The sequence below is a fragment of the Glutamicibacter sp. V16R2B1 genome, assembly GCF_005774635.1.
GTDB classification, from domain to species: domain Bacteria; phylum Actinomycetota; class Actinomycetes; order Actinomycetales; family Micrococcaceae; genus Glutamicibacter; species Glutamicibacter creatinolyticus.
In genome coordinates this window covers 397442-452353 of sequence record NZ_VATX01000015.1, presented here as the reverse complement: position 1 = coordinate 452353, position 54912 = coordinate 397442, and the positions used below count along the sequence as shown (strand labels likewise).

At 65.6% G+C, this 54912-nt stretch carries 61 protein-coding genes and 1 riboswitch (2 of these 62 only partly in view); of the genes, 29 read left to right on the top strand and 32 right to left on the bottom strand.

Annotation, left to right across the window (positions count from 1 at the left end; translation table 11 throughout):
- The 5 genes from FDN03_RS12250 to FDN03_RS12230 all read left to right on the top strand — a co-directional run.
- Positions 1–318, top strand: the 3' portion of a protein-coding gene (locus FDN03_RS12250) for a TetR/AcrR family transcriptional regulator (RefSeq protein ID WP_138177438.1). It extends 306 nt beyond the left edge of the window; only the last 318 of its 624 coding nucleotides appear in the window; its start codon lies off the left edge, out of view; it ends in the stop codon at positions 316–318.
- 86 nt (positions 319–404) lie between these two features.
- Entirely contained in the window at positions 405–626 is a 222-nt protein-coding gene (locus tag FDN03_RS12245) for a DUF3107 domain-containing protein (RefSeq protein WP_138177436.1), read from the top strand.
- A 120-nt stretch (positions 627–746) separates the two neighbouring features.
- The gene (locus tag FDN03_RS12240; RefSeq protein WP_171021234.1) at positions 747–2210 is read left to right on the top strand and encodes an RNB domain-containing ribonuclease; all 1464 of its coding nucleotides are present in this window, start codon (positions 747–749) and stop codon (positions 2208–2210) included.
- Positions 2211–2475: 265 nt separating this feature from the next.
- Entirely contained in the window at positions 2476–4038 is a 1563-nt protein-coding gene (locus tag FDN03_RS12235) for a DEAD/DEAH box helicase (protein ID WP_249354534.1), read from the top strand.
- Positions 4039–4089: 51 nt separating this feature from the next.
- A complete protein-coding gene (locus FDN03_RS12230) occupies positions 4090–5004 on the top strand; it encodes a site-specific DNA-methyltransferase (protein WP_249354532.1) in 915 nt (304 codons plus the stop codon).
- Here FDN03_RS12230 and FDN03_RS12225 read toward each other — a convergent pair.
- Positions 4959–5804: a PHP domain-containing protein gene (locus FDN03_RS12225; protein ID WP_138177430.1), complete on the bottom strand. Its 846-nt coding sequence runs from the start codon at positions 5802–5804 to the stop codon at positions 4959–4961. The two genes, FDN03_RS12230 and FDN03_RS12225, sit on opposite strands and share 46 nt — an antisense overlap.
- 65 nt (positions 5805–5869) lie before the next feature.
- Here FDN03_RS12225 and FDN03_RS12220 point away from each other — a divergent pair, with 65 nt between their 5' ends.
- Entirely contained in the window at positions 5870–7417 is a 1548-nt protein-coding gene (locus tag FDN03_RS12220; protein WP_138177428.1) for an aminopeptidase P family protein, read from the top strand.
- A gap of 131 nt (positions 7418–7548) precedes the next feature.
- Here the strand turns inward: FDN03_RS12220 and FDN03_RS12215 are convergent, their stop codons facing one another.
- Positions 7549–8481 carry a general stress protein gene (locus FDN03_RS12215; protein WP_212743904.1) on the bottom strand — a complete coding sequence of 311 codons (933 nt, stop codon included), beginning with the start codon at positions 8479–8481 and terminating at the stop codon, positions 7549–7551.
- A 134-nt stretch (positions 8482–8615) separates the two neighbouring features.
- Here FDN03_RS12215 and FDN03_RS12210 point away from each other — a divergent pair, with 134 nt between their 5' ends.
- From FDN03_RS12210 to FDN03_RS12195, 4 genes are all read left to right on the top strand, one after another.
- Positions 8616–9866 carry a CBS domain-containing protein gene (locus tag FDN03_RS12210; RefSeq protein ID WP_138177426.1) on the top strand — a complete coding sequence of 417 codons (1251 nt, stop codon included), beginning with the start codon at positions 8616–8618 and terminating at the stop codon, positions 9864–9866.
- A 105-nt stretch (positions 9867–9971) separates the two neighbouring features.
- Complete coding sequence (locus FDN03_RS12205; protein ID WP_138177424.1) at positions 9972–10580, top strand: DUF1003 domain-containing protein; 609 nt, start codon at positions 9972–9974, stop codon at positions 10578–10580.
- Positions 10577–11680, top strand: a complete 1104-nt coding sequence (locus tag FDN03_RS12200; protein ID WP_138177422.1) for an Mrp/NBP35 family ATP-binding protein — start codon at positions 10577–10579, stop codon at positions 11678–11680. The genes FDN03_RS12205 and FDN03_RS12200 overlap by 4 nt, the downstream gene beginning before the upstream one ends.
- A gap of 153 nt (positions 11681–11833) precedes the next feature.
- The gene (locus FDN03_RS12195) at positions 11834–13207 is read left to right on the top strand and encodes an 8-oxoguanine deaminase (RefSeq protein WP_138177420.1); all 1374 of its coding nucleotides are present in this window, start codon (positions 11834–11836) and stop codon (positions 13205–13207) included.
- A gap of 131 nt (positions 13208–13338) precedes the next feature.
- On the opposite strand, the gene FDN03_RS12190 is transcribed toward FDN03_RS12195, so the two are convergent.
- Complete coding sequence (locus FDN03_RS12190; RefSeq protein ID WP_138177418.1) at positions 13339–13722, bottom strand: sec-independent translocase; 384 nt, start codon at positions 13720–13722, stop codon at positions 13339–13341.
- A gap of 74 nt (positions 13723–13796) precedes the next feature.
- Complete coding sequence (gene sigE, locus FDN03_RS12185) at positions 13797–14408, bottom strand: RNA polymerase sigma factor SigE (RefSeq protein ID WP_281283949.1); 612 nt, start codon at positions 14406–14408, stop codon at positions 13797–13799.
- Between the two features lie 209 nt (positions 14409–14617).
- On the opposite strand from sigE, the gene FDN03_RS12180 reads away from it, so the two are divergent.
- The gene (locus tag FDN03_RS12180; RefSeq protein WP_138177416.1) at positions 14618–15262 is read left to right on the top strand and encodes a class I SAM-dependent methyltransferase; all 645 of its coding nucleotides are present in this window, start codon (positions 14618–14620) and stop codon (positions 15260–15262) included.
- Between the two features lie 102 nt (positions 15263–15364).
- Here FDN03_RS12180 and FDN03_RS12175 read toward each other — a convergent pair whose 3' ends face one another.
- The 3 genes from FDN03_RS12175 to FDN03_RS12165 all read right to left on the bottom strand — a co-directional run bounded on the left by FDN03_RS12175 (position 15365) and on the right by FDN03_RS12165 (position 16706).
- Entirely contained in the window at positions 15365–15532 is a 168-nt protein-coding gene (locus tag FDN03_RS12175; RefSeq protein WP_138177414.1) for a DUF3117 domain-containing protein, read from the bottom strand.
- 131 nt (positions 15533–15663) lie between these two features.
- Positions 15664–16011, bottom strand: coding sequence for a DivIVA domain-containing protein (locus FDN03_RS12170; protein ID WP_138177412.1), 348 nt, complete (start codon positions 16009–16011; stop codon positions 15664–15666).
- Entirely contained in the window at positions 16011–16706 is a 696-nt protein-coding gene (locus FDN03_RS12165; RefSeq protein WP_249354555.1) for a TIGR00730 family Rossman fold protein, read from the bottom strand. The genes FDN03_RS12170 and FDN03_RS12165 overlap by 1 nt, the downstream gene beginning before the upstream one ends.
- Before the next feature lie 492 nt (positions 16707–17198).
- Between FDN03_RS12165 and FDN03_RS12160 the strand changes: the two genes are divergently transcribed.
- The 4 genes from FDN03_RS12160 to FDN03_RS12145 all read left to right on the top strand — a co-directional run bounded on the left by FDN03_RS12160 (position 17199) and on the right by FDN03_RS12145 (position 20481).
- Positions 17199–17930 (top strand): amino acid ABC transporter ATP-binding protein, encoded by a 732-nt coding sequence (locus FDN03_RS12160; RefSeq protein ID WP_171021244.1) that lies wholly within the window; start codon positions 17199–17201, stop codon positions 17928–17930.
- Positions 17931–17963: 33 nt separating this feature from the next.
- A complete protein-coding gene (locus FDN03_RS12155) occupies positions 17964–18809 on the top strand; it encodes a glutamate ABC transporter substrate-binding protein (protein WP_054821281.1) in 846 nt (281 codons plus the stop codon).
- A 98-nt stretch (positions 18810–18907) separates the two neighbouring features.
- Complete coding sequence (locus FDN03_RS12150) at positions 18908–19588, top strand: amino acid ABC transporter permease (RefSeq protein WP_054821280.1); 681 nt, start codon at positions 18908–18910, stop codon at positions 19586–19588.
- Positions 19585–20481: an amino acid ABC transporter permease gene (locus FDN03_RS12145; RefSeq protein WP_138177409.1), complete on the top strand. Its 897-nt coding sequence runs from the start codon at positions 19585–19587 to the stop codon at positions 20479–20481. Before FDN03_RS12150 ends, FDN03_RS12145 begins: the two co-directional genes overlap by 4 nt.
- 135 nt (positions 20482–20616) lie before the next feature.
- On the opposite strand, the gene dapE is transcribed toward FDN03_RS12145, so the two are convergent.
- A complete protein-coding gene (gene dapE, locus FDN03_RS12140) occupies positions 20617–21693 on the bottom strand; it encodes a succinyl-diaminopimelate desuccinylase (protein ID WP_138177407.1) in 1077 nt (358 codons plus the stop codon).
- Positions 21694–21784: 91 nt separating this feature from the next.
- Between dapE and dapD the strand changes: the two genes are divergently transcribed.
- Positions 21785–22738, top strand: a complete 954-nt coding sequence (gene dapD, locus FDN03_RS12135; RefSeq protein WP_138177405.1) for a 2,3,4,5-tetrahydropyridine-2,6-dicarboxylate N-succinyltransferase — start codon at positions 21785–21787, stop codon at positions 22736–22738.
- Between the two features lie 129 nt (positions 22739–22867).
- Here dapD and FDN03_RS12130 read toward each other — a convergent pair whose 3' ends face one another.
- From FDN03_RS12130 to fdxA, 5 genes are all read right to left on the bottom strand, one after another.
- Positions 22868–23137 (bottom strand): hypothetical protein, encoded by a 270-nt coding sequence (locus FDN03_RS12130; protein ID WP_138177403.1) that lies wholly within the window; start codon positions 23135–23137, stop codon positions 22868–22870.
- Between the two features lie 211 nt (positions 23138–23348).
- Entirely contained in the window at positions 23349–23954 is a 606-nt protein-coding gene (locus FDN03_RS12125) for a hypothetical protein (protein WP_138177401.1), read from the bottom strand.
- Positions 23955–24096: 142 nt separating this feature from the next.
- Positions 24097–25377, bottom strand: a complete 1281-nt coding sequence (locus tag FDN03_RS12120; RefSeq protein WP_138177399.1) for a citrate synthase — start codon at positions 25375–25377, stop codon at positions 24097–24099.
- 97 nt (positions 25378–25474) lie between these two features.
- Positions 25475–26590, bottom strand: coding sequence for a succinyldiaminopimelate transaminase (gene dapC, locus FDN03_RS12115; RefSeq protein WP_138177397.1), 1116 nt, complete (start codon positions 26588–26590; stop codon positions 25475–25477).
- Positions 26591–26603: 13 nt separating this feature from the next.
- A complete protein-coding gene (fdxA, locus tag FDN03_RS12110) occupies positions 26604–26927 on the bottom strand; it encodes a ferredoxin (protein ID WP_054821193.1) in 324 nt (107 codons plus the stop codon).
- A 332-nt stretch (positions 26928–27259) separates the two neighbouring features.
- On the opposite strand from fdxA, the gene FDN03_RS16960 reads away from it, so the two are divergent.
- On the top strand, positions 27260–27394 hold the full coding sequence (locus tag FDN03_RS16960; RefSeq protein ID WP_283205488.1) for a hypothetical protein: 135 nt from the start codon (positions 27260–27262) through the stop codon (positions 27392–27394).
- A gap of 90 nt (positions 27395–27484) precedes the next feature.
- Positions 27485–27979 (top strand): helix-turn-helix domain-containing protein, encoded by a 495-nt coding sequence (locus FDN03_RS12100; protein WP_054821192.1) that lies wholly within the window; start codon positions 27485–27487, stop codon positions 27977–27979.
- 105 nt (positions 27980–28084) lie between these two features.
- On the opposite strand, the gene FDN03_RS12095 is transcribed toward FDN03_RS12100, so the two are convergent.
- From FDN03_RS12095 to FDN03_RS12085, 3 genes are all read right to left on the bottom strand, one after another.
- On the bottom strand, positions 28085–28465 hold the full coding sequence (locus FDN03_RS12095) for a hypothetical protein (protein WP_138177393.1): 381 nt from the start codon (positions 28463–28465) through the stop codon (positions 28085–28087).
- Between the two features lie 49 nt (positions 28466–28514).
- Positions 28515–30422 carry a translational GTPase TypA gene (gene typA / locus FDN03_RS12090; protein ID WP_138177391.1) on the bottom strand — a complete coding sequence of 636 codons (1908 nt, stop codon included), beginning with the start codon at positions 30420–30422 and terminating at the stop codon, positions 28515–28517.
- A 145-nt stretch (positions 30423–30567) separates the two neighbouring features.
- Positions 30568–31101 (bottom strand): GNAT family N-acetyltransferase, encoded by a 534-nt coding sequence (locus FDN03_RS12085; protein ID WP_138177389.1) that lies wholly within the window; start codon positions 31099–31101, stop codon positions 30568–30570.
- A 108-nt stretch (positions 31102–31209) separates the two neighbouring features.
- On the opposite strand from FDN03_RS12085, the gene FDN03_RS12080 reads away from it, so the two are divergent.
- Positions 31210–31485, top strand: coding sequence for a hypothetical protein (locus tag FDN03_RS12080; protein WP_138177387.1), 276 nt, complete (start codon positions 31210–31212; stop codon positions 31483–31485).
- Positions 31486–31608: 123 nt separating this feature from the next.
- Here FDN03_RS12080 and FDN03_RS12075 read toward each other — a convergent pair whose 3' ends face one another.
- From FDN03_RS12075 to thiO, 4 genes are all read right to left on the bottom strand, one after another.
- Positions 31609–32757, bottom strand: a complete 1149-nt coding sequence (locus FDN03_RS12075) for a ThiF family adenylyltransferase (protein ID WP_138177385.1) — start codon at positions 32755–32757, stop codon at positions 31609–31611.
- Positions 32754–33572: a thiazole synthase gene (locus tag FDN03_RS12070; protein ID WP_138177383.1), complete on the bottom strand. Its 819-nt coding sequence runs from the start codon at positions 33570–33572 to the stop codon at positions 32754–32756. The genes FDN03_RS12075 and FDN03_RS12070 overlap by 4 nt, the downstream gene beginning before the upstream one ends.
- Positions 33573–33577: 5 nt before the next feature.
- Positions 33578–33832, bottom strand: a complete 255-nt coding sequence (gene thiS, locus FDN03_RS12065; RefSeq protein ID WP_138177381.1) for a sulfur carrier protein ThiS — start codon at positions 33830–33832, stop codon at positions 33578–33580.
- A gap of 143 nt (positions 33833–33975) precedes the next feature.
- Positions 33976–35088 (bottom strand): glycine oxidase ThiO, encoded by a 1113-nt coding sequence (gene thiO / locus FDN03_RS12060; RefSeq protein WP_138177379.1) that lies wholly within the window; start codon positions 35086–35088, stop codon positions 33976–33978.
- A riboswitch (TPP riboswitch) is annotated at positions 35085–35197 on the bottom strand. It overlaps the preceding gene by 4 nt.
- Positions 35198–35294: 97 nt before the next feature.
- Between thiO and FDN03_RS12055 the strand changes: the two genes are divergently transcribed.
- The gene (locus FDN03_RS12055) at positions 35295–36305 is read left to right on the top strand and encodes a GNAT family N-acetyltransferase (protein ID WP_138177377.1); all 1011 of its coding nucleotides are present in this window, start codon (positions 35295–35297) and stop codon (positions 36303–36305) included.
- 95 nt (positions 36306–36400) lie between these two features.
- On the opposite strand, the gene FDN03_RS12050 is transcribed toward FDN03_RS12055, so the two are convergent.
- The 10 genes from FDN03_RS12050 to FDN03_RS12005 form a co-directional block, all read right to left on the bottom strand.
- Positions 36401–36835 (bottom strand): OsmC family protein, encoded by a 435-nt coding sequence (locus tag FDN03_RS12050; protein ID WP_138177375.1) that lies wholly within the window; start codon positions 36833–36835, stop codon positions 36401–36403.
- Positions 36832–37299, bottom strand: a complete 468-nt coding sequence (locus FDN03_RS12045; protein ID WP_138177373.1) for a GNAT family N-acetyltransferase — start codon at positions 37297–37299, stop codon at positions 36832–36834. The genes FDN03_RS12050 and FDN03_RS12045 overlap by 4 nt, the downstream gene beginning before the upstream one ends.
- Positions 37296–38126, bottom strand: coding sequence for an alpha/beta hydrolase (locus tag FDN03_RS12040; protein ID WP_138177371.1), 831 nt, complete (start codon positions 38124–38126; stop codon positions 37296–37298). Before FDN03_RS12040 ends, FDN03_RS12045 begins: the two co-directional genes overlap by 4 nt.
- The gene (locus FDN03_RS12035; RefSeq protein ID WP_138177369.1) at positions 38116–39351 is read right to left on the bottom strand and encodes a lysoplasmalogenase family protein; all 1236 of its coding nucleotides are present in this window, start codon (positions 39349–39351) and stop codon (positions 38116–38118) included. The genes FDN03_RS12040 and FDN03_RS12035 overlap by 11 nt, the downstream gene beginning before the upstream one ends.
- Positions 39352–39405: 54 nt before the next feature.
- The gene (locus tag FDN03_RS12030) at positions 39406–40140 is read right to left on the bottom strand and encodes a VOC family protein (protein WP_138177367.1); all 735 of its coding nucleotides are present in this window, start codon (positions 40138–40140) and stop codon (positions 39406–39408) included.
- Between the two features lie 183 nt (positions 40141–40323).
- A complete protein-coding gene (locus FDN03_RS12025; protein ID WP_138177365.1) occupies positions 40324–41532 on the bottom strand; it encodes a DUF3137 domain-containing protein in 1209 nt (402 codons plus the stop codon).
- Positions 41529–42170 (bottom strand): LemA family protein, encoded by a 642-nt coding sequence (locus FDN03_RS12020; RefSeq protein ID WP_138177363.1) that lies wholly within the window; start codon positions 42168–42170, stop codon positions 41529–41531. Before FDN03_RS12020 ends, FDN03_RS12025 begins: the two co-directional genes overlap by 4 nt.
- A gap of 505 nt (positions 42171–42675) precedes the next feature.
- Positions 42676–43443, bottom strand: coding sequence for an isocitrate lyase/phosphoenolpyruvate mutase family protein (locus FDN03_RS12015; RefSeq protein WP_138177361.1), 768 nt, complete (start codon positions 43441–43443; stop codon positions 42676–42678).
- A gap of 30 nt (positions 43444–43473) precedes the next feature.
- A complete protein-coding gene (locus FDN03_RS12010) occupies positions 43474–43692 on the bottom strand; it encodes a hypothetical protein (protein WP_138177359.1) in 219 nt (72 codons plus the stop codon).
- 96 nt (positions 43693–43788) lie between these two features.
- Positions 43789–44352 carry a type 1 glutamine amidotransferase domain-containing protein gene (locus FDN03_RS12005; protein WP_249354530.1) on the bottom strand — a complete coding sequence of 188 codons (564 nt, stop codon included), beginning with the start codon at positions 44350–44352 and terminating at the stop codon, positions 43789–43791.
- Positions 44353–44704: 352 nt separating this feature from the next.
- Here FDN03_RS12005 and FDN03_RS12000 point away from each other — a divergent pair, with 352 nt between their 5' ends.
- Positions 44705–45535: an alpha/beta hydrolase gene (locus FDN03_RS12000; protein WP_138177357.1), complete on the top strand. Its 831-nt coding sequence runs from the start codon at positions 44705–44707 to the stop codon at positions 45533–45535.
- Between the two features lie 66 nt (positions 45536–45601).
- Positions 45602–46303, top strand: coding sequence for a mismatch-specific DNA-glycosylase (locus FDN03_RS11995; protein ID WP_054820697.1), 702 nt, complete (start codon positions 45602–45604; stop codon positions 46301–46303).
- Between the two features lie 28 nt (positions 46304–46331).
- On the opposite strand, the gene FDN03_RS11990 is transcribed toward FDN03_RS11995, so the two are convergent.
- On the bottom strand, positions 46332–46682 hold the full coding sequence (locus FDN03_RS11990; RefSeq protein ID WP_138177355.1) for a metalloregulator ArsR/SmtB family transcription factor: 351 nt from the start codon (positions 46680–46682) through the stop codon (positions 46332–46334).
- Between the two features lie 101 nt (positions 46683–46783).
- Between FDN03_RS11990 and arsB the strand changes: the two genes are divergently transcribed.
- The 7 genes from arsB to FDN03_RS11955 all read left to right on the top strand — a co-directional run bounded on the left by arsB (position 46784) and on the right by FDN03_RS11955 (position 54373).
- Positions 46784–47869 (top strand): ACR3 family arsenite efflux transporter, encoded by a 1086-nt coding sequence (gene arsB, locus FDN03_RS11985; protein WP_138177353.1) that lies wholly within the window; start codon positions 46784–46786, stop codon positions 47867–47869.
- A gap of 3 nt (positions 47870–47872) precedes the next feature.
- Positions 47873–48280, top strand: coding sequence for an arsenate reductase ArsC (locus FDN03_RS11980; protein ID WP_138177351.1), 408 nt, complete (start codon positions 47873–47875; stop codon positions 48278–48280).
- 12 nt (positions 48281–48292) lie between these two features.
- The gene (locus FDN03_RS11975) at positions 48293–49651 is read left to right on the top strand and encodes an FAD-dependent oxidoreductase (protein WP_138177349.1); all 1359 of its coding nucleotides are present in this window, start codon (positions 48293–48295) and stop codon (positions 49649–49651) included.
- Positions 49652–50118: 467 nt separating this feature from the next.
- Positions 50119–50631, top strand: coding sequence for a 2Fe-2S iron-sulfur cluster-binding protein (locus FDN03_RS11970; RefSeq protein WP_138177347.1), 513 nt, complete (start codon positions 50119–50121; stop codon positions 50629–50631).
- On the top strand, positions 50628–51638 hold the full coding sequence (locus FDN03_RS11965) for a xanthine dehydrogenase family protein subunit M (protein WP_138177345.1): 1011 nt from the start codon (positions 50628–50630) through the stop codon (positions 51636–51638). Before FDN03_RS11970 ends, FDN03_RS11965 begins: the two co-directional genes overlap by 4 nt.
- Complete coding sequence (locus tag FDN03_RS11960; protein ID WP_138177343.1) at positions 51631–53703, top strand: xanthine dehydrogenase family protein molybdopterin-binding subunit; 2073 nt, start codon at positions 51631–51633, stop codon at positions 53701–53703. The genes FDN03_RS11965 and FDN03_RS11960 overlap by 8 nt, the downstream gene beginning before the upstream one ends.
- On the top strand, positions 53684–54373 hold the full coding sequence (locus FDN03_RS11955) for a nucleotidyltransferase family protein (protein WP_138177611.1): 690 nt from the start codon (positions 53684–53686) through the stop codon (positions 54371–54373). Before FDN03_RS11960 ends, FDN03_RS11955 begins: the two co-directional genes overlap by 20 nt.
- Here FDN03_RS11955 and FDN03_RS11950 read toward each other — a convergent pair.
- Positions 54347–54912, bottom strand: partial view of an XdhC/CoxI family protein gene (locus FDN03_RS11950; RefSeq protein WP_138177341.1) — the 3' end only. Its footprint extends 574 nt past the window's final position; 566 of the gene's 1140 nt are visible here — the last part of the coding sequence; the start codon falls outside the window, past its right edge — the gene reads right to left on this strand; it ends in the stop codon at positions 54347–54349. The two genes, FDN03_RS11955 and FDN03_RS11950, sit on opposite strands and share 27 nt — an antisense overlap.

The following is a 54912-nucleotide window of genomic DNA, read 5'->3' as shown; positions in this document are numbered from 1 at the left end:
TATTACCAGTACATCAGCCGTGAATCCCAGGCCTACCGGCTGATCTTCGAATCCGATGTGCTGGCCGACCCATTGATCTCCGAACGCATTGAGAAGTTCAACGCCCAGCTCTCGGAGGCCATCGCCGCGGTGGTGGTGGCCGATACCCCGCTCACCGAGGACGAGGGCAACCTGCTGGGCCGGGCCCTGGCCGGGCTTTCCCAGGTCTCCGCCCGCTACTGGGCGACCACCGACAGCGCCGTGCCGCAGCAGACGGCGATCGAATTGATCTCGCTTTTAGCTTGGCGCGGAATTGCGCGGTTCCCGAAAGAAAAGTAGCTAGATTTGGTTCTAGGTCCAGCGTATGGGCGCAGCAGGCGCCCGCACGGGGCAGTCAATGAACCTTCGAGAGGATCAAGAACTCCATGGAAATCCGTATTGGCATCCAGAATGTCGCCCGCGAAGTCGTGCTCGAATCCGACAAGGACAACGCTGAAATCTCCGAAATCGTTGCCAAGGCCTTGAATGACGGCGGGCAGCTGCGACTGACCGACAACAAGGGCCGCGACGTGATCGTCCCGGTTCCGGGCATCGCCTACGTTGAGATCGGTCCGGACCAGGTGCGTCGCGTGGGCTTCGCCCAGTAGCGCCCAATCTTTTTCGCCGGCCGCAGACCGGCCTGCCGGTGGCCCCCGCCGCGTTCCGCGCGCCGGGGGCCACCGGCGTTTTCCATGACTGGCACCAGCGCCGGTGATTATGCTGGGCTTGTGTTCAATCGTCAGGTCCAAGTCCCCGCCCCTGTCCGCAGCACCACCCTGCAACAGCTGCTTGAGCAGCTGGAGGGTGAGTTCCAGCTGCCCGGGCCCTTCAGCGCCCCGGTGCTCGCCGCCGCCGAACGCGCTGTGGCCGAACTGGCCCCGGCCCCCGAAGATCACACCGATCTGCCCTTCTTCACCCTGGACCCGGCCACCTCCACCGACCTGGACCAGGCCATGCACCTGAGTGAAACCGCCACCGGGTACCGTATCCACTACGCCATCGCCGATGTGCCGGCCCTGGTGGAGCTGGGCGGTGTGCTGGACGCCGCCACCCGCCAACGCGGGCAGACGATTTACCTGCCGCACCGGCGCATCCCGCTGCATCCCGAGGTGATTGGGGAGGATCACGGTTCGCTGCTGCCCGGACGCCCCCGGCGGGCGTTCATCTGGGTGCTGGACCTGGACGCGGAGGGCCAACTGCGGCACACCGCCCTGCACCGCTCCATGATCCGCTCCCGGGCCAAGCGAGACTACCTCACCGCCCAGCAGCAGCTGGACTCCGGCGCCCCTGATGCGCAGCTGGTGCTGTTGCAGCGCATCGGCAGGTTGCGCATCAGCCAGGAGGCCCGCCGGCGCGGTGCCAGCCTGAACCTGCCCGAACAGGATGTTCAGGTCGACGCCCACGGCAACTACACGCTGGTCAGCCGCACTCCCCTGCCGGTGGAGGACTACAACGCCCAGATTTCACTGCTGACCGGGATGGCCGCCGCCGAGCTGATGTTGCAGCACAAGGTGGGGATCCTGCGCACCATGCCGCCGCCGCGGCCCGAGGACCTGGCCGAGTTCCGGATGCAAAGCCGGGTGCTGGGCCACCGCTGGGAGGAACACCTGGACTACGGGCAGTTCCTGCGCACCCTGGATGTCTGCGACCCGGCCCAGCTGGTGCTCATGCATCGGGCGGCCGCGCTCTTCCGCGGCGCCGACTATCAGGTGATCAACGGCCAACCCGACACCGAGCTGGTGCAGGCGGCACTGGCCGCCCCCTACGCGCACGCCACCGCGCCGCTGCGCCGCCTGGTGGACCGTTTTGTGCTGCTCACCTGTCACCTGTTGTGCCGGCAGCGTCCCATCCCGCAGCCACTGCTGGAGGCGTTGGAAGAGTTGCCCGGGCTGATGCGCACCAGCTCCGCGGAGGCCGCAGCGGCCGGGCGGGCCAGCATCGCCCTGATCGAGGCCTGGGTGTTGCAGCACCGGGTGGGTGAGCACTTCGACGCGGTGGTGCTTACCGCCGCAACCGCCAATGGCCAGGGCAAGCTCCGTCCCGGACAGGTCCAGCTGCTCGGTGAGGCAATCACCGGATCCTTCACCGGCAGCGCTCCGGCGGCCAGCCTGGTCTCGGTGCGGCTGGAGGAGGCCGACCCGCTGACCCGGCGCTGCCGTTTCAGCCAGGTGGCGAGCAAAGTCACACCATGAGACGTCCGGGGGCAAAACCCGATATGCTAGAAGGACAAAGTTATTTAGGATGCCCGGTCGCGCCGCGCTAAACGAGAGACAACAGTTTTCGTGGTGACTTCCCAGCGGTCACCATCCCCCACCGCCACTACGCCGCGGTGGTGCATGTAGCGATCGGCTCCGCTGGACCGCGTTCCCCTGCCCGCCGGGACACCGTTCCCGGGCACCGTTCGCCGGAGGCCCAGGTCAGGCCGGGACGCCAACGTGAAACGAGAATATGGACATCGTGACTGACACGACCACCCAGGACGCCGCCGCGGCGCCTGAAGAAGCACCCAAGACGTTCGCCGACTTCAATGTGCGCCAGGACATTGTCGCCTCGCTCTCCGAAGCCGGCATCATTCACCCCTTCCCGATCCAGTCGCTGACCCTGCCGGTCGCGCTGGCCGGCAATGACATCATCGGCCAGGCCAAGACCGGCACCGGCAAGACCCTGGGCTTCGGCATCCCCGCGCTGCAGCGCGTGGTGCGCGAATCCGATGAGGGCTACGAGCGCCTGGAATTCCCCGGCGCCCCGCAGGCACTGATCGTGGCCCCCACCCGCGAACTGGCCCTGCAGGTCTCCGCGGACCTGGCCCAGGCCTCCCGGCACGCCGGCGTCCGGGTCACCACCATTTACGGTGGGCGTCCCTATGAGGAGCAGATCGCGGCCCTGAAGGCCGGCACCGACGTGGTGGTGGGCACCCCCGGGCGCCTGATCGACCTGAACCGCCAGCGCGTGCTGAACCTGAAGCAGATCGCCACCGTCGTGCTGGACGAGGCCGACGAAATGCTGGATCTGGGCTTCCTGCCCGACGTGGAGCGCATCCTGGCCGCCCTGCCCCCGGTACGCCAGGCGATGCTGTTCTCCGCCACCATGCCCGGCCCGGTGATCACCATGGCCCGGCGCTACATGTCCCGTCCCATGCACATCCGTGCCGCGGATCCGGGCGACGACTCGATCACCAAGCGCAACATCCGCCAGCTGGTGTACCGCGCCCACTCGCTGGACAAGGACGAGATGGTCGCCCGCCTGCTGCAGGCCGAGGGCCGCGGCAAGACGATCATCTTCACCCAGACCAAGCGGTCGGCCGCCAAGCTCTCCGATGAGCTGATCGACCGCGGCTTCAACGCCGGGGCCCTGCACGGGGACCTGGGCCAGGGCGCGCGCGAACAGGCGCTGAAGGCGTTCCGCTCCGGCAAGGTTGAGATCCTGGTCGCCACCGATGTGGCCGCCCGCGGCATCGACGTGGACGACGTCACCCACGTGGTGAACCTGCAGTGCCCGGATGACGAGAACACCTACCTGCACCGCGTGGGGCGCACCGGACGCGCCGGGAACACCGGCATCGCGGTGACCTTCGTGGACTGGGACTCGGTGCCGCGCTGGTCGCTGATCAACAAGGCGCTGGGGCTGAACGTGCCCGAGCCGGTGGAAACCTACTCCTCCTCCCCGCACTTCTTCGCCGACCTGAACATCCCCAAGGGCACCAAGGGACGCCTGCCGCGGGCCAAGCAGGCCACCGCCGACGGCGGGGAGCCGCGCCGCGCCCGCTCCGAGGGCTCGCGCAACTCCTCGCGCAACCGCCAGCGCACCCGCCGCGAGGACACCTCCGGCAACCCGCGCGCTGCCGAGGGTGCGGACCGGCACGGGCATTCCAAGGGCAAGCAGGACCGCCCGGCCCGGGAGGCCGAACGCCACCGCGAAACCCGGGACGCGAACCAGGAAGAGGGGCGCACCGCCCCGCGCCGGCGCCGTACCCGCCGCCGCACCCGCAGCCAGGACTCGGCTCCCCGGCAGGACGACTAGCCTGCCGGACTCAGGCAGCAGCAACGCTTTGATGGAAGGAACACCGCGCACGTGACACTGCCGACGCTCGATGCACACCCACCGCTCTTCGACCCGGCCGGGCCGAACACGGTGGTGCACGGCGATAACCAGCATGTGCTCGGCCTGCTGCCCGACGCCAGCTTCTCCCTGATCTACGTCGACCCGCCGTTCAACACCGGACGCAAGCAGACCCGCGCGGCACGCACTACGGTGCGTGCCGCCGCCGGGGAAGGCGACCGGATTGGCTTCAAGGGCCTGGACTACATCACCGAGCTGGGCCAGGCGCGCTCCTACCAGGACCGCTTCGATGACTATCTGAGCTTCATCGCCCCGCGCCTGGTTCAGGCGCACCGGCTGCTGGCGGAGGACGGCACCTTGTACGTGCACCTGGACTACCGTGAGGTGCACTATGTCAAGGTGCTGCTCGATGAGATCTTCGGCCGCGATTGCTTCCTGAACGAACTGATCTGGGCGTATGACTATGGGGCGCGCACCAACCGGCGCTGGCCCTCCAAGCACGACACCATCCTGGTGTATGTGAAGAACCCCAAGGCCTACCATTTCGACTCCACCGAGGTGGACCGCGAACCCTATATGGCTCCCGGGCTGGTGACCCCGGAAAAACGTGAACGCGGCAAGCTGCCCACCGACGTGTGGTGGCACACCATCGTTTCGCCCACCGGCAGGGAAAAGACCGGCTACCCCACCCAGAAGCCCGAGGGCATCCTGCGCCGGATCATCACCGCGTCCTCGCGCCCCGATGACTGGGTGCTGGACTTCTTCGCCGGTTCGGGCACCACCGGCGCGGTGGCCGCGAAGCTTGGACGCCGCTTCCTGCTGGTGGACCAGAACCCGCAGGCCATTGAGGTCATGCAGTCCCGCCTGGGCGAGGGAACCCGCTACATTGAGGCCGGGGAGCCGGTGCCGGCGGACAAGATCCGCTGAAGCATCTGCGGGTCGGTGCTGTTCTCCCCCAGCCGGTTCGGCTTGCCCGCCCCGTGATAGTCCGAGGACCCGGTGATGATCAGGTCATGGCGCTGGGCCAACTCGCGCAGGAACTTGCGCCCGGGCTCGGAATTGTCCCGGTGGTCAATCTCCAGGCCGGCCAGCCCCGCCTCGATCAGCTCCTCGAAGTCCTCCGGGGGCACCACTCGTCCGCGGGCCGAGGCCATCGGGTGGGCGAAGACCGGAACCCCGCCGGCCTCGCGCACCAGGCGCACGGCGTCCACCGGGTACACCGCCGGGTGGGAGACGTAGTAGCGCGACCGGGAGGAGAGCATGCTGGCGAAGGCCTCTTCCCGGGTGCCGACCACCCCGGCGGTGACCAGCGCGTCGGCGATGTGCGGGCGGCCCACCGTGGTGCCCGGCTGGGTGTGTTCCTGGACCAGCTCCCAACTGATCGGGTAGTCCTCCGAGAGCAGCCCCACGATCCGCTGCGCCCGGTACTCGCGGGCGGTGCGGGTGACCTCCAGTTCATCAAGCAACGGCTTGTAGGTCGGGTCATGCAGGTAACTGAGCAGGTGCACGCTGATCCCGGTGCGCGAATGACAGGTGATCTCCATCCCCGGCACGAACCCGATCCCGCGTTCCACGGCCCGCGCCCGCGCCTCGTGCCACCCGGTGGTCTGGTCGTGGTCGGTCAGCGCCACCACGTCCAGCCCCGCCGCCACCGCCGAATCAATCAACTGGCCCGGAGGTTCGGTGCCATCGGAAATATTCGAATGGGCGTGCAGGTCGATCAGCATGGCTCTAGACTATCCGGTCGCCCCGCGCTTTGTGCGCACCGGCGGCAGGTGAGAATATGGGAACTATGACCACTGATGCATCGAACACCCCCGGCAACGATCAACCACTGGAAGACCGCGTCAACAACCGCTCGCAGCGACCCACCTCGCGGGCCTTCAAGGAATTCATGGCCTCGAACTGGGCACCGGACACCTCCGAGCTGCCCGACGCCGATGAGGCCGCCAGCTATGCCGCGCAGCGCCGCAAGGCCCTGTCCGAGCGCTTCCCGGGTGAGCGCCTGGTCATCCCGGCCGGGCCGCTGAAGGTGCGCAGCAACGACACCGACTACCGTTTCCGCCCGCACTCGGCCTTCGCCCACCTGACCGGGCTGGGTGTGGACCATGAGCCGGATGCCGTGCTGATCCTGGAACCCACCGACGAGGGCGCCGGGGATGAGGGCGGCAATCACAGCGCCACCTTGTACTTCGCCCCCATGGCCGGACGGGACTCCACCGAGTTCTACCAGAACTCGCGGTCCGGGGAATTCTGGATCGGCCCGCGCCCCACGCTGTCCAAGATGTCCGCCCGCACCGGCATGCCCACCGAGGGGCTGGAGCAGCTGGAAATGGCGATCACCAAGAACTCCGGCCCGCAGGCCCTGGGCGGCATCCGCATCCGCCTGGTGCGCGAGGTCGATTTGAACGTCGAGGCCCTGGTGGACACCTCCCGCATCAACACCGGCCAGGACCTTCAGGCCTCCGACGCCCTGGACAACGAACTGGCCGAATTCGTCTCCGAACTGCGTCTGGTCAAGGACGAATACGAGATCAAGGAACTGAAGCACTCGGTGGCCGCCACCATTGAGGGGTTCGAGGACGTGGTGCGCAGCCTGGACAAGGCCATCGCCCACCAGCGCGGGGAACGCATCGTCGAAGGCGCCTTCTTTGCCCGAGCCCGGGCCGAGGGCAACGAACTGGGCTACGACACCATCGCCGCCAGCGGCAACAACGCCACCATCCTGCACTGGATCCGCAACAACGGGACCGTGCGCGAGGGCGAAGTGCTGCTGCTGGACGCCGGGGTGGAAGCCGATTCGCTGTACACCGCCGACATCACCCGCTCGTTGCCGGTCTCGGGCAAGTTCACCGACGTGCAGCGCAAGATCTACCAGGCCGTGCTGGATGCCGCCGACGCCGCATTCGCCGCGGTGAAGCCGGGCCTGAAGTTCCGCGACCTGCACAACATCGCCACCCGCGTGCTGGCCGAGAACCTGGACTCCTGGGGCCTGCTGCCGGTGCCGCTGGAGGAGGCGCTCTCCCCGGAGGGGCAGCACCACCGCCGCTGGATGCCGCACGGCACCAGCCACCACCTGGGCCTGGATGTGCACGACTGCGCCCAGGCCCGCGCGGAACTCTACCTGGACGCCGAGCTGCAGGAGGGCATGGTCTTCACCATCGAGCCGGGCCTGTACTTCAAGAACGAGGACCTGGCGATCCCCGAGGAGTACCGCGGCATCGGGGTGCGCATCGAGGATGACATCCTGGTCACCGCCGAGGGCGGGGTGAACCTCTCGGCGGCGCTGCCGCGCGACCCGGATGAGGTTGAGGCCTGGATGGCCAAGCTGCGCGGCTAAGCCGGCCGGCGCGACGCCAGGGCAGGACAGCGAAAAGCGGTGGGCCACGGAAGAATTCCTTCCGTGGCCCACCGCTTGGTCTTTCACCGGCAACCGGGTGGCACGCCGTGGTGCGCGCCGGTGTCCGGCAGCTAGCGTCCCTCGTTCTGCGGTCCGCTGCCCGGGGTGCCCGGTTCCCCCGGATGTCCTGGGTTGCCCGGGTGCTTGGATTCGGGCTGTGGCTCGCCGCTGGGGGTTGCCTCGTTTTCCGGGCGGATCACCACCGGTTCGGCCTGGCTCTCGTCGCGTTCACCGGGCTCGGTGTGCTGCGGGGCCTGGCCTTCCGGGTGCTGCTCCTGGCCGGGCTGCTGCTCAGCGCCGGGCGCGGCCTGCGGCTGATTCACCCGCACCCCGTAGCGCGGGCGCCCATCGGGCAAATCCGGGAAGGTGCCGCTGGGACCGGAGGACGGGACCTGCGGTTCGGCCGGGGCACCGGGGGCCGCCGAGGTGGCCCCGGTGGAGGCCGGAGGGTGCTGCGACGCCGACGGCTGGGGGGCCGGCGGCTGGGCAGCCGGGGCCTGTGCCACCGGAGCCTGGCCCGGGTGCATTGGCAGCTGCGAGGCCAGGGCGCGGGCCTTCTGCGCGTTGGCGAAGTCCACCACCACGTCATAGCTGGTGGCCACAAACTGGCTGGAGGAGGCGAAGTCGCGCTTGCCGCGGCGCATCGAATAGCTGACCACCCCGGCGATCATCCAGATCGCCATGCCCAGCCCGATCGCCGAAAGGATCTGGTAGAGCCCGCCGTCCGGACTGAACAGGGACAACAGCAGGCCCACGAAGAAGCCCATCATCGCGCCCTGCGCGGCACCGGCCAACGCCACCTTCGGGTAGGAGAGCTTGGCGGTGACCCGTTCCACGGTGCGCAGGTCATTGCCCACAATGGTGACCGAGGAGACCGGGAAGTCATTGTCGGCCAGATAGTCCACCAGTTTCTGGGCATCAAGGTATGAGGTGTAGCGGCCTAGCAGTTCGCCCCGCGGCAAACCCCCGGCACTTTGCATATTGGCTCCAAGCGGCTGGGTCATACCTATATTGTGCATGCATTTGCTGTGCAAACCCCCATATGGTGCCCAGCTATCGCTGAGGGTGAAAGCTTCACGCCGGGCAATCGCATCACAATTGCCCCCGTTGCACCAGCTGACCGCGATACGCTGGGGTGGTGAGCTCCACTGTTTCCAAGATCTTCGTTGCCCGCCTGCTGGGGCTGGACGTCTTTGACCCCCTCGGCGACCGGCTGGGCCGGCTGCGCGATGTGGTCGTGGTCTCCCGCGGGCCCAAGAAGTCAGAATCCTGTGTGGGCGTGGTCGTCGAGGTCCCGGGCAAGCGCCGGGTCTTCGTGCCGATGACCCGCATCCAGTCCATGGAGGCGAACCAGATCATCTGTTCCGGTCTGGTGAACATGCGCCGCTTCCAGCAGCGCGGGGCCGAAACCCTCATCGCCGCGGAAATCTTTGACCGCAAGATCGCCTTCCGGGACGGCACCGGGCACGGCGTGGTCGAAGACGTGGGCCTGATCCAGACCCGTATGGGCGACTGGGAGGTCAACGAGTACTTCGTGCAGCGCGCCGAACCGGGCTCCAGCCTGCTGGGCCTGCGCCGCAACCGGCGCCACCGGGTGCTGGTCTCCTGGGAGCAGGTGATCCCGGTCGGCGCCCACGAGCCACAATCCGCGGACACGTTCGTCGCGGCCCACGATGAGATGAAGCCGGCGGACTTCGCCGACGCGCTGCATGAGATGAACGCCAAGCGCCGCCTGGAGATCGCCGCCCACCTGCAGGATGACCGGCTGGCCGATGTGCTGCAGGAAATGCCGGACCGCGAACAGGTCCAGATCCTCTCCGCCCTGGGCCTGGAGCGTGCCGCGGACGTGCTGGAGGAGATGGACCCGGATGACGCCGCGGACCTGCTTGGTGAACTGAACGAGGACACCAAGGTCCAGCTGCTGGACATGATGAGCAAAGAGGAGGCCGATGACGTGCGCCGCCTGCTGGCCTACCCCGAAGGTACCGCCGGCTCGGTGATGACCCCGGTGCCGGTGATCCTCACCCCCGAATCCACGGTGGCCGAGGCGCTGGCCGCCGTGCGCCGCGAGGAGCTCTCCCCCGCCCTGGCCTCGGCCGTCTACGTGGTGCGCCCGCCCTTGGAGACCCCCACCGGCAAGTACCTGGGAGCCGTGCACATCCAGGCGCTGCTGCGTGCCGCTCCCCCGGAGCCGCTGGGTGACATCCTGGACAAGGAGCTGGAACCCATCCCGGACAACGCCAGCGTCTCGGAGGTCGTGCGCCACCTGGCCACCTACAACCTCACCTCGTTGGGCGTGGTCAACTCCGATGGCCGCCTGGTGGGGGCGATCACCGTGGATGACGTCCTGGACCACCTGCTGCCCGAGGACTGGCGCAGCCAGCACTAGACCACGCTTGGCCCGGTGCCGCCCCGGCCCGGGAACCGCACGCACACCGTCCGAACCGGTGCCGCCGCAGCGCGGACCGCGTTCCCGATCGAAGGAGCAACACGCATGCCAGAGCAGCGTCAGGCCACCGGCCTGGACACCCCGATGTCGGCCCGCGCCAGGCTGTTGCCCCGATTCAGCCCGAACCCGGACGCCTTCGGCTCCACCACCGAAAAGTTTGCCCGCTTCATGGGCACCCCGCAGTTCCTGGTCTACATGACCATCTTCTGCGCGTTCTGGCTCATCTGGAACACCTGGGCCCCGGCCGGTTGGCGCTTTGACTCGGCCGCGCTGGGTTTCACCGCGCTGACCCTGATGCTCTCCCTGCAGGCCTCCTACGCCGCCCCGCTGCTGCTGTTGGCCCAGAACCGGCAGGATGACCGCGACCGGGTCTCGCTCACCGAGGACCGGGCCCGGGCCGAACGCAACCTGTACGACACCGAATACCTCACCCGTGAGCTGGCCAGCCTGCGCTTGGCCATGCAGGATGTGGCCACCCGCGACTATGTGCGCTCCGAACTGCGCAACGTGCTGGAGGAGCTGCTGGAAACCAGCGAGGGTGAGGAGCTGCACCTGCGGGCGAAGAACCCGCGCCGCAAGCCGGCCCAGCACACCGGCCTGATCCCGCAAATCGACCAGGGCCCCGGCCCGCATGAGAGCCAAGGTGGCAAGTGAGCACGAACGAGCAGCTGCGCACCGCACTGTCCAAGGTCATCGACCCGGAACTGCGCAAATTCATCACCGAACTGAACATGGTCCCCCACGCCAGCGTGGAGGGGACCACCGCGCGGGTGACCGTGCTGCTGACCATCGCCGGCTGCCCGATGCGCTCCACCATCGAGGCCGACGTGCGCGCCGCGGCGCTCAGCGTGCCGGGGATCAGCCAGGTGGACCTTGAGCTGGGCGTCATGAGCCCGGAACAGCGCAAGGAACTGCGCGACTCGCTGGCCGGACGGCGCACCCCGTTCTCCGACCCGAACTCCCTGACCCGGGTCATTGCCGTGGCCAGCGGCAAGGGCGGGGTCGGCAAGAGCTCAATCACCGCCAACCTGGCCGCGGCGATGGCCGCGGACGGGCTGAAGGTCGGGTTGATCGACGCCGACGTGTACGGGTTCTCCATCCCGGCGCTGATGGGCACCAGGCAGAACCCGACCCGGGTCGATGAGATGATCCTGCCGCCGGTCGCCCACGGGGTGAAGGTGATCTCCATCGGCATGTTCCTGGATTCAAACCAGCCGGTGATCTGGCGCGGACCGATGTTGCACCGGGCGCTGGAGCAGTTCCTGTCCGACGTGTACTTCGGGGACCTGGACGTGCTGCTGCTGGATCTGCCCCCGGGCACCGGGGACATCGCCATATCGGTCTCCCAGCTGCTGCCGAACTCGCAGCTGCTGGTGGTCACCACCCCGCAGTCCACCGCCACCCAGGTGGCCGAGCGGGCCGGCACCATCTCCCTGCAGACCCAGCAGAAGGTCATCGGCGTGGTGGAGAACATGAGCTACCTGCAGCTGCCGGACGGCACACGCATGGAAATCTTCGGCTCCGGCGGCGGCCAGGTGCTCAGCGACTCGCTGGGTGAACAGCTGGGCTACCCGGTGCCGCTGCTGGGGCAGCTGCCGTTGGAGGAATCCCTGCGCGAGGGTTCGGACGCCGGGGTGCCGGTGGTGCTATCTGACCCGGACGCGGAGGTATCCCGGCGGCTGCGGCAGATCTCCCGCACCCTGGTGCACCGGCCCCGTGGCCTGGCCGGGCGCCCGCTGCCGCTGAACGTGTAGTCCGCGGCCGGTCACGGGGTGGACCGGCATCGCGCAGCGTCTTGCCCCGGCGCCGCGGCGCTGCTAGTGTCCTAAGCACGCTGCGGCGTCCTGGATCAGCAGACAGGCAAACTGAGCTGGCATTTTACTTTTTCAACGAAAGGAATGTCGGCCATGCCGCACCCGAGCACCCTTTGGATCAAAAACCCGCAAGGCATCCTCAGCGACACCGATGCCGGCAACGGCATCGTCGTCCGGGACAATCTGATCATTGAACTGGTCCCCTGCGGGGCGCAGCCCACCACCGCGTATACCGAGGTCTTTGACGCGGCCAACCATGTGCTCACGCCGGGGTTGGTCAACACGCACCACCACTTCTACCAAACCCTGACCCGCGCCTGGGGACCGGCGGCCAACGCCCCGCTCTTCCCGTGGCTGCAGAACCTCTACCGGGTGTGGGCGCGGCTGACCCCACAAGCCCTGGACGCCGCGGTGCGGGTGGCGCTGGCCGAACTGCTGCTCTCGGGCTGCACCACCGCCGCCGACCACCACTACCTCTTCCCGGCGGGCATGGATGAATCCATTGACATTGAGGTCGCCGCGGTGCGGGACTTTGGGATGCGCGCCACCTTGACCCGCGGGTCGATGACGCTGGGAGAGGATGACGGAGGGCTGCCGCCCCAGTCCACGGTGCAGGAGCTGGATGTGGTGCTGGCCGACAGCCAGCGGCTGATCGAGGCCTACCACGAGCCCGGGGAGGGCGCCACGATCCAGATCGCCCTGGCCCCCTGCTCCCCGTTCTCGGTGACCACCCAGGCCATGAGCGAAAGCGCGCGCCTGGCCGGGCACTACGGGGTGCGCCTGCACACGCACCTGGCCGAAACCCTGGATGAGGAGGAGTTCTGCCTGAGCCGGTTCGGGCTGCGGCCACTGGACTACCTGGACAGCGTGGGCTGGCTGGGACCGCACACGTGGCTGGGGCACGGCATCCACTTCAATGACGCCGAGATCCGCCAGCTGGGCGCGGCAGGCACCGCCGTGGCCCACTGCGCCACCTCGAACATGCGCCTGTCCTCCGGCATTGCCCGGGTACTGGAGCTTGAGCAGGCCGGGGTCCCGGTCGGGCTGGGCGTGGATGGTTCGGCCTCCAACGACGGCTCGAACATGATCCTGGAGGCCCGTCAGGCCCTGTACCTGCAACGGCTGCGCTACGGGGCGGACGTACCGGTGGAACGCGCGCTGCGCTGGGCCACCGAGGGGTCGGCGCGGGTGCTGGGACGCAGGGACATTGGCCGCATCGCGGTGGGCCAGCAGGCGGACCTGGCGTTCTTCAAGACCGATGAGCTGCGCTTCTCGGGCAGCCACGACCCGTTGGCCGCCCTGCTGCTGTGCGGTGCGGACAAGGCCGACCGGGTCATGGTCGCCGGGCGGTGGCGGGTGCTGGACGGTGCCATCCCGGGACTGGACCTGCCGGCGCTGATCCATGAGCACCGCCGCCACGCGCGGGCGCTGGTGGATTTGTCCACCCCGGTAATCCAGTACAGCTAGCCGTTCTCCGGCCGGATGCCGGTTCGCCCTTTACCGGCAGCGAACCGGTGTCCGGCTTCAGGAACAAGTAATCCCCTGCTGCCGGGCTCATACCGGGGCAGGGGATTGTGTTGTTGGGGGAAGCCTCCAGGCTAGGTGGCCTCGTCGTCGAAGGGGGCCGGTTCCCCGGGGGCCAGGCGGTCGGTGGCCGCCGGGGCCACGGATTTGCGGATCGGGGCGGCCGGGGCGGATTTTGCGGCGGTGACCGCCTCATCGAATTCGTCGACCAGGGCTTCCTTGATGATCCGCCGCGGGTCGTACTGACGCGGATCCAATTTCTTCCAGTCCATGTCGGCGACTTCGTCGCCCACTTCCTCCCGCAGCTGCTCCCTGGCCCCGTTGGCCATGCGGCGCAGTTCCTTGACCAGGTTCGCCAGTTTCCGGGCGTACTCGGGAAGCTTTTCGGGGCCCAAGATCACCACCGCGAGAATCGCCAAAACGACGAACTCGCTACCGTTGATACCTGCAAACTCCACGATAGAAAGATTACCCTGTCATCTGGGCATCGGCCTAAGCGCGCTGCCGTGTCGAGAGCCGGTGCCCCGGCGTGCTAGCTGGCGCTGGGCATGATCTTGCCGGCGATGCGCGGCAGCGAAACCGTCAGCGGGGCCTTGGTGTTGGCGGGGTTGCGGTGTGCCAGCGCATCACGCAGCATCGCCCGTCCACGGTGGATGCGTGAGCGCACCGTGCCCAGTTTCACGTTCAGGGCGTTGGCGACTTCCTCGTAGGAGTACCCCTCCAGGTCACACAGGACGATCGCGGCTCGGAACTCCGGCGGCAACGCCTTCAGGGCGTTGTGCACGTCCACATCCAGGTTGTTCAGTTCAAAGCCGCGTTCGGGGCCCGGCGCGGTGCCTTCCAAACGGTCCTCGGCCCCTTCGGCGAAACGGTCGAAGCGGATCTTGGAGCGGCGGCGCGCCCCGTCCAGGAACAGGTTGGTGGTAATACGGTGCAGCCAGCCGCCCAGGGTGCCCGGCGTGTAGTTCTCCAGGCCCTTGAAGGCGCGCACGAACGCTTCCTGGGACAGGTCCTCCGCGTCCTGGCGGTTACCGGTCAGCCGGTAGGCCAGGCGGAAGATGCGATCCCCATGTTCGCGCACCATGGCATCCCACGTGGGTGCGGGATCGGCGGGGGCGGCGAGTTCGTTGCGTGTAGTGCTCACGTATTAAGTCTCGGCTCTCCAGCTGAGCACAAGCTAAGAATCCACTGCGCTGAAGCCGTCAGTTGTCCTTGGGCAGCACGCCCCGGCCCGGATAAGCCACTGCGGGGAACGCCCGCGGTCGCATCAGCGCCGGGACTTCAAGGTTCTGTGACAAAGAGCGCTACGATGGACGGTGGCCGCCATTTTCATGGAATGAGGAACGCACCCACATGCCGTCGATGAACACCGAGTTGTTTGCCAGCTGGACCCATGCCCAGAACGCCGTGACCGAAGATGAGGTCATGACCCGCGCCCGGGAGCGCGGCAGCGAACTGGGAGCGCACACCATCGACCCGGCCGGCGCGTCCATCCTGCAGCTGCTCTCCAATCTTTACAGCCCCCGCAACGCAGTGCAGATCGGCGCCGGGGTCGGGGTCGCCTCCCTGTCGATCCTGCGCGGCATGGGAACCAACGGCACCCTGACCGTGATCGAAAGCGACCTGGAGAACGTGGGGGCGCTGCGCGAGGCGCTGCGCGAGGACCGGGTGCTGGGCGCCCGGGCGCGCATCATCACCGAACGCGCCGCCACGGTACTGGGCCGGCTCACCGATCGCGCGTACGACATGGTGCTGATCGATGCCGAGCACGAGAACCTGCTGGACTACGTCGCCGAGGCCAAGCGCCTGATCGGCAAGCGCGGGGTCATCATCATCTGCAACGCCTTTGACGAGCACCGCCTGGCCAAGCCGGCCGTGCGCAAGGCCTCCACGGTGGCCATGCGTGATGCCATGCGGATGCTGCGCGAGGACCCGAACCTGCTGTGCCACCTGCTGCCCACCGAACAGGGCTTGTTCATCGCGGCAGCCAAGCACTAGTACGTCCGTAGGACGCAGGAGGAACGGGGCCGCCTGCCGCGGCGGGTGCGCGACGGGCTGGTGACAGACCAAAGGGCCGGCGAATGCCGGCCCTGAGAATCCTTATTCAGTGACGTTTACCAGACAATTACGCAGCTCGGTGGCCTCATCTGCATTCAATTCGACCACCAGGCGACCGCCGCCATCGATGGGCAGGCGCAGGATCAAGCTTCGGCCTTCCTTGGTGACTTCCATTGGCCCATCACCGGTGCGTGGCTTCATCGCCGCCATGTACGTTGTTCCCTTCGTCAGTGACCGGAACGTTCAACCGCATACCGGTTCAACGCCCGAGCCGTCCTATAGTCCGCTCAATCAGCTGGGATTACCTTGTTGATTTGGAGACTCTATACTCTCCATTATTCCTAATTTTCACCCGTGTCGCTAATCACACGCCGCGACTCGATGTCATGAATCTTATTCTCCAGCCGGTTGATGCGCGCAGCGAGCTGATCCAGAACGTCGTCCACCTGGTCGCACCGGTAGCCGCGCAGCCCAATGGAAAAACGCACCGCATCCACGTCGCGGGCCGAGGGTTCATCGGGCAGCAGCACCGGCGGCAGTGACGCCTCGGGCTCAATCAGGCCGGCCACCGGTTCGCGCGGCACCTCGAAGCGCCGCCCCGCGGAGCGTGCCGGATGGCGCAGCGCACTGAGGTAGAACGCCGCCGCACCACACAGCACAATCGCCAGCGCCACCAGCAGGAAGGACATCAGATCCCTTCCGAGTTATGCGAGGAGTTTGCATCAATCAGCGCGCTGATCACCACGTCAACCGCTTCGTCCGGGTCATCGGTGAGGGTGAACAGGTTCAGGTCCTTCGGCGAGATGCAGCGCTCCTCGGCCACCACGTTCGTCAGCCAGTCGACCATGCCGCCCCAGTAGTCCTTCCCCACCAGCACGATGGGGAAGCTGGTGATCTTCTCGGTCTGGACCAGGGTCAGCGCCTCGAAGAGCTCATCCAGGGTTCCAAAGCCGCCGGGCAACACGATGAAGCCCTGGGAGTACTTCACGAACATCGTCTTGCGCACGAAGAAGTAGCGGAAGTTGATTCCCTTGTTCACCCACTGGTTCAGTCCGGTTTCGAAGGGCAGCTCAATGCCCAGCCCCACCGAGACTCCCCCGGCGTCGCTCGCGCCGCGGTTCGCCGCCCCCATGATGCCCGGGCCCCCGCCGGTGATGGTGATCAGTCCGGCTTCGGCCAGGCGGCGTCCGATGCGCTCTGCCTGTTGGTAGTAGGGGCTGTCTTCCCCGGTGCGGGCCGAACCAAAAACGGAGACGGCCGGGCCGATCCCCGCCAGGGTGCCGAAGCCGGAGACGAACTCGCTTTGAATCCGCAGCACGCGCCACACGTCATTGTGGGTGAAGTCCTCCTGCGGCCCGGAAAGCAGGTAGCGGTCCAGCTGCATGCCCGGGGTCTTGCCGGGCCACGAGGCTTCGACGTGCAGTTTTCTGCCGGCTCGTGCGTTTTGTTCACTCTTGCTTTTGTGGGCCATGACTTCACTCTATCCGTCCCGCCACCACTATGGGCTGCTTCATTGCATCCTGTTAGCGAACAAATGACGCCCTTGCTCCCGATCCGGCGCCACACCCCTACCCCAGGGCAGGTACCTCCGCACCCACTCCGCTGCTGGCGGATGCCTTCACCGCACTTGGCAGCTCAGACTGGGTTCACCGTGCGTGCATCGCTCGGACCACCGGCACGCAAGGAGCCTGCCCGGGCACCGGCCTGGTCACGCCTTTGCACTCCGAATTTGCGCCATTCCCGCTGCGACGTGCGCGTTACCATTTGGTAACAACTTCTGGACGAGTGTGATTCGTATCGCGTTACCCCGGTCACATGGGCTAATGTCTAATCTATGAAAAGAGATCCTGCGACTCAATCTTCATATGACGGCCCGATTGTTCAGCTGACCACGGTCAACAAGCATTACGGTGCCCTGCATGTCTTGAACGACATCAACCTTGAAGTTACCAAGGGCGAAGTAGTCGTGATCCTCGGTCCGTCGGGCTCAGGGAAGTCGACCCTGTGCCGTGCCATCAACCGCTTGGAAACAATCGATGACGGCACGATCAAGATCGATGGCAAGACCCTGCCCGAAGAGGGCAAGGCCCTGGCCAACCTGCGGGCCGATGTCGGGATGGTTTTCCAGTCCTTCAACTTGTTTGCGCACAAGACGATTCTGGAGAACGTCACCCTGGGCCCGATCAAGGTCAAGGGCATGAAGAAGTCTGAAGCCGAGAAGCTGGCCATGCAGCTGCTTGAACGGGTGGGAGTGGCCAACCAGGCCAACAAGCTGCCGGCCCAGCTCTCCGGCGGCCAGCAGCAGCGTGTGGCCATCGCCCGGGCACTGGCCATGCGCCCGAAGGTCATGCTCTTTGATGAGCCGACCAGTGCGCTGGACCCGGAAATGATCAACGAGGTGCTGGACACCATGGTCACCCTGGCCAAGGAGGGGATGACCATGCTGGTGGTCACCCACGAAATGGGCTTCGCCCGCAAGGCCGCGGACCGGGTGATCTTCATGGCTGACGGAAAGATCGTCGAACAGGCCGCACCGAACGACTTCTTCACCAACCCGCAAACCGACCGGGCCAAGGACTTCCTTGGCAAGCTCATCACCAACCACTGATACACACACCCGCATCACAAGTAGGAGAACATCATGCGTAAGACACGTTTCGGTTCGATTCTCGCCATGGCCGCGGTGGCAGGCCTGGCCCTGACCTCATGCGGCGGATCGGGCTCCGATGACGCCGGAAGCGGCGACGGTGGCGGCGAGAAGGTGCGCATCGGCATCAAGTTCGACCAGCCGGGCCTGGGCTTCAAGGAAGGCGATGAATACACCGGTTTTGACGTGGACGTCGCCAAGTACGTCGCCAAGGAGCTGGGCTACGACGAGGGCAACATCGAGTTCGTCTCCGCCCCCTCGGCCAACCGCGAAACCCTGCTGGAAACCAACCAGGTCGACATGATCTTCGCGACCTACACCATCAATGACGCCCGCAAGGAGCGCGTGGCCTTCGCCGGCCCGTACTTCGTGGCCGGCCAGGACCTGCTGGTGCGCACCGATGATTCCACGATCACGGGCAAGGACTCGCTCGATGGCAAGAACCTGTGCTCGGTCACCGGTTCCACCTCGGCCGAAAACGTGAAGAAGGACATCCCGGGCGTCAATCTGGTCGAGCAGCAGGGCTACGCCGACTGCCTGGGCCTGCTGGAGACCGGTGGCGTGGACGCGATCACCACCGATGACATCATCCTGGCCGGCCTGGCCGCCACCGAGGCGAACAAGGGCAAGTTCAAGGTCGTGGGCGCACCGTTTAGCGAAGAGCCCTACGGCGTGGGCCTGAACAAGGAAAACGACAAGTGCGAGGACATCAACACCGCCATCAAGAAAATGATCGATGAGGGCGAGTGGGAGAAGGCGCTGAACGCCAACACCGAAGGCACCGGCTACAAGCCGAACGCCGAGTTGAACCCGCCGACCGAATTCGAGGCCTGCAGCTAGTCAGGCCAGCGCACTAACGACGTGGTGCCGTGTTTCGGTTCGCACCGGGCACGGCACCACCGGTTTCCACCCCATCCACCGACCAAGGAGAACACGTCGTGGAAGGCTATTTAAGTCTTTGGGATGAGTACGGTGAGCGGATCCTGGAGTCCTTCTGGGCCAACCTGCAACTCACCTTCTGGGCCGCCTTGGCATCGCTGGTGCTGGGCACCTTGCTGGCCATCATGCGGATCAGCCCCATCCCCAGCCTGCGGGCCTTTGGCACCGCCTACGTCAACATCTTCCGAAACACCCCGCTGACCATCATCCTCACCTTCGGTGTGCTGGTGCTCTTTGGCGTTTTTGAGCTCAAGCTCAGCTCGGATTTCAACCTGAACTTCTTCCAGATCGCGATCATCGGCCTGAGCATCTACCATGCCGCGTTCTTCTGTGAAGCCATCCGCTCCGGGGTCAACACGGTGCCGCTGGGTCAGGCCGAGGCGGCCCGCGCCATCGGGCTCAGCTTCCTGCCGGCGGCGCGCATCATCATCCTGCCCCAGGCGTTCCGCGGGGCGATCGCCCCGATGGGCAACGTGCTGATCGCACTGATCAAGAACACCACCGTGGCCATCGCCGGATCAGTCGCCGAAATTTCCGGGCTGATGAAGACGATGCTGGAGTACCGCGCCGACGTGGGCATCCTGATCTTCCTGACCGTGGCACTGATGTTCGTCATCGTCGTGCTGCCGATCGGAGCGCTGACCACCTGGCTGTCCAAGAAACTGGCGGTGGCACGATGAGCAACGCACAATCGGTTCTCTTCGATGCCCCGGGGCCCAAGGCGCGCCGGCGCATCATGGTCCTGAACATCATCGGCATCCTGCTGGCCCTGGCCCTGATCGGCTACATCCTGTACGTGATGAACAGCAAGGACCAGCTGAACCCCGAACGCTGGGCGGTCTTTGCCAAGGGTTCGATCTGGTCGAACTACGTGCTGCCGGGCCTGCTGAACACGCTGAAGGCCGCGGCGATCTCGATCGTGACCTCCCTGGTCTTTGGCTTCATCTTCGGCATGGGACGCCTGGCCCACAACAAGCTGATCAACTTCCTCAGCTCGGTGGTCGTGGAATTCTTCCGCGCCGTGCCGGTGCTGCTGATGATGCTGTTCCTGTGGATCGTGCTGGCCCGGGCCGGCTGGGTTGAACCGGCCAGCTCACCGTTTGTCGCGGTCGTGATCGGGCTGACCCTTTACAACGGGTCCGTGGTGGCCGAACTGATTCGCTCCGGCGTGCATGGGCTGCCCAAGGGCCAGCGTGAGGCGGGCATCGCCATCGGGCTGACCCGTGGCCAGTCGCTGCGCCTGATCGAGATCCCGCAGGCGCTGACCGCGATGCTGCCGGCACTGATCAGCCAGTTCATCGTGATCCTGAAGGACTCGGCGCTGGGCTACATCATCAACTTCAACGAACTGCTGTTCAACTCGAAGCTGGTGGGTACCGGCAACTCGAACATGCTGCAGGCGCTGGTGATCTGTGCGCTGATCTTCATCCTGCTGAACTTCGCCCTGTCGAAGCTGGCGGAGATCGTCTCCCGCCGGCTGAGCAGCCGGGTTCCGCGGGACAAGAAGGCGGCCCCGGCACCCAGTGCCACCATGCCGCCGGATGTGGGGATCCCGGCCGCGGGAAACAACTAGGGATGAGGGGCCTGCCCCTTGCCACTCCCCCGAATAGCACTGCAGCGCCGGCGATGGAACACCCCTCGCCAGCGCTGCAGTTTTTTCGTGCCCGGCGCCAGGGCCTGTCCGTAAAGGCCCGTAACGCTTCCGGCGCTACTCCTGGAGCCAGCTGCGCAGCGCCTGGGCACAGCGCCGGATGGCCTCCAGGGGCACGTGCTCATCATCGGTGTGGGCCAACAGCGCGTCCCCGGGACCGAAGTTCACGGCCGGGATGCCCATGGCCGAGAACCGGGCCACATCCGTCCAGCCGTACTTGGGTTTGGGCTCCTGGCCCACGGCGGCCACCAGTGAGGCGGCGATCGGCTGGTCCAGGCCCGGGGTGGCCCCCAGCGCCCCGTCGGTGCGCTCCACCTCAAAGCCCTCCATCAGCTCCCGCACCACGGCCTCGGCCTGCTCCACGGTCTTGTCCGGGGCAAAGCGGTAGTTCACGCTCACCTCACACAGGTCCGGGATCACGTTGCCGGCGATGCCGCCGCTGATCCGCACGGCGCTCAGCGACTCCCGGAAGGCCAGGCCTTGCACGTCCACGGTCTGGGCCTGGTAGTCGGCCAGGCGCTGCAGGATCGGGGCGGCGGCGTGGATCGCGTTCTGCCCCATCCAGGCGCGCGCAGAGTGCGCCGCCCGGCCGTGGGTGCGCACGATGAAGCGGCTGGTGCCGTTGCAGCCGCCCTCCACCGTGCCGTTGGTGGGCTCCAGGAGGATCGCGAAGTCCGCGGCCAGCAGGTGCGGGGCCTCGCGCTGCAGCCGGCCCAGTCCGGACTTGGCCGCTTCCACCTCCTCATGGTCATAGAAGATGTAGGTGATGTCGTGGGTTGGGTTGCGCAAGGCGGCGGCCAGGTGCAGCTGCACCGCCACCCCGCCCTTCATGTCGGTGGCGCCGCGCCCGTAGAGCACCCCATCGATTTCGCGCGCGGGCACGCCGCCGCGGGCCAGCGGGTCGGTGGGCAACGGGACCGTGTCCAGGTGTCCGGCCAGCACGACCCGGCGTTCCCGGCCCAGGTTGGTGCGCGCCACGATCGCATCCCCGTATCGGTGCAGCTCCAGGTGCGGGCAGGCTTCGAGGGCGCGGTGGATCGCATCGGCCAGGGCGCGCTCATTGCCGGAGACCGATTCCATGTCGATGAGTGTCGCGGTCAGCTGGGCGACATCCGCTTCCAGGTTCAATTCCATCGGGTTCAACCTACTCATTCCTGCTGCTCATTGCGTAATGGGAACGTCATTTGCCCACGATACCGGCAGGATACGCCGGTACGATATCTTCATGACTTCAGCAGTTGACTCAACCCATCCTCCCGTCCGCCTGGCGTCGGCGCACGGCCTGGCCACGATCACCCTGGACGGCACCGTCCTGGATGTTTGGTACCCCGGCCCCTGCCTGGGAGTGCTCAACGACCTGGAGCCGCAAACCGGTGAGCTGGCGGCCCTGGCCGTGGAGGATACGGCCCGCGGCACCCGACAGGAAGTCATCTCGCTGACCATCAACCTGGATGTCGCCCCGGCCGACACCGCTGACGTGTGGCTGCGCCTGCACCTGCTCTCGCACCGGCTGGTCACCCCGAACTCGATCAACCTGGACGGGATCTTCTCCCACCTGCCCAACATTGTCTGGACCAACTTCGGCCCCTGCCTGGCCGAGGGGTTTGAAAAGACCCGGCTGCGGCTGCGTTCACGCGGAGCGGTGACGGTGTACGGGGTGGACAAGTTCCCGCGCATGGTCGACTACGTGGTGCCCTCCGGTGTGCGCATCGCCGACGCGGACCGGGTGCGCCTGGGCGCGCACCTGGCCACCGGCACCACGGTCATGCACGAGGGGTTCGTGAACTTCAACGCCGGAACACTGGGCGTTTCCATGGTGGAGGGCCGGATTTCGGCTTCGGTCGTGGTCGGCAACGGCTCGGACGTCGGCGGCGGCGCATCCATCATGGGGACCCTCTCCGGCGGCGGCAAGGAGCGCATCTCCATCGGTGAGCGCGTCCTGCTCGGGGCCAACGCCGGGGTGGGGATCTCCATCGGGGATGACTGCGTGGTGGAGGCCGGGCTGTATGTCACCGCCGGCACCCGGGTGAGCTTGCCCGATAACCGCACCGTGAAGGCCCTGGAGCTCTCCGGGGTTCCCGGCCTCCTCTTCCGGCGCAACTCGGTGACCGGCGCCGTCGAGGCGCTGGCGCGCACCGGCGGGAAGGTGGAGCTGAACACCGAACTGCACCAGAACTGATCAGGCTGCGCCCAGCCCCGAAGCCGGGCTGCCCCCGCGCGGCACAGGCCGTGGCCGCCACCTTTCACCGGTGGGCGGCCACGGCCTGTGGTTGATCTGATTCCGTTGGGTCAGTGATCCGTTGGAAGGCTACCGGGAATCAGCATGGGTGCCTCCGCGCTCGTGGTCCAGATCGCTGTCTCCGCGGATCAGGCGGTAGCAACCGTAGACAATCACCATCACGCCCCAGATAACGGGGATCCACAGCGGACTGCGTGACACCTCATGGCCTTGCGGGACCAGGAACAGGAATGCCGCAAATGCCAAGGTAAAGATCAGTCCGCTGAAGGCAAAGGCCAGACCACGCGTGTTGCGTCGCGGGTGGCTGATTGCTCCATGGAACACCATGATGTCCTCCATCCTGCCGTATTGCCGCATCGGCCGACCGCAAGGACGGCCGAGGGCTACTGAAGTTCAGGTCGCGAATCGTTCATATGTTCTCCCTCCCCCGGGATGCGCCACCGAAGCAAAGACCTCGCCCCGTGACCCGGCTTGGCTCTCATTATCCCCATTAAGCTCGACGACGGGAAGGGTGGGCAGGATCCTGTCCGGCTCTTCCGCTTGGTGGGCGCTACATGAAGATGATGCTCACGATCGGCTCGATGTACCCGTGGAAGGCCTTGCCGTCGCGCATCAGGGAACTGCTGGCCACCACGGTGGCCTGACCCATCAGCCAGGCGCGCGGTTCGTTCAGCGGCACCTCCACCAGCTGCATGTGCGCCGCCTCCCGCCCGGCCAGGTGCTCGATGCCCCGGTCGGCCAGCAGCACCTCGATCTCATCCATCCGCTTGGGAACATACTGGGCGCTGCGCAGCACAAAGTCTTCAAGGCATTCATGGGCAAACAACGTGGTTTGCCCATAGTGGGCGTTGGCCAGCTTCGCCAGCTCCGGGTAGCCCTGAGCATCCAGGTCCGGGATCCCGCCCACGTGATGTCCGTTTTGCAGCGAGCGCCCGTCTTTGACCAGGCTTTCCCACCACGAATACCATTCCTGGCGGATCTGTCCGTGGGAGGCCGGCGGCTGCAGGGGGCGCAACCGTCCCCGCTGCTCCAGTGCACAGTTGGGGCCGAGCTCGTGGGGGTTGATTCCCCCCAGCTCGCGCAGGTACAGGGCCATCAGCAGCTGCGGGTTGGCGCAAACACCAATTGACCAGTTATTCCCCTGCCGGAAATACATGCGCACCACCTTGCCTATCGACGCACATCCCCCATAACCTTCCACGATACGCCGTACCCACTGCTTAAAAAAGGGCACCGGCACCCCGTGGCCCGCTGGGGGCCTGGGGGTGCCGGTGCCAAGAGACTGGCGCTACACGGGTTTAGAGGCCCGGGTAGTTGCGCTCGGTCTCGCCGATGTACAGCTGACGCGGACGGCCGATCTTGGTGTCCGGGTCCTTGATCATTTCGCGCCACTGGGCAATCCAGCCGGGCAGGCGACCGATGGCGAACAGCACGGTGAACATCTTCTCCGGGAAGCCCATCGCCTTGTAGATCAGGCCCGTGTAGAAGTCCACGTTCGGGTAGAGCTTGCGCTCGATGAAGTAGTCATCGTTCAGCGCCTTCTCCTCCAGGCTCATGGCGATGTCCAGCAGTTCGTTGCTGCCCTGCTTGGCCAGGATGTCATGGGCGGTCTTCTTGATGATCTTCGCGCGCGGGTCGTAGTTCTTGTAGACGCGGTGCCCGAAGCCCATCAGGCGCACGCCGTCTTCCTTGTTCTTGACCTTCTCCATGAACTTCTCCGGGGAGATGCCCTGGGCATGGATTTCGCGCAGCATCTTCAGCACGGCCTCGTTCGCGCCGCCGTGGGCGGGACCGAACAGGGCGTTGATGCCGGCCGAGACCGAGGCGAAGAGGTTCGCATCGGAGGAGCCGACCAGGCGCACGGTGGAGGTGGAGCAGTTCTGCTCGTGGTCTGCGTGCAGGATCAGCAGCAGGTCCAGGGCCTTGACCATGTCCGGGTCCAGCTCGTACGGCTCGGCGGCGGTGCCGAAGCACAGGCGCATGAAGTTCTCGACCATGTTCATCGAGTTGTCCGGGTAGAGCAGTGCCTGCCCGATCGACTTCTTGTGCGCGTAGGCGGCCAGCACCGGCAGCTTGGCCAGCAGGCGCATCGTGGAGCGCTCGACCTGTTCGTCGTTGTTCGGGTCCAGCGAGTCCTGGTACCAGGTCGACAGTGCCGACACGGCCGAGGAGAGCACCGGCATCGGGTGGGCGTCGCGCGGGAAGCCGCCGAAGAAGCCCTTGAGCTCCTCGTGCAGCAGGGTGTGGCGGCGCAGGCGGTTGTCAAAGTCTGCCAGCTGCTCGGCGGTGGGCAGCTCCCCGTAGATCAGCAGGTAGCTGACCTCAACGAAGCTGGACTTCTCCGCCAACTGCTCAATGGGGTAACCACGGTAGCGCAGGATCCCTGCATCCCCGTCGATGTAGGTGATCGCGGACTTGGTGGCCGCGGTGTTCATGAAGCCCGGGTCGTAGGTGACCGCACCGGTGGTCTTCAGCAGCGGAGCCACGCTCAGCCCCTGGTTGCCTTCGGCGGCCGGTACCACTGGTAGTTCCAGGTTCGTCTGCCCATATGTGAGCTGCGCAGAATTGATCTCTGTCATTGCTTCTCCTAACCGGAAAGCTTGTAGTTCCGAAAGGTCAGTCGTCATCGTCGAACATACCGCCAATTGGCCTCACCGCGCTAATCAGCGGATCATTTCAGCCCTGGCCGGCAGAGGTCAACCGCTCCACGGCCTGGGCGACGCGCTCGTCGGAGGCAGTGAGCGCGATCCGTACGTGCGCTTCGCCTTCAGAACCGTAAAAAGCGCCGGGACCTGCAATGATTCCCAGCTCGGCAAGCCGTTGCAGGGTGTCCCAGCTGGAACGGCGTTCAGTGCACCACAGGTACAGACCGGCCACGGAGTCCTCGATCCGCAGCCCGAAGCCCTCCAACGCCGGGCGCAGCGCGTCGCGCCGGGCCCGATAAATGTCTTTTTGTTCACGGACATGCGCCTCATCGTTTAGCGCGATGACCATGGCGTGCTGCACGGGTGCCGGGACAATCATTCCCGCGTGCTTGCGGTTGTTGATCAGGGCCGGCATCAGGTTAGGGGCCCCAGCCACGAACGCGGCGCGATACCCGGCCAGGTTGGATTGCTTGGACAGGGAGTACAGCGCCAGCAGGTCATCGATGTTTCCGTCGCACACCCGCGGATCAAGGATGCTGGGGACCTGGTCCTCGTATTCATCCCAACCCAGCTCCGCATAGCATTCATCGGAGGCCACCACGGCCCCCAGCCCGCGGGCCTGGCAGACCAGTTCACGCAACGCGTGAATGTCGCGGACCTTGCCGGTGGGGTTCCCCGGCGAATTGACCCACACCAGTTTCAGGTTCGCCCGCTGCTGCTCGTCCAGGCTGGAAAGGTCATCGGTGGCCACACTGGTGGCGCCGACCAGTTGTGCGCCGATGTCGTAGGTCGGGTAGGCGATGCGCGGGCGCACCACCACGTCCCCGGGCCCCAGCCCGAGCAGCAACGGCAGCCAGGCCACCATTTCCTTGGAACCGACCGTCGGCATGACGTCGTCGGTGCTCAGTGAGGTGACGTTGCGGCGCCGGGCGTACCACTCCACGATGGCCTGGCGCACCTCGGTGGTGCCGTGCGTGGTGGGGTATCCCGGCGCGTTGCTGGCTTCGCGCAGTGCTTCCTGGATCAGTTCCGGGGTCGGGTCCACCGGGGTTCCGATGGACAAATCGACACTGCCCCCCGGATGCTTGGCGGCCACCTCGCGGTACGGGGCCAACTGGTTCCAGGGGTAATCGGGAAGCTGGAGCATGCGGTGATGAACCTCAGTCTTGGTTTTGCGGCGGCAGGGCGGCGACCAGCGGGTGGTCGGTGCCGGTGTTGCCAATTTTAGCCGCACCACCGGGCGAGCCCAGTTCGTCGAAGAAATCAACGTTAACGTTGTAGTAGTCGGCCCACTGCTCCGGGACATCGTCCTCGTAGTAGATGGCCTCTACCGGGCAGACCGGCTCGCACGCGCCGCAGTCCACGCACTCATCCGGGTGAATGTACAAGGAGCGTTCACCTTCGTAGATGCAGTCGACCGGGCACTCTTCGACACACGCCTTGTCTTTCACGTCCACGCACGGCTGAGCGATGATGTAAGTCACGGACCCGAGACCTTTCCTTGCACTTTTGATAGTTTCAACGTCTAGTCACCAGCGCATTGCCGGCCTATGGGCGGAACGCATATCTGGCTTTCTGGATACCAGTCTAGTCCTGTTGTGCAATGTGGGAAGCTCCCGGAGGCCCGCTGTGACGTAACCGACCGAGGCCACCGGACGCAACGGTCTCGAAATGAAATTTTTGGAAATCTTGGAGCTGCACGGTGCTTAACATTGACGATTTAAGACCCGGGGACCGGGTTGTGTTGCGGTATCGGCTTGACCAGCCCACACCGACGGGGCACGGAGAAACGCTAACCGACGCGTTGGGTGAGATAGTGGGCGTCACCGAAACCAGCGTTAGCGTGCAGACCCGGCGCGAAGTGGTCACGGTGCAGCGTTCGCGCATCACCCACGCCAAGCGGGTTCCCCCGCCGCCGCCCCGCCGCGCCCGGCGCCCCCAGCAGCAATAGCGCAGTGCCGCCGACCGGCGTGGAGGAGCGCGAAACGCGATGTGATTTGAAGATACCAATCACTGACGGAAAATCACGTATGCTGGCTGTATGCCAACCGATGAGCAAGTCCAGGCCCGGGCGCGGGCCCTGAGTTCGCCCCTGCGGCTGAGGATTCTGCGCCTGTGTCTCCATGAGTCTCGCACGAACAAGGAGATCGCCGACATCCTTGAACTGAACCCGGCAACCTCGCTGCATCATGTGCGCACGCTGGTCAGCAACGGGTTCCTGGCCGCCGAGGAGCCGCGGCGCGGCAACCGCGGGGCGAAGGAAGTCCCCTACCGCAGCACCCGGCAATCCTGGGGCACCCGGATCCCGGATGCGGCGCCGATGCTCGTTGACACGTTCCTGCAGGAGATCAACGGGCTGGATCCGGAGGAGATCCAGGTCATCCGGGTGGGTCTGAAGCTCTCCGAAGCCACCCAGAAGGAAATGATTGGCCGGTTGCGCGAAGTGATCGAGGACTACGCGTTGCGCGAGCCCGAAGCCGACGGGGTGCCGACCTCCCTGTTCATGGCCCACCACCTGGACATCACCGGCAACTGACGCGCCACCGGTGCGGCCTGGCTCCCACCCAAAAACCAACAGCGGCCCCCGCGTCCGCCGGCAGTGGCGGGGACGCGGGGACCGCTGCTTGTCTGTTGCTGTTCTCTAGGGCCGGGCGCCAATCGCGGCGCGTGCGGGCCGGCGCAGGTTGCGCCGGGCCAACAGCAGGGCCACGACCGCCGGAACCAGCATGCCGTAGACCCATAGGGTCGAGGCCAGGGCCGGGCCGGGCATGTAGTCGTACAGGCTCAGCGGGGTGATCAACCGGTCGTTGCCGTTGAAGGTCAACACCCCGACCACCACGTAGCATCCGATGAAACCAAGGGCACCGCCCAGCAGCTTGCCGCTGGCCACGCTGGCCCAGTAGACCAGCAGGCCCAACAGCAGCCAGGCCAGTGCCAGACCCCAGAACACCGGGACATCCCCGGCGTAGAACAGGGAGGCGTGGATGGTGCTGCCCAGGAGCCCGGCCACGAGCGCTGTCACCAGCGCCCGCCACAGGGCCCCGGGCAGTGATCCGCGGAAGGGGCCCTGGTTAGCTGCGCGCGCGGGCACGGTAGGCCTTGACGCGGTCGTTGGCCGAGAGGATCACCTTGCGGATGCGGATCGCCTCCGGGGTGACCTCCACGCATTCGTCCTCACGGGCGAATTCCAGCGACTCTTCCAGGGTCAGGGTGCGCGGCGGGGTCAGGTTCTCGAAGCTGTCCGAGGATGCGGCACGCATGTTGGTCAGCTTCTTTTCCTTGGTGATGTTCACGTCCATGTCCTCGGAGCGCGAGTTCTCACCCACGATCATGCCCTCGTACACCTCGGAGGTCGGCTGCACGAAGAAGGTGCCGCGTTCCTGCAGGTTGATCATCGAGTACGGGGTGGCCACACCGGCGCGGTCGGCGACCAGCGAACCGTTGTTGCGGTATTCGATGGCGCCGTGCCACGGCTCATAGCCCTCGGCCAGCGAGGCGGCGATGCCGGCACCGCGGGTTTCGGTCATGAAGCGGGTGCGGAAGCCGATCAGGCCGCGGGCCGGAACCATGAACTCCATGCGCACCCAGCCGGTGCCGTGGTTGGTCATGTTGGTCATCCGGCCCTTGCGGGCGGCCATCAGCTGGGTGACGGCGCCCAGGAACTCCTCGGGCACGTCAATGGTCATCAGCTCCATCGGCTCATGCACCTTGCCGTCGATGACCTGGGTGACCACCTGCGGCTTGCCCACGGTCAGTTCAAAGCCCTCACGGCGCATCTGCTCGACCAGGATCGCCAGGGCCAGTTCGCCACGGCCCTGCACCTCCCAGGCGTCCGGACGCTCGGTCGGCAGCACCTTCAGCGACACGTTGCCGATCAGTTCGCGGTCCAGGCGGTCCTTGACCTGACGGGCGGTGACCTTGGCGCCCTTGACCTTACCGGCCAGCGGGGAGGTGTTGATCCCGATGGTCATCGAGATGGCCGGCGGGTCAACGGTGATCATCGGCAGCGGCTTCGGGTTTTCCAGGTCGGTGAGGGTTTCACCGATCATGATGTCCTCGATGCCGGCCACGGCCACGATTTCACCCGGCCCGGCTTCGGTCGCCGGGACACGGTTCAGGCCTTCGGTGGCCAGCAGCTCGGTGATCTTCACCTGCTTGTAGGTGCCGTCCTGGCGTGCCCAGGTCACCTGCTGGCCCTTGCGCAGGGTGCCGTTGAAGATGCGCAGCAGCGCCAGGCGGCCCAGGAACGGTGAGGCGTCCAGGTTGGTGACGTGCGCCTGCAGCACTTCGCCCGGGGTGTAGGACGGGGCCGGGACGTGGTCGATGATGGTCTTGAACAGCGGCTCAAGGTTGTCATTGTCCGGCAGTTCGCCGTCGCCGGGCTGGTTGGTGGAGGCGTAGCCGGCCTTGCCCGAGGCAAAGACGATCGGCACGTTCAGGATCTGGTCGATGTCCAGGTCCGGAGCCTCGTCGGCCAGGTCGGAGGCCAGGCCCAACAGCAGGTCCATGGAGTCGGAGATGACCCCGTCAATGCGGGCATCGGGGCGGTCGGTCTTGTTGACCACGATGATCACCGGCAGGTTCGCGCTCAGCGCCTTGCGCAGCACGAAGCGGGTCTGCGGCAGCGGGCCCTCGGAGGCGTCCACCAGCAGCACCACGCCGTCAACCATGGACAGGCCGCGCTCCACCTCGCCGCCGAAGTCGGCGTGCCCGGGGGTGTCGATGATGTTCATGGTGATCTTGTGGCCGTTGGCGGCCGGGCCCTCATAGAACACGGTGGTGTTCTTGGCCAGGATGGTGATGCCCTTTTCGCGTTCCAGCTCACCGGAGTCCATCACGCGGTCTTCGGTTTCGCCGTGGCTGTCGAACGCACCGGTCTGCTGCAGCATCGCGTTGACCATGGTGGTCTTGCCGTGGTCAACGTGCGCCACAATGGCAACGTTGCGAAGATCTTCGCGAAGTGTGGTGTTTTCTGACATGCGTGAAGGCTCACTTCCGTCCGAGGAATTTCGGGTCATAGGGATCGGGGCCACTTTTGACCCAGCTATTTATTTTACGCGCTGCCGAGAAGTCCTCCGGTTTTCTGTGGCGTATTGAACACAAAAAAACTTCGGGAACCACGCTTCAGGCGGTCGGGACCCAGAACCTGAGCACCGTGGTGTCCCCGTTGTAGACGACGGCGGGTTGCGCCGCATCGGGCACTCCCCCACATCGTTCGATGGTAGCCCGGGACGCGGCGTTTGTCTCATTACAGGTAATCAGCGCCTGCTTTATCCCACGCTGGGCCAGCTCGGCGAGCGCGAAACGGCAGAGCCTGGTGGCCACCCCCTGGCCTCGGAAACCCGGTCGCACCCCGTAGCCGATGTGTCCGGCGAATTCTCGCAGGTAGTCGTTTAATTCATAGCGCACTCCGACACGCCCGACCAGCCGTCCGCCGATGAAACCACCGAAGGTGCCCGAGGCGACCCACCCGTCGGGAAGCCCCACCCCCTGGCGGTTGGCCTCCAACCTGTCCACAAAGTCCGCCCAGCTCTCCTTCGCCCCTCGGCCAACCAAAAAGTCGAAGTCATCGGCCTGAAGTTCGGCCTGGGCGGCCAGCGCCTGCTGCTCATCGGCCAGCTCGAATGGTCTGACCTTCCAGGACATTGCGTTCTCCATTCAGCCATTATTCGCGCCCGGGCCTTGAATCGTCGAATTTCTGCACCCACACTGGTCACAATGGCGGCGCATCTGCCGGCACGGAGGGCACCGGGAAGGAGCGGGAGCATGACGATTCCCGATATCGGGCAGCGGCCGCGGGTTCCTGCCGCCACCCAGATGCTGGTGCTCAGTGCCGCCTCGGCCCTGGGCTGCTACCTGCTGGCCCTCGCGCTGCCGGGCCCGCACACCTGGTTGCTGATTCCCTTTGCCACCGGCACCGGTCTGCTGATCGCTTTGGCCGGTGGCCCGGAACAGGCTTGGATGCGTATCCTGAGTGCCGTGCTGTTGGCGGCCTGTGTGCTCGCCGCGGTGCTGATCGGCTCCGCGGCTCTGTTTTCCTAGAGCTTCGCTCCGCTGGTGTTTGTGCACCTGCCCGCCGCGGTCGCCACCTGGATTCGCCGGCGCAAGGCAATGACTCCCCGGGCAGGGGCCGGCAGACGGTGAAACACTGCCGGCTCACTGGCACTAGTAGACCAGGGTCCGGCCCCGAACCTGTTCGAACCACTGCACGGTTCCGCCCTGAAGGCTGAAGACCTGCGCATCCGGGCGCTCTTCGCTCAGGATGCGTGCGGCACGCTGGGAACGCACCCCGGACTTGCAGGCCAGCACCAGCTGGTCCGCCGTGGCCAGCCCGTCCAGCGCCGCCCAGCCCTGCTCCGTCAGCCGTTCCAGGGGGATGTGCACGCTGCCGGGGATGCTTCCCATTTCGCGTTCCCAGGCTTCACGCACGTCCACCACCAGCACCTGGTTTCGTCCCTGCCCGTCCTGCAGTTGCCCGGCATCAATCTGCCGTACCGTGGCCGGCAGGGCGCACCCGTGCTCGTAGTCCTGCAGCTCGGTGACGGGCTGCCGATGCGGGTCCGCGGCAAAACGCAGGATGTCGGTGGTGGCTTGCAGGGCGTCGTAGCGCCAGAAGCGACCGATCAGGGGTTCACCGATTCCGCAGATCAGTTTCAGCGCCTCGGCGGCCATGGTGGAGCCCACCACCCCGCACAGCGCCCCGAAGACCCCGCCTTCGGCGCAGCTGGGCACCGAGTCGGCGTCGGGGATTTCCGGGAACAAATCGCGCAGCATCGGGCCGCGGCCCGGGGCAAAGACTGACACCTGGCCGCTGAAGCGGAAAATGGTACCCCAGATCAGTGGGGTGCCGCTCAGCTCCGCGGCGTCATTGGACAGGTAACGGGTGGCGAAGTTGTCGGTCCCGTCCAACACCAGGTCGTGGGCGGCGAACAGTTCCACCGCATTGTGCCGGGTGAGCTTGTCCACGACGGCGGTGAGGTTGGCCTGCGGATCCAGGCGCAGCGCGGCCTGGCGCGCCGACTCCGCCTTCGCCCGGCCCAGGTCCTGGTGCCGGTGGACCACCTGGCGCTGCAGGTTGGAGGCTTCCACCACGTCATCATCGATGACGCTTAGCTGCCCCACCCCGGCGGCGACCAGGTAGTTGATGATGGGGGCGCCCAGTCCCCCGGCACCCACCACCAGCACCCTGGCGTTGCGGATCCGGCGCTGGCCCTCGGGCCCGACCCCGGGCAGCGTCAGGTGCCGGGAGTAGCGGGCCAGCTGGTCCGGCGTCAGTTCGGGGCCCGGGGCCACCAACGGTTCCAACGGGCTCATGAGAACTGTCCCGCCAGGCTTTGCATGGTGCCCTCGACCGGGGAGGAGGCCAGGGCCAAGTCCCGTTTGGGGATGCGCCCGGCCAGCCGGGCGGCCCGTCCGGCGCTGACGGCGTCCCGCATGGCCGTGGCCATCAGCGGGGCGTTGTGCGCCCGGGTTACCGCGCTGGCCAGCAGCACCGCCTCACAGCCCAGTTCCATGGCCAGGGCCGCGTCCGAGGCGGTGCCCACCCCGGCATCCAGGATCACCGGGACGCTGGCCCGGTTCACGATGGTGGCGATGTTGTGCGGGTTCAGGATGCCCAGCCCGGAACCGATCGGGGCGCCGGCCGGCATGATCGCCGCGACTCCCACATCATCCAGTCGCTGGGCCAGGGCCGGGTCGTCATTGGTGTAGGCAAAGACCTGGAACCCGTCGGCCACCAGCTGTTCGGCGGCGGTAAACAGTTCGATCGGATCCGGCAGCAGGGTATGCTCGTCGGCGATCACCTCCAGCTTGATCCAGTCCGTTTCCAGGGCCTCGCGCGCCAGCCTGGCGGTGAGCACCGCATCGCGGGCGGTGTAGCAGCCGGCGGTGTTCGGCAACGCCAGCACGCCCAGGCGCTGGAGCATGGCGAACACCGAATCCCCACCGGCTGCGGCATAGTGCCTGATGGCCACGGTGGTGACCTCGGTGCCCGAGGCGACCAGGGCCTCTTCCAGGGTGCTTAGGGAGGTCGCTCCCCCGGTGCCCATCACCAGGCGGGAGCGCAGTTGTGCCCCGGCAATGCTGAAGACATCTTCGGGCGTGTGGGGTGCTTCGTTGCTCTGGGTCATCTTTCTCATCCTCCCTGTGCGGCGGTGACCAGGTCGATGCGTGCCCCGGGCGCCACCGTGTGGCTGGCCCAGGCGCTGCGCGGAATTACGTCCCCGTCGATGGCGAGGGCGATTCCCAGCCGTGAGCCGTCCACGGCCAGGCCTTGTTCGTTGATGAGCTTTTTGGTGTGCCCGGCGACGATGTCACGCACGGTGGCCCCGTCGGGCAGCTTCAGTCTCTGGCCGTTGAGCTGCACCTCGATCTCGGTGATTTCAGGCATTGCCTCTCGTGCCTCTCTTTCTGGTTGCTTTGGCTTTGGCTGGTGGCGCTCACCGGGGTGGCGGGCGGCGCCGGATGTCTGCGGCTGCCCGGGTTCGGGGCCGGATGCGCGGCGGACAGGGCCGCCTGATCGGGTGACCGGGATCAGCGGCTGGTGCTGCTGGCCGCGACCGGAAAGCGGTGCAGCCCCAACAGCCCACGGTGCGTCCCCGGGTCGGCGCCCAGCAGCAGGTCACTGGCGATCCGGGCGCCCAGGGGTGCCAGCAGGACGCCGTGGCGGAAGAACCCATTGCTCACCACCGTGTGTGCGTCCACCCGGTCGATGATGGGCCGGTCATCGGGGGTGCCGGGCCGGGGCCGGGCGACCACCTCACGCAGGGAGGCGTCCATGATCCCGGGCACCAGGCGCCGGGCATCATCCAGCAGGGTGTACAGCGCCTCCACGCTGACCAGGTCGTTGCCGTCCTCGCGGCTGCTGGCGCCAAGCACGATGCTGCCGTCGCTGCGCGGCACCAGGTACACGTTGCGCCGGTGCACCACCCCGCGCACCGTGTGGGTGAGCAGCGGGCGTAGGTGGGCCGGCAAGTGCAGGCGCAGGATGTCGCCGTGCACCGCCCGCAACGGCAGCTGCGGGGTGCCGGGCACCTGTCCCAGGCCCGTGGCCAGCAGCACCTGGTCCGCCTCCAGCACCCGCCCGGTCTGGGTGTGCACCCGCGCCGTGGCGCCGCAGAGCTCCACTTCGCTGACCTGCTCCCGGATCAGGTCCTGCCTGAAATGCTCGATGAGGATGCCGGTCAGTGAGCGCGGATCGACCTGGTGGTCCTCGGGGAATACCAGAGCTCCGGCGATGTTGCCGGCTAGGGCCGGTTCCCTGCGCCGCGCCTGGGAGCCCAGCAGCATTTGGGTGGGCAGCCCCAGCCGGTGGCGGACCTCCTCCAGCTCCGCCAGCGCCTGGCGGTCGGCGGCCTCGGCGGCGACGACCATGGTCGGGTTTTGCCGGTACGCCACCGTCGTTCCGGTGGCCTGTTGCACGCGCGCCACCAGTTCCGGGTAGAGCTGCGCCGAGTCGGCCATCATCTGGTGCAGCCGGTCCTGTCCCCAAACGATTTCCGCGGCCGGGGCGAGCATGCCGGCCGCCGCATGGCTGGCGCCCCCGGCGGGGTTAGGGTCGCAGAGCGTGACGCGCACCCCGCGGCTGCGCAGTTCAAAAGCGGTACATAGTCCGGCGATCCCGGCACCAACGATCACGACATGCATCAGGGCACTTTCCTTCCTACGGCGGCATGACCCGCATCAGGTGTAGCGGTCGGCACGAAGCCCTCTCAGCCCGGATCAACAGATCGCGCAGGCTCCCGCGGAGTTAGAAGGATTATAGGCATGGTGCAGCTCACAAACACCAATTGCATGACGGCCGGTCCCGCCGGCGGGCCGCCGCACACACAACCCGTGGTTCACTGGGAGGCATGAACGCATCCGGCACCACCCACAACGCGCAGTCCTACCCCCGGCTCCTGGAGCGCAGCGACCCGTTGGCCCAAGAGCTGCTGGCCCTGGAAGAGCAGTTGCTCTCACCAGCGGTCCGGGGGGCTGCGCAGCAGCTGGCTGTGCTGCTGCACGAGATGTTTGAGGAGGTGGGGGTCTCGGGCCGGCACTACACGAAGGACGAGATCATCGCGCTGTTGGCCACCCAAACGCGCACCGATAATCCCCCGGCCGCCCTGCACGCCCCGAGCCTGTTGGCCTTGTCCGAGCATCAGGTGCTGCTGCGCTGGCAGAGCACCGGGGTGCGTACCGCCCACCGCAGTTCCCTGTGGCAGTTGGAGCGGGGACGCTGGCAGCTGCTGTACCACCAGGGCACCGCCAGTGCCGTTGGCGCGCAGCAGCACTCGACCCCGGCGCCACGCCCGGCCCCAGCCCCGGCAGGACTGGAAGCGACGAGGGCGCGTCTGCGCCCGCTGCGCCCCGCCGACGCCCCGGCGGTGTTGGCCGCGTTCACCTCGGATGCGCAGATGAAGCGCCAGGGATCGGTAAGAACCCTGGATGAAGCCCACGCCTACATCGACCGGCTGCTGGCGTCCCCGCAGGAGCAGCGCCCCTACGCCATCGACGTGGACGGGACGCTGGTGGGCCTGGTGTGCGCGAGCCTGGACCGGGCCAACACGCTGAGCTGGTTCTGGTACTGGGTGGCCGCCGGATACCGCGGCCGGCAGCTGGCCAGCCGGGCCGCGGCCACCGTGGCTGATCACCTGCTCAGCAGTGGCGGCGTGCACCGGCTGGAACTGGGGGCGCGAGCGAACAATCCCGCGTCCCTGCGGGTGGCCCGGGCCGCTGGCTTCATTCAGGAGGGTGTGGAACGCGAAAAGTTCGTCATGGACGGCGCCCGGGTGGATGTGCTGACCTTTGGACGGCTGCGCAGCGACCCGTTCCCGGCCATCGCCGCCCTGGAGCTGGAACCGGCTCCGGGCGAGGCATAGCTGCGCTGTATCCGCGGTTGGCCCCAAGCCGGGGTGCGCGGCCCAGAAAAGACGGGGGCGCCACCGGCATCAGCCGGCGGCGCCCCCTCGCGTTCCTAGTTGTCGACCCGCGTGCTGGTCACCGGCGTGCCCAATTCCACGGTGCGTGAGACCGTGCAGTACTTGTCGTGTGAAAGCTTGATGATCCGGTCAACCATTCCAGCGGCTTTGCGCCCCTCCTCGGTGTCCGGGAACTTCAGGTCGAAGGACATGGAAATGTCCTTCATGCGGCTGGCCCCATCCTCGGTCACCTTGTATCCGGCGGCCTCCACCTTGAAGGTCTCCGGTTCGCTGCGCCGGGTGGTGGCCACATCAACGTCAATTGACGAGCAGCCGGCAATGGCGGCCAGCAGCAATTCGACCGGGCTGAGCAGCCCCTCGCCCTGCCCGAATTCGATGCTGGCTCCGGTTTCGGTGCTGGTGGCGCGGTATTGGCGGCTGGTGGTGCGTTCGACGGTTACCGCACGTAATTCTCGTTTCTCTTCACTCATGACTCCATCCTGCCACTGTCCCCGCTGGGGTCGGAACCGGAACCGGCAAGCCGCAGCACCGTACCGTGGGGTACACCGTCCGTGGTTTCCGCCGGTGCGAACCCCACCGCGCGCAGGAACGCCGCGACGGCATGCTCCGGCTGACCCACCTCGACGTGCAGCTCAAAGCTGAGGCCTTGTGCGTGGCCGATAAGTGCCCGGCCCACGCCACGGCGGCGGTGCTCGTGGTGCACCCAGAGCAGGCAAAGCCGCGCCCCCTCCAGGGCCAGTGTTCCAACAACCTGCCCCTCGCGCTCGGCCACCACCACGCGGGCGTTGCCCAGGTAGACGGCCTCCAGCGCCTGGGCCAGCCGATCCATGTCGGCGGCAGAGACCAACTCGCGTCCGGTTGCAGCCGAAGCCCGCCAAATCTCCAACAGCCCCGGCACCTCGTCCACCGTTGCGATCTCGCGTGTACTGATCATCGCTGCCCCTCCTGTTGCTGCCACCGCTTAACTTCTCCCAGCCAGTGCCGTACCGCGCACACCACCGCGGCCGGTTGTTCCACATGGACGTTGTGTCCGGTCCGCTCAATGACGTGGTGGCTCATCATTGGGTAGCGGCGCTGCAAGAGCCGGGCGTCCTGACTGCCCACAATATGGTCTTGCGCGCCGCTTATCACAACGACCGGGACCCTGAGCTGGGTCCTGCGCCGCACGGGGACCGGGTCAAGGTCATAGCGCTTGGCCAGGCGCGCCATGGCCCGCAGGTTCGCGGATTCCGTTCCGGGCAGGATCTGGGCGGCGAAGCGCCGCCATGTTGCCTCGTTCTGCAGAACTGTCATGGTCCGAAAGTTTTCACGTGCCGGCAGAGGCAGGCGGGCCAGCAGCTGGGTATCTTCTTCCAGCACGGTGCGTGGCGGCAGGGTGCGCTCTTCGGTGCGCGGAAAGACCACCGGGGCCAGCAGCCCGAGCCCGAGGATGCGCTCCGGCATCCGGTCCGCCAGTTCCTGGCAGAGCAGCCCGCCCATTGACTGCCCGAACGCCACGAACCGGCGCCGCCCCAAATGACGGTGTACCCAGTCCTCCAGCCAGTCGGCCAGCTCGGGCAGACCTCCCGGGGAGTGCAGGGACGGGGTCGCGCCGTATCCGGGCAAATCCAGGTAGTGCCGGCGGAAAGCCGGCTCGGCGGCAAAGGCTTGATCCAGCATCAGCAGGTTTCGGTGATCCAGCCCGTTGCCGTGCACGATGACCAGCTCAGGTTCCTGCCCCGCCCCCTGCCCGAAGGTTGCCTCTGGCGGCCTATCCGGCATGGAGTCTAGCGGGCTCAGTTGCCTGGTTGTCTTCTTGGACTTTTCGGGCCACCGCCCACGCCAGCAGGCTTTGGCCGAGTACGTAGGTTGAGATGATCCAAAACCCGGAGACCGGGATTTGAAGATCGGTGAAGGAACGAAACACGATCATCGCGTCGGAGGCGAGGAAGCTCGCCGCACCGGCACCAGCCAGCGGGCCCAGCCCGGTAGCAAGCACGGCCATGGTGCTCAGGGAGATTCCGTAAAGCAGCACCGGGAGCAGGAACTGGCCGGCCTGTGGTGCGCATCGCACGACCAAACCGGCCAGCGCCAGGACGTAGGGCGCCAAACCCCATGGCCGGCACAGCAGCGAGGTCGCCCGGTAGGGCCAGAAGGCGGCGATGTAGGTGCCCTGTGCGGCCAGGAAGGACAGGACCAGTGCGAGAAATCCGGGTTCTGCCCTCACAAAGCGTGGGATGGTGTCCCCCAACCAGGAGAAGACCAGTGCCGCGCTCACCAGCGGCACCAATCGGTGCTGGTGACCGCCGGTGGCGGCATGAAAGGCGGCAGCCAGGGCAGGCATCAGTAGTATTTGGGTCGCATCGGCCAGCAACCCGTCGGGTTCAAAGATCTGCACCCCCAGGTGCAGTGCGCTGCATAGACCAAGCGCACCAACACCAACCCAGACTCCCGGTGCGAGCCGTGAAGCTGCGGAACCCGAACCTGACCGGCCGCGAACACCGTCGCAAAGCCGGTGCTTCCCGGAAATTTCCCCGCACCCAAAGCTGCGCGATCCCACCCAGCGCGGCACGGATTCCTGGTACTCACGGTAGGCCTGGGGGTGAATTTTCTCCAGGGCCCGTTCCTCGGCCGGGATCTGTTTTCGGTCCAGCCACACCCACAGCCCGGCAGCCGGCAGCAGCCCCCAGGGGTTTTGGCGCCATAGTGCATGAGCGGTGACCACACCGGTTAGTCCCAGATACATCGGGTTTCTGGTGAACGCGTTGACCCCGTCGGTGACCAAGACGCTGGATTCCTCCGGCTGGGCGGGATCCAGGGTGGTTCCGGACTGTCGAAACCTTGCCACCGCGGCACCGGCTACGGCTGCTGCGCAGGCGGCCAGCCCAGTCGCCGCGATCTTCATGGTGCGGCTGGGCTGGGACGAGCGCGGCAGCAACCGCTGCGCAGCCACTGCCAGACCGGCGGCCACGGGAGGTATCAGACGGGGCACGTGAGGTAGGTCCATGTCCCTCATCCTACTTCGGTGACGAGGCACCCCAATAGATCCCCGGGTAAATAACTAGTGACTAGTCAGCACGCAAAATTCGTTGCCGGACGGGTCCTGGTAGACCCGCCAGGGCAGTTCTCCCCAGTCTGGGTGCAGTTCCCTGCCGCCCTTCTGACCAATCACGCCCGCCAGGACTGCAGGATCCTCTCCAGGATCCAACCGGATATCCAGGTGCCAGCGGTTCTTCTGCTCCCCCTTGGGCTGTGATTCGGCTGCGAACTCCAGCGTCGGGCCGCGGCCGGATGGGTGCCGCAGTTGGTCGTGCGCTGAATTCGCCGGCCGTTTCCATCCGGTCAGACACGCCCAGAACTCAGCATCGCGCCCCGGCTGGGCCGAGGCCAGCACCACCGTTGCCAAGCCGCCGCGGCTGTTGTCTCTTGCCTCCGATGGTTCAATCGAAAAAGGGTTTCCCTCCGGATCTAGAAACCACCGGGTGGCGTGCTGCCCGATTGCATGACCCGGTGCCTGGGCTGGGGTGCTTGGCTTCCCACCCCGGTGAAGAATCCACTGTTCGGCCTGGGCGCCAGTCCCGGGCCACACAGCGCAGACATGCATTCGTGGCCGCGCGAGCGGTGCCTCGGCAACCGGCTGGAAGCACAGGTCCAGGTAGGCGTCGTCGGCGAATCTCGTGCGGGTCTCGAAGCCCGATGGCGAGTCCGTCAGCTGTTCTGCCTGCAGCAGCTCTTGCCAAAATCTGCCCAGCCGCTGGGGATCGTGTGCGTCGATCACGATATTTTCCAAGAACATGAGCTCACCCTACTCCCCCGATCTTCAGCAAGACAGGGCCACCTTGGGCGCTCAGCCGGCTGCTGATCACTAATACCCCAGGCCCGGATTGCGCGGGCCGGGAGGGGTGTCCTCCACAAATGCCAAGGAGCCAAGGTGTCTGCGGCGCACACCACCTTGGCTCCTGCTGATGAGCACAACGCTCTAGGCTTTGGACCAGATTCTCGTGTTCAGGTTGAAGTCTTCGACTAGGGACAAAAAGGCGACCAGGTCCTCATAGATGGCCTTGGCTACCGCGTAGCCTCCGTCGTTCTTCTTATCGACCTGAAAACTGAAGCGGTCCTCGTCAAGCACGACCGCGAAATACATCCACGAGCCACGAAACGACACGGCGATGTGTTCGGAGTTCATCCGCGCAGCCGCATCGCTGATGGCCAGCATCAGTTGCGGGGTGATCAGATAGCGCGCTTCGGTTTGGTCGGTGGTCCAGCCAACGAAGCGTTCGGTGATGCCGGGATCCTCCAACGTCATCGGCGCCAGACCGGTTTTCGCGGCACTTTCCTCGGTGAAGTTCCGGATGGCCAGGTCGACCGGCCGGCGCGGCAGCAAATAGGTTCTGGAGGTGAACTCCTTGTGAAAGTCCGCCGCGAAGACGATCATCGACGGACCCATCTTCTCGACCGAGCTTTCGAACTGCGCGTATTTTTCCTTCACGGTCTTTCTGACCGAGGCGGGAACCAAACTCAACAGGGAGGAGTTCTGCAATGGGTCGCTCTGGTGCAGTTTCCAGTCACGTCCGTATTGCTCCCGGAGTTTACGCTCTCGAGTTCTGCGGGCCTGACGCTCGAGCCGTTGCTGGGCCTCTTCGCTGAGCTCGACCTTGGAACTCTGCCATTTGACGTCCGAGAGCATGAACTGGGTTTGCCCCAGAGTTCCGATGATGAAATCCTCCTGCGGCGCCCTAGCATCACGAATGAATCCGGCGTTGCTCAGGACGCTGACCGGCATCGATCCCTCCGGCGTGTACTTGGCGCTCAGACCCGCTTCCGAGCCGGTCACTGAAGAAACCCGCAACTGTTGCACCAGCTGCTCGACCATCGGTGCCACCACTTCTTGGGCGTGTTCTTCCGAAGCTGCCTCGAAATGCCTAATGCCGTAAATAACCGAGGGCGCGGCGAGCACGATCGCCAGGACGAATGCAATCATGCCTACGAGCCCGTCGCCGATGAACATGGAGCCCAGGGCCACAACGAACAGCAGCAGAGCGATGATGATCGGGATCATCAACAGCAGGCTCTTGCCTCCCCAGCGCCCCATCCACGCGGTTCGTTGAGAGAGTTCCCCGGCCGACTCCTGCACCGTGGCCCAGACCGTTTCGAAGTCCGGAACTGAAATTCGAGTTTGCTCGCTCATGACTCAAGAAACCCTTCCAGGTCGTACTGGTTGCGCTTGCGCTGATCCGAGAGCTCAAACAGGTCATGCCCGCCAAAGCCCAAAAGCCTGGCAATAATCACCGTCGGGAAGACCTGGCGCGACGTGTTGTAGTCCGTTGCTGCCCGGTTGTACACCCGGCGAGCTGCCTGCAACCGCTCCTCGGTCTCGTTGATGGTGCGCTGCAACAGTTCCACGTTCTGCGTGGTTTTCATCTCTGGATAGTTTTCCAGTGACGCCAGGGATCCCGGCCCGGAGCCCAGCCCCTGAGGCTTCCCTGCCTCCGCCACGATTTTTTGCTGTGCGTCATCCATTGCGGCGTTTAGTTCCGTTTTTTCTGAAACACTCAGCTGCTCGATGGTGCGACCGGTGCGCAGTGAGGTGCTCCCCAAGATGAGGTCCACTTCTTTTTTTACCACTCCCGCGACCGCGTCGGCTTGCGCCTTGATCTGATCAAACCTGTTTTCCAACGCAATATCGATCCCTCGCAGGGATTCTGTGGAGGCGTTCCTCTTCGTCACCAGTCGGTTGTAGACGGCAATGGCCCATCCGATGATGAGAAGCACCAGGACTCCGATGATGATCGCCGGAGCCCAGGAAGCGAGTGATGAGTTGCCCATGAAACCACATCCTTAATAAATCCATCCATAGTGGCAAAACTTCCCAATACGCTACCAAACAAGCACAGGGACTTCAGGAAGATGACGTGACCGCAACGACCCCGTGACCTCCGGGCATTGAAGCTCCCAGCGGATCCGGATGCTTTGGAATAAGAGCCGAAGAGGCGGCAGCAATGGCGTGTCGCCAATCCCTGCCAAGTCAGAAAGTTAGTACTTCCATTGGCTTGTTTCTCCGGCGACAGGTTCAAAGGAACGGGCCTCGGGGTCTGTGCCGTTTGGTGATGCCGCCATGGCCACCCAAATGACAACTACGCCGTGCACGTCGAGAGCATGAAGCTCGTTCTTCAATACAACTGCGGACAATGCGCAAAAAAACGGCCACCCATTCCAGAATGGAATGTGTGGCCGCTTCTCCTCACGGAAAGGGCCTTGATTCAGGCATTTTCCCTTACGATCGACGCTGGCGTAAGCAAGGCCGATCAGCGGAAGGTTGTTCGGGGTACGGCTACCGGATCCACTTGGTCAGGGCGTCTGCTGAGACCCCGGCCAGCCACTTCTGCCACAGTGGACCGAAGGACACACGGCGCACTCCAAGGGAAGACAAGGCCGGTAGGTCACCCGCGCCATGGCCCTTGACTGGATCGGCGGTGACGTTGAGAGGCACGCTCACGGCTTCCGCCAGCTTGCGGACCTGATCGGCGGTGCTCAGCCCCACCGGATAGACCGAGCGGGCACCGGCCTGTTCCATGAGCTTGATGCGCTCGGCGGCCTCTGCCAGCGGATCGGAGAACACGTCGGTGCCAAGTTTGACCGCGTCGGTGCGCCCGTTGATCACGAACGCGACCCCTGCCTCGTCGGCGGCCTGTCGAGCTGCGGCGATGTAGTCCGCATGTTCCTGGCGTTCCCGGACGCGTTTTCCTTCCGAATGCACCACGTCCTCGATGTTGGCGCCCACGGCGCCGACTTCCAGCAGACGCTGAATCAGCTCAGCCGGCTCCAGACCGTATCCGGATTCCACATCGGCGCTCACCGGCAGGTCGACCGAGTCAACGATGCGCTTGACCACCGCCAGGTAGTCCTGGAAGTCCATGTTCTCCCCGTCGGAACTTCCGATCGCGTCGGCCACGGGGTGGCTTCCGACGGTCAGTCCCTTGAAGCCGGCATCAGAAGCCATCTTCGCGCTCCACGTATCCCACACCGTGGGCAAAACGATCAGCTCGTTGGATGCGTGGGCATCGGCGAATACTTGAGCAAGCCGTGTTACGTCGGACATTTGATTCTCCTTCAGTTGGCTCAACAATCGTCAGCCTACCAGCCGGCCCACCAGGGGAATATGGCGCCAACCGGCCCGGTGCCACACCACGGCCACGAGGAGCACATGCGGCACATATTGCTCGGCCGATCCCAGCTCGATACTCTGCCGGTGTTCGGACAGCAAGAACTCATGGGTTGCCGCAACGGCGCTGCGCCACACGGTAACCCGCTGCGCGAATTCTTCGAGTTCCCACTCCTGCCGGATCACGACATCGTGGTACGCAGGCGCCATCATAGGACGACGTCAGCAGCCTCCCGGTTCACTGCGCCGCATTCCTGCAGCCCGACCATGGCAAACCCTCCCCTATCGACTCAAATCCGCGACCAGTCGCTGTGCCAGTTCTGCAGCGGACTTTGGATTTTGCCCAGAGTACAAGTTGCCGTCAACCACAACATAGGACCGCAACGGCAACCGTCCCTTGCTGTAGTTCACCCCCATTTCCTTCAGCTTGTCCTCCAACAGCCAAGGAGCCTTGCGGGCGAAGCTATTGAACAGCTCCTCACGGTTCGAAAGCCCAGTCATCCGCCGTCCCCTGAAGGGAGAATGTCCCGCCTCATCGACGGTCGCCAGGACCGCGGCCGGGGCGTGGCAAAGCAGTGCCAAAGGCCGACCGGACTCCAACCGTTCCCGCAGCAGTTCCCCAGATCGATGGTCGTAGGCCAGATCCTCCATCGGACCATGGCCTCCGGGGTAAAAGACAAGGTCGAAGTCATCAGCGGAAACCTGCTCAAGATCCACCGGCTGTTCCAGGACTGCAGACACGCGGGCCAGGTTCCGGCGCATCTTCTTGGTTGTTGAAGGCAGCCCGCCAGCCAGGCCCAGGCTGAGCTCATCGACCACCGGGGTTTTGCCGTCCGGCGTTGCCACGCCACCGACAATATCTTTGAGACAACAAAGTTCATCATGCGCTTCCCGGATTATAAGGTCACTACCTACAGTGAAGGGCTCAAGGCAATCCGCGAGGAATCCAATGCCATCCCGGGTGGCGGCACCAGGTAGAACAGTCCAAGACGTAGGCGCTGAGTCCGGCCCCGCGCCAGCAGACTTCCCGAGCTTAGGATTCGTTATTCAAAGTGCACCGCCGCGGTCAGACTCGGATGACTCAGCCTGAACCGCGCGCACCCTGCCGTTCGTACATAATCGGTGCGATAATCCTGAGACGACCGGCGAGCGCGCCGCTGACCGACGGGCTCGAATCCAAATGGCATAAGGGTGACCCGTGAACACTGCCCAAGACTTCCAGCTGCGCGACGGACGCCGTACCAAGATTCATTTCTCTGGATCCCGGGAATCGGAAGCAAGAACGCTGGTCATGCATTATGGAACGCCGCATAGCGGGCAGCACCCTTCACCCCTCGTAGGATGCGCTACCGATCTCCAGCTCCGTCTGGTCTCGGTGACACGGCCTGGTTTCCCCGGGGCTGAACGTCGGACCGGACGCACCGTCGCCGACAGCGCCAAAGACGTCATCGAAGTAGTCGACGAACTGGGGATTGAGCATTTTGCCACCGCCGGATATTCCGGTGGCGGGCCCCATGCGCTCGCACTGGCGGCGTTGCTCGGCGAAAGGGTCACGGCAACGGCAGCGTTCGCCAGCCCGGCGCCTTTTGATCCGGCACCTTCCTGGTTTAAAGGCATGGCCGGCGGGGGTGCCGGATTGCGGGCAGCAGCACAAGGTGTTGAGGCCAGAACGGCGTACCAGAGTACCGCCGAATTCCCTGCGGACAGCTTCACCGCGGCGGACTGGCAGGCCCTGTCTGGCCGTTGGGCCAGCATAGGTCAGCAGGCACAAGCTGCAGCCGACGAAAGTGATGATGGGGAGATTGACGATGATCTCGCCTTTGTTTCGCCCTGGGGCGTGGACCTGGCCGGGGTGTGCGGGGCGGTGGATCTCTATCAGGCAGTGGACGACCATATCATTCCCCTGCATCACGTGGACCTGCTCGCCTCGATGATCCCACAGGCCAGGATTCACAAGATGCACAGTTCCGGACACGTGGCCGTCCTGGATGAACTCCTGCCGTGGATGCGCAGCCTGGTCGCAGATTAGTGCGCCGCGTATGTGGCCCGGCCCGGCCGGTATTGGCGCCGGCCCCAGGAATGTAGGCTAATGAGAATGCGCCCGATTCTTCCCGCCGATTGGTCTGCCTGGCGCGCGCCCTCTCCACTGGGTGGCCGCCGGCCCGACCGGTCCGATCTTGAGCATGCCCTTCGCTCCGACCTAGGCAGGGACGATGTGCTGCCCTACCCGACGGACGAGCAGTCCGCCGGGATGTTGCAGCTGCTCATGGTGGGCATCAATCCCAGCCCCTGGACCTCCGCCGTCAATGCGCCGTTTGCCCGGCCGGGAAACCGGTTTTGGCCCTCCTTGCACCTCGCTGGCCTAACCGGTCGGCTGGTGGATGCTTCCCGGGGCCTGGTCCCGGAAGATGAGCGGATGCTGGCCGAGCTGGGGTTGGGCATCACCAATCTGGTCGAGCGGCCCACCGCCCGGGCCGCCGAGCTCGCGGCCGCTGAACTGCGCGAGGGGGCATCTCGGCTCGTTGAACGGGTGCAGGTGCTGCGTCCCAGCGCCGTTGCCGTATTGGGCATCACGGCATTTCGGGCCGCGTTCGAACTGCCACGGGCCCAACTGGGCGAACAGGACGTCTCCGTCATTGACCGCTGGCCCACGAATGTTCCGCTTTGGGTGGTGCCCAACCCCAGCGGCCTGAATGCTCACGAAACAACGGCGAGCCTTGCCGAGAAGTGGCGCCAGGTGTTGGCGGCAAGCACCGCGCGGTCCGCGTCATCCCGGAGAGATGTGGTTGACCGATGAAGCGAGAAACTGATCGACAGGAGAGCTCTTAAAGTCCAGTGATCAGTGTGGCAGCGTTCTCCAAAGCTAGCGGAATAAGCGTGTAATAGGCCCATGTTCCGCGCTTTTCGCGTGCCAGCAGACCGGAATCAACAAGGATCTTCAAGTGGTGTGAGACAGTCGGCTGACCCAGCTGCAACGGCTCGGTCAGATCGCAAACACACGTGCCATCCGCCGGTCCGTTCTTCACGATCGAGAGCAGGCGCAACCGGTTAGGATCAGCCAAGGCTTTCAAGACCCGGACACGTTCCTGGGCAGCGACTTCACTCAACACCTCAACGGCAGGCGCAGCGCAGCACGCGGCCTCAGCGGCCGCCGCGCTCATGGATGTTGCGGTCATGCAAGCGCACTCCATCTAGATTGACAATCTTCGATGCAAACAATCATACTCGAACCGAAACTGAATATCGATGAATATCAATATTGCGTAAGGATGTGTTCGTGTCTTCACCGACCACGTCGCAGACTCAACAAGTCTCCGGCAAACTCTCTACCCTTGACCGCTTCCTGCCCGTCTGGATTCTGCTGGCCATGGGCCTGGGACTGGGGTTGGGCCGACTCATCCCTTCTTTCGGGCAAGCCGTGGATTCGGTGCAGGTCGCCGGAGTCTCCCTGCCCATCGCTTTAGGACTACTGGTGATGATGTACCCGGTCCTGGCCAAGGTGCGCTACAACGAAACCGGACACGTCCTGGCGGACAAGAAGCTGATGATCACCTCCCTGGTGATCAACTGGCTACTGGCCCCAGCCTTCATGTTCCTGCTGGCCTGGGTTTTCCTTCCCGACCTGCCTGAATACCGTACCGGGCTGATCATCGTCGGGTTGGCACGCTGCATCGCCATGGTGTTGGTCTGGAACGACCTGGCCTGCGGCGACCGGGAAGCGACCGCGGTGCTGGTGGCGGTCAACTCGGTGTTCCAGGTCTTCGCGTTCGGCCTGCTGGGCTGGTTCTACCTCCAGGTCCTGCCCGGCTGGCTGGGCCTGCCCACCACCAGCGCCGAATTCTCCGTCGGGGCCATCACCCTGTCGGTGCTCGTGTTCCTCGGGATCCCGCTGCTGGCCGGATTCCTCACCCGCACCTTCGGCGAGAAGGCCAGGGGACGCGACTGGTATGAGAACACTTTCCTGCCGAAGATCGGCCCCTGGGCACTCTACGGGCTGCTGTTCACCATCGTGCTGCTGTTCGCGCTGCAAGGGGACACCATCATCAGCAAACCCTGGGACGTGGCCCGCATGGCGCTGCCGCTGCTGGTGTACTTCGTGGTGGTGTTCGGCGCGGGGATGATCATCGGCCGCGCACTGAACCTCGGCTATGAACGCACCACTACCCTGGCCTTCACCGCAGCCGGCAACAACTTCGAGCTGGCCATCGCGGTGGCTATCGCGACCTTCGGAGCCACCAGCGGCCAAGCCCTGGCCGGTGTCGTCGGCCCGCTGATCGAAGTACCGATCCTCGTCGCCCTGGTCTATGTGGCGCTCTGGTCGCGCAAATTCTTCCCCACCGCATCTCTGCCGTTGAAGGGCTAAACCATGAACACCAAGCCCTACGTCTTGTTCGTCTGCGTTCACAACGCGGGCCGCTCGCAAATGGCCGCAGCCTTCCTCCAACACCTTGCCGAAGGTCAGGTTGAGGTCCGCTCCGCCGGGTCCATGCCGACCGATCGGGTGAACCCCGCAGCGGTGGAAGCGATGCGTGAAGAAGGCATCGATATGTCCACTGAAATCCCGAAGATCCTGACCACCGAAGCGGTGCAAGCCTCGGATGTGGTGATCACCATGGGCTGCGGCGACACCTGCCCCATCTTCTCGGGCAAACGTTACGAGGACTGGAAACTCGATGACCCCGCCGGTCAAGGCGTGGAGGCGGTACGGCCAATCCGCGATGAGATCCGCACCCGCGTTGAAACCCTCATCGGTGAACTACTTCCCCTGCGTTAGGAACAATCCCTCATGATCACTGATCATCCCGTCCTGGTTATCGGTGCTGGCCCTCTCGGGTTGGCCACCGCCGCGCACCTGCGCGAACGCGATCAGCATGTCCTCGTCCTGGAATCCGGTGAGCATGCCGGAGCTGCCATGAGCCAGTGGGCACACATCAAGCTGTTCTCCCCATGGAAATACAACGTCGATGCAGCAGCACGCCGACTGCTAGAAACCCCCACCAATAGCCACCCCGGTGACTGGGCGATGCCCCGCGAAACCTCGTTGCCCACCGGCGGAGAATTAGTGGAAAACTACCTCAAACCACTGGCTGCCCATCCCGAGCTCGCCCCGGCAATCCGTTATCAGCATCGCGTCACAGGGGTCTCCCGCCTCACCGAAACCGGGCTCGGACTGGATAGGAGCCGTACGAACGGACGCGAGCAAGCATTGTTCCTGGTCCGCGCCCAGACCCCAGAAGGTGTCCAGGACTTCACCGCCAGAGCCGTCATTGACGCCTCCGGCACCTGGAATACTTCCAACCCAGTAGGACGCGCAGGACTCAGCGCCCCAGGAGAAGCGGAAGCTCATGCTCAGGGCCACATCACTTCACCGCTGCCTGATCCGCTGGGCGCTGACCGGCAACTGCTGGCAGGAAAAACCATCCTGGTGCTCGGGGCAGGTCACTCGGCCGCGAACACCCTCATCTCCCTGGGACGGCTCAAGCGAGAACAGGAGGACACCCAGATCCTGTGGGGTCTGCGCGGGATCGCGAACCCGACCAAGCTCTACGGCGGCGGCGCAGCCGATCAGCTGCCCGCTCGCGGGCAGCTCGGTACGAGCGTGCGCCGCTTGGTAGACACCGAACAAGTCACTCTCCTGGAAAACACGGCCATCACCGGCCTGACTCCGGGCGAGCGACTGCACGTGCAGCTCGCTGACGGACGAGAACTGAACGTGGACTACCTTGTCCCTGCCACCGGTTTCCGACCCGATCTGAACATCCTTTCTGAGCTGCGCCTGGAACTTGACCCGGCGGTGGAGGCTCCTCGGCAGCTTGGTCCGCTCATCGACCCCGAATTCCATAGCTGCGGCACGGTCAGCGCCCACGGCGAACAGGTGCTGGCACACCCTGAACCGAACTTCTATATCGTCGGCATGAAAAGCTACGGACGTGCGTCCACGTTCCTTATGGCCACCGGCTACGAACAGGTCCGATCCATCAGCGCACACCTCGCCGGGGATACCACCGCTGCTACCACCGTCGAGCTGAATCTGCCTGAGACTGGCGTCTGCTCCACCGACCTCGGCGGTTCCTACGATGCTGCGTCCATCGACGCGACAAGCTGTGAGACTGCTGAGTCTGGACGGACTGGTTGTTTGCGCTGATCCGTAACCGGCGACTCTCGGGTTCCCTACCGGAACACTGCACGATTTCACCGAGCCGCGATCCACGAAATGTCGCGTGAGGGTAGCCCCGTTGAATGCCTCGGACCATGGCTACCCACGGTGAGCCCGAACGACGAACACGTGTTAGTTGAAGATTCCATGTTGGTGATCTTGGCCATGGTGGATCGATGGAGATTTATGAAAGTGATACCAGTGGGTGTTGGTGGCTCTCCAGCTTGGGGTTCCTGAACATACTTGATGTGGCTCGGCTTCCATACGGGGTACGCACGTAGCTACAGGTCATCACCGCCAAACCGCCGTTGACCGCCCGGACTTGTTGCTCAGATCGGCCAGCCGGCCGGGGTGCGACTGGCAGAACCCTGCGGCTTGTCCGTCCACCCTTGCCCGGCAGCTTCCGAGGCGTTAGATTGATCAGCATTCGACGACGCCGTCTGGAGGCACTTTCCGTGGGGCATCAGTTACATTTCACAGTCGACGGCCAGGAGCACACATTGCCCCTGGACCCCCGAACCACCCTGCTCGACGCACTGCGCGACCGGCTGGGGGTGATGTCTGCGAAGAAAGGGTGCGACCACGGTCAGTGCGGCGCGTGCACGGTCCTGGTCAACGGGCGGCGGCTGAACTCATGCCTGGCGCTGGCGCTCTCCTACGACGGAGCCGAGATCACCACCGCCGACGGCCTGACCGAGGCAGGTGAGCTCTCCGGACTGCACCGGGCGTTCCTGGAACAGGACGCCTTCCAGTGCGGCTACTGCACTCCCGGACAGGTGTGTTCGGCCGCCGGGGTCATTCAGGAGGCCGCCGACCAGGCGCCCAGTGTGGTCACCGAGGACCTGCAGGCACCGGTGGAACTTACCGACGCGGAAATCCGCGAGCGGATGAGTGGGAACCTGTGCCGGTGCGGGGCCTACATCAACATCATGGCCGCGGTTCGCCAGGCTGCCGAGGATCCGCGATGAAACCCTTCGAGTATCAGCGCGTGAGCGACCCCAACGAAGCCGTGGCGGCCTTGGCCGGGAATCCCAAGGCGAAGTTCCTGGCCGGCGGCACCAACCTGGTTGACCACCTCAAGCTGGGAATCACCACCCCCGAACTGCTGGTGGACATCAGCCGCCTGGACCTGACCGAGGTGGAAGAACTGGAGAACCAGGGCCTGCGGCTGGGCGCCATGGTGCGCAACAGCGACGCGGCCGCCCACCCGCTGATCCGCCGGAACTACCCCGTACTCTCCCGGGCGCTGCTCTCCGGTGCCTCGGGACAGCTGCGCAACGCCGCCACCACCGGCGGGAATCTGCTGCAGCGCACCCGCTGCGTGTACTTCCAGGACCTATCCACTGCGTGTAACAAGCGGGAGCCGGGTAGCGGCTGCTCTGCCCTGGACGGGTATACCCGCTATCACGCGATCCTCGGTGCCTCACCACACTGCATTGCCACCCACCCCTCGGATATGGCGGTCGCCCTGACCGCCCTGAATGCCACCGTGGTGGTGTGGGGGCCGGACGGGGAACGGCGCATCCCGATCAGCAAGCTGTACCGCCTGCCCGAAGATCATCCCGAACGTGACACCGTGCTGGAGCACGGGGAGCTGATTACCGCGGTGGAACTGCCGCCGCCCTCCGGTGCACGCTCCACCTACCGAAAGATCCGCGACCGCGCCTCATATGCCTTCGCCCTGGTATCGGTGGCCGCTCTGGTTGACGTCGATGACTCCGGGTCGACCCCGCTGATCCGCGACGTGGCCATTGCCCTGGGCGGGGTGGCGCACAAGCCATGGCGTGCCGAACGCGCCGAGGCGATCCTGCGCGGCAGCGAACCGAGCCTGGAGGCTTTTCGGCGGGCGGCGGACGCCGAACTTCAAGGCGCCGAACCGGTAGCGGGCAACGCCTTCAAGGTCCAGATGGCCCGTGGGGCCATCACCACGGTGCTCGCAGAACTGACGGATGTACAGGAGGCCGACCATGAGTGATCCGCTGAAGGTTTCCTCAATCGGGACCCAACCGGTGCGTTTGGACGGCCCGGACAAGGTGCGCGGCCGCGCCCCCTACGCCTACGAGCATGAAGTCGAAGACCCCCTGTTCCTCTACCCGGTCCAGGCCGAAATCGCCCGTGGGAAGGTGGTGAACCTGTCCACTGCGGCGGCCGAGGCGGCCGAGGGCGTGGTGCACGTACTCACCGCCCTGAACGCTCCGGCCCTCAAGGACACGGAAGACGGTGAACTGGCGATCCTGCAGTCCCCCGAGGTCCGTTTCCGGGGGCAGTACCTGGGCGCGGTCATCGCCACCACCCCCGAGCAGGCCCGCAGCGCCGCGGACCTTATCGAAGTCGGCTATGAACGCGAAGACCACGACGTCCAACTGCGCAAGGACCATCCCGGGGCGCAGAAGCCGCAGTCCGGCGGGGGTGATGTCACCGAGGGCGACTTCGATGCCGCCTTCGCCAAGGCCGAGGTGAGCATAGACGCCTGGTACAGCACGCCAATGGAACACAACAACCCGATGGAGCCGCACACCACGGTGGCCAAATGGGACGGCAGCGCGCTGACGCTGTGGACCTCAACCCAGGGCGTACACCCCGCCCGGACGGCGATTGCCCCGGTGCTGGGACTGGACCCGGAACAGATCCGCATCATCTCCCCGCACGTGGGTGGCGGATTCGGGTCCAAGGGCGTGCCGCACGCGGACATGATGCTCACCGCGCAGGCCGCCCGCGCACTGCCCGGACGCACCGTGAAGTATGCGGTCTCCCGGCAGCAGATGTTCTCCATCACCGGATACCGTGCCCCAACCCTGCAGCACATCCGGTTGGGTGCCGGGGCCGACGGGCAAATCACCGCCTTTGGTTTTGATGCCTTGTCAATGTCCTCCCACACCAAGGAATTCCCGGAGGAGGCGTCCAAACCGGCCCGCATGATGTACGCCGGGGAGCATCGCCGGCTGACCCAGCGTGTGGTCCCCCTGGACGTGCCGGTCCCGTCCTGGATGCGCGCCCCCGGGGAGGCTCCGGGCATGGTGGGCCTGGAGATTGCCATGGACGAGCTGGCCGTGGCCTGCGGCATCGATCCCATTGAGCTTCGGGTGCGCAATGACCCACAGACCGACCCGGACACCGGGTTGCCGTTCAACCAGCGCCGGCTCGTGGACTGTCTGCGCGAAGGTGCCAGGCGCTTTGGCTGGGCCGCGCGCAGCGCACAGCCGGGCACCCGGCGGGAGAACGGGTGGCTGATCGGGTTGGGCGTGGCTTCCTCCACCTACCCGGCCAGCCGACAGCCCGGATCCGTCGCCCGGATCCGGCGTGTACAGGACGGCTACCAGGTGACCATCGGCGCCGCGGACCTGGGCACCGGTACCTGGACCGCTCTCACACAGGTCGCCGCCGACGCCCTGCAGGTTCCACTGGAGCAGATTCAGCTGCAGATCGGTGACACCAGCCTGCCCAACGCCACGGTGGCCGGCGGTTCCACCGGCCTGGCCAGTTGGAGCGCCGCGGTCCTCGCCGGGGCCGAGGCGCTGCGCACCGAGCACGGCCGCGACCCGGCGGTCGGGGCCGAGGCCCAGGGCGAGGCCAAGAAGAACCCGGCAGCCGAAAAATGGGCGATGCACTCCTTCGGCGCCCAGTTCGCCCAGGTGCGAATCCAAGAATCCACCGGTGAAATCCGGATGGACCGGATGCTCGGTGTCTTCTCGGCCGGGCGGATCGTGAACCCGCGCACCGCCCGATCCCAGTTCATCGGTGGGATGACCATGGGTCTGGGCATGGCGCTGCATGAAAAGAGTGAACTGGATCCGCGGTTTGGACACGTGGTGAACCACGACCTGGCCGAGTACCACGTCCCGGTCAACGCGGACGTACCCGAAATCGAGGTGTCCTGGCTGGATGAGGAGGATCCACTGGCCGGCCCCGTCGGTGCCCGCGGCATTGGCGAGATCGGCATAGTGGGCGCGGCCGCCGCCATCGCGAACGCGGCCTACAACGCCACCGGGGTGCGGGTCAGGGAGCTTCCGTTGTTTGGCGATGCGTTCCTCCCGCGATGAGCCGCGCCGTGGGCCCGGCCTGACTCCGGTACCGCCCGGCCCGGTGGGGCTCGTGCTGGCCGCCGGGGCAGGCCGTCGCCTGGGCCGGGGGCCGAAGGCCCTGCTGCAGATCGACGGGGTTCCGCTGGTGGCCGCACTGGCCGGAACCCTGCTCGCCGGGGGTTGTTCCGAGATCGTGGTGGTCACCGGCGCCGGAGCCGAGGACGTCGCGAAGGCCCTGGCCGGCGAGGCCCGGGTGCGCACGGTCCACAATCCCCGCTGGAGGCAGGGCATGGGCACCTCCCTGCGCTGCGGGCTGCAGGCCATCGGATCTCACCGGAATGTCATGGTGACCCCCGTGGACCGTCCGGGTATCACTACCGCGGAAGTCGGCCGGATCATCGCCGCCCACCGGCTCGGGCGGATCACTGCGGCGGCCCACCAGGATCCGGACGGGCGGCTGCGCCGCGGCCACCCGGTTCTTTTCGACGCGTCCTGGTGCCCTGCAGCGAGCGCCGCGGCCCACGCCGACGTGGGAGCCCGCAAACTGCTCAGCCAGCGCGGTGACGTGGTCGACCTCATTGACTGTTCGGACCTGGAGGACGGTGCAGACCTGGACGTCCCGGCGGATCTTGCGCGGTGGGTCGGATCCCCGGGCGCGGCTTCAACCCCCGGGATTACTGGGGTGTAGCGGCTGGGTTCCGTGGCTCAGCGGAAGGATCTGCGCTTGCCCGCCTTGAACGGCCAGGATCTCGGCCAGGATCGAGACGGCCACCTCGGCGGGGGTCTGTGCGCCCAATCCCAGTCCTATTGGGGAATGCAAGCGCTCCAGTGCCTGGTCATCCACGCCCGCCTGCCGCAGGGCGCAGCGCCGGTCGCGGTCACTGCGTCGTGAGCCCATCGCCCCGACGTAGCCGACCCCCAGCCCCAACGCGAACTGCAACGCCGGAATGTCGATTTTTGGATCATGGGTGAGAATGCAGATCATGCTGCGTGCTTCCAAGTCCCCGGCGTCGGCGGCCCGAGCCAGAAAATGGTGCGGCCAGGCCTGCGCCACCTCGGCGCCGGGAAAAGCCGCGGGATCGGCGAACGCGGAGCGCGGATCACACACGGTGATCCGGTAGCCCAGCGGCCGGGCGGCCTCCACCAGCGCCTGCCCGAAGGCGTTCGCCCCGACAACCACCAGATGTGCCGGAGTTACCCGGCTTTCAACGAACAGCTCGAGCTGTA

What these genes read in the sequence shown, in the direction of transcription:
- FDN03_RS12045 (WP_138177373.1), bottom strand. Translation starts at nt 37,299, where the DNA reads ATGATCAGTACACGCGAGATCGCAACGGTGGACGAGGTGCCGGGGCTG.
- FDN03_RS12165 (WP_249354555.1), bottom strand. Translation starts at nt 16,706, where the DNA reads ATGCAGCTGGACCGCTACCTGCTTTCCGGGCCGCAGGAGGACTTCACC.
- FDN03_RS12180 (WP_138177416.1), top strand. Translation starts at nt 14,618, where the DNA reads ATGCCGTCGATGAACACCGAGTTGTTTGCCAGCTGGACCCATGCCCAG.
- FDN03_RS12085 (WP_138177389.1), bottom strand. Translation starts at nt 31,101, where the DNA reads ATGGAGAACGCAATGTCCTGGAAGGTCAGACCATTCGAGCTGGCCGAT.
- FDN03_RS12225 (WP_138177430.1), bottom strand. Translation starts at nt 5,804, where the DNA reads ATGCTGATCGACCTGCACGCCCATTCGAATATTTCCGATGGCACCGAA.
- FDN03_RS12030 (WP_138177367.1), bottom strand. Translation starts at nt 40,140, where the DNA reads ATGTTCTTGGAAAATATCGTGATCGACGCACACGATCCCCAGCGGCTG.
- FDN03_RS12040 (WP_138177371.1), bottom strand. Translation starts at nt 38,126, where the DNA reads ATGCCGGATAGGCCGCCAGAGGCAACCTTCGGGCAGGGGGCGGGGCAG.
- thiS (WP_138177381.1), bottom strand. Translation starts at nt 33,832, where the DNA reads ATGCCTGAAATCACCGAGATCGAGGTGCAGCTCAACGGCCAGAGACTG.
- FDN03_RS12195 (WP_138177420.1), top strand. Translation starts at nt 11,834, where the DNA reads ATGCCGCACCCGAGCACCCTTTGGATCAAAAACCCGCAAGGCATCCTC.
- thiO (WP_138177379.1), bottom strand. Translation starts at nt 35,088, where the DNA reads ATGCATGTCGTGATCGTTGGTGCCGGGATCGCCGGACTATGTACCGCT.
- FDN03_RS12205 (WP_138177424.1), top strand. Translation starts at nt 9,972, where the DNA reads ATGCCAGAGCAGCGTCAGGCCACCGGCCTGGACACCCCGATGTCGGCC.
- FDN03_RS11995 (WP_054820697.1), top strand. Translation starts at nt 45,602, where the DNA reads ATGCGCCCGATTCTTCCCGCCGATTGGTCTGCCTGGCGCGCGCCCTCT.
- FDN03_RS12080 (WP_138177387.1), top strand. Translation starts at nt 31,210, where the DNA reads ATGACGATTCCCGATATCGGGCAGCGGCCGCGGGTTCCTGCCGCCACC.
- FDN03_RS12025 (WP_138177365.1), bottom strand. Translation starts at nt 41,532, where the DNA reads ATGAGCGAGCAAACTCGAATTTCAGTTCCGGACTTCGAAACGGTCTGG.
- FDN03_RS12055 (WP_138177377.1), top strand. Translation starts at nt 35,295, where the DNA reads ATGAACGCATCCGGCACCACCCACAACGCGCAGTCCTACCCCCGGCTC.
- FDN03_RS12100 (WP_054821192.1), top strand. Translation starts at nt 27,485, where the DNA reads ATGCCAACCGATGAGCAAGTCCAGGCCCGGGCGCGGGCCCTGAGTTCG.
- FDN03_RS12070 (WP_138177383.1), bottom strand. Translation starts at nt 33,572, where the DNA reads ATGACCCAGAGCAACGAAGCACCCCACACGCCCGAAGATGTCTTCAGC.
- FDN03_RS11960 (WP_138177343.1), top strand. Translation starts at nt 51,631, where the DNA reads ATGAGTGATCCGCTGAAGGTTTCCTCAATCGGGACCCAACCGGTGCGT.
- FDN03_RS11980 (WP_138177351.1), top strand. Translation starts at nt 47,873, where the DNA reads ATGAACACCAAGCCCTACGTCTTGTTCGTCTGCGTTCACAACGCGGGC.
- dapC (WP_138177397.1), bottom strand. Translation starts at nt 26,590, where the DNA reads ATGCTCCAGCTTCCCGATTACCCCTGGAACCAGTTGGCCCCGTACCGC.
- FDN03_RS12220 (WP_138177428.1), top strand. Translation starts at nt 5,870, where the DNA reads ATGACCACTGATGCATCGAACACCCCCGGCAACGATCAACCACTGGAA.
- FDN03_RS12015 (WP_138177361.1), bottom strand. Translation starts at nt 43,443, where the DNA reads ATGTCCGACGTAACACGGCTTGCTCAAGTATTCGCCGATGCCCACGCA.
- FDN03_RS12145 (WP_138177409.1), top strand. Translation starts at nt 19,585, where the DNA reads ATGAGCAACGCACAATCGGTTCTCTTCGATGCCCCGGGGCCCAAGGCG.
- FDN03_RS12035 (WP_138177369.1), bottom strand. Translation starts at nt 39,351, where the DNA reads ATGGACCTACCTCACGTGCCCCGTCTGATACCTCCCGTGGCCGCCGGT.
- FDN03_RS11955 (WP_138177611.1), top strand. Translation starts at nt 53,684, where the DNA reads ATGCGTTCCTCCCGCGATGAGCCGCGCCGTGGGCCCGGCCTGACTCCG.
- typA (WP_138177391.1), bottom strand. Translation starts at nt 30,422, where the DNA reads ATGTCAGAAAACACCACACTTCGCGAAGATCTTCGCAACGTTGCCATT.
- FDN03_RS12155 (WP_054821281.1), top strand. Translation starts at nt 17,964, where the DNA reads ATGCGTAAGACACGTTTCGGTTCGATTCTCGCCATGGCCGCGGTGGCA.
- FDN03_RS12125 (WP_138177401.1), bottom strand. Translation starts at nt 23,954, where the DNA reads ATGTATTTCCGGCAGGGGAATAACTGGTCAATTGGTGTTTGCGCCAAC.
- FDN03_RS11965 (WP_138177345.1), top strand. Translation starts at nt 50,628, where the DNA reads ATGAAACCCTTCGAGTATCAGCGCGTGAGCGACCCCAACGAAGCCGTG.
- dapD (WP_138177405.1), top strand. Translation starts at nt 21,785, where the DNA reads ATGACTTCAGCAGTTGACTCAACCCATCCTCCCGTCCGCCTGGCGTCG.
- FDN03_RS12020 (WP_138177363.1), bottom strand. Translation starts at nt 42,170, where the DNA reads ATGGGCAACTCATCACTCGCTTCCTGGGCTCCGGCGATCATCATCGGA.
- FDN03_RS12050 (WP_138177375.1), bottom strand. Translation starts at nt 36,835, where the DNA reads ATGAGTGAAGAGAAACGAGAATTACGTGCGGTAACCGTCGAACGCACC.
- dapE (WP_138177407.1), bottom strand. Translation starts at nt 21,693, where the DNA reads ATGGAATTGAACCTGGAAGCGGATGTCGCCCAGCTGACCGCGACACTC.
- FDN03_RS12175 (WP_138177414.1), bottom strand. Translation starts at nt 15,532, where the DNA reads ATGGCGGCGATGAAGCCACGCACCGGTGATGGGCCAATGGAAGTCACC.
- FDN03_RS11975 (WP_138177349.1), top strand. Translation starts at nt 48,293, where the DNA reads ATGATCACTGATCATCCCGTCCTGGTTATCGGTGCTGGCCCTCTCGGG.
- FDN03_RS12075 (WP_138177385.1), bottom strand. Translation starts at nt 32,757, where the DNA reads ATGAGCCCGTTGGAACCGTTGGTGGCCCCGGGCCCCGAACTGACGCCG.
- FDN03_RS12215 (WP_212743904.1), bottom strand. Translation starts at nt 8,481, where the DNA reads ATGACCCAGCCGCTTGGAGCCAATATGCAAAGTGCCGGGGGTTTGCCG.
- FDN03_RS12120 (WP_138177399.1), bottom strand. Translation starts at nt 25,377, where the DNA reads ATGACAGAGATCAATTCTGCGCAGCTCACATATGGGCAGACGAACCTG.
- FDN03_RS12170 (WP_138177412.1), bottom strand. Translation starts at nt 16,011, where the DNA reads ATGTCCTTCCTGCTGGTGGCGCTGGCGATTGTGCTGTGTGGTGCGGCG.
- FDN03_RS12245 (WP_138177436.1), top strand. Translation starts at nt 405, where the DNA reads ATGGAAATCCGTATTGGCATCCAGAATGTCGCCCGCGAAGTCGTGCTC.
- FDN03_RS12130 (WP_138177403.1), bottom strand. Translation starts at nt 23,137, where the DNA reads ATGGAGGACATCATGGTGTTCCATGGAGCAATCAGCCACCCGCGACGC.
- FDN03_RS11990 (WP_138177355.1), bottom strand. Translation starts at nt 46,682, where the DNA reads ATGACCGCAACATCCATGAGCGCGGCGGCCGCTGAGGCCGCGTGCTGC.